This is a genomic window from Rhodohalobacter sp., assembly GCF_034521535.1.
Taxonomy (GTDB): domain Bacteria; phylum Bacteroidota; class Rhodothermia; order Balneolales; family Balneolaceae; genus Rhodohalobacter.
Map to the genome: position 1 here is coordinate 1 of NZ_JAXHMF010000006.1, position 57671 is coordinate 57671.

The following is a 57671-nucleotide window of genomic DNA, read 5'->3' on the forward strand; positions in this document are numbered from 1 at the left end:
TTTTTGGTTTGACTTTCGTGTTGCTTCAGCAGATTCCATTTGTATACAAAAAGGTTCGGGCTATGGAAAACCGATTTGGGTCAGATAAATGTTTTTGCTGAGATATATGAACCAAAAGAAATTTTTAGCGAAAACGAACTTTCTCGTATTTCTCAATTAGCTCTTGGAACTGGGTGTAGATTATCGCCGGAGATGGACATACTGAGAGATAAGCAAAGATGGCCTGCATCTATGAGTAGATAGATGTTAACAATACCCCTGCCGGGCCAGCGAAGGGGTTATCACGGCAGAGGTGAAAAAGCTGCGATGAATCGTCTAAGCAGGGCTTTTGAACTTCTGATTGAATCTGCTATGCAAAAGAATATGAAACAAAACGGAAAAACTGTGTATGGCTCCTGATTTTTTTTAACTTAGTTTGTAAACGTTACGTTTATTATAAAAAAGCCTGCTACGAATTAGTAGCTTTCTATTAATTACCCCCTTTATAGCTCTTCATTCTTTTTAGGTGATACCTCACTGATATGCTGTCAAACCATATGTGATTTCTTCCTGCTCTTTTTCATTATTTTGGTGCAGTTTCGTTTCAGAACTGTTTTGGGATGAAAATCTATTTTTCGGATGGCTAACGAATTTTCGCACGTTGTCCAGCCCCGAACGTGTCAAATTGTGTGCTGCTATATTTGATAATCGTTGCATTGAACGGATGAACGCTCCAAAACTATTTCGGACAAATCGCACATACCGGGGATCTCCATATTTATTTATCAAATCTGTACATTTCACCGCCAACTCTGGATAACGATCTTGGCATAAAGTCCGAATTTCATTCAATGCATCCGTAATCGGTTCTCTATATGCATCCAGCTTATTTTTCTCAACAAGTTTTTTTGAAATCTTTTGCAGCACATGAATTTGAGATTCCCGGCCCTTTCGAGAAAACCGGCCTGCACTCTGTGAAGAAGATAACGTATCGTCGGGCATGCGACGATAGTATGCAGCACCTTTTTTTGTGATCCTCAGCTCAACTCCATCAACAAGAGCACGCATCATCAGGTCTCCGTCCTGGTTAACAGTTACTTCAGTGTCCCACCCCCTGTTTTTTGATAGGCGGTACGCGACCATAAAACCGAACAGGGCGGATGGTATCTTCCTGTTATCCATCCACTTAGATAATTCTTTTCATTTTTTAAAGGGAGGCACGACCTCGGTCGCTTAATCCACTTGCCATCAACCTTTTCCATGCGAAACCAGGGACAGACAATAATTCCATCCTCATTTTTTTCAAGTTCATTTACAAGACTATCCAATACTCCTGGACCCAAAACATCGTCCGCATCAAAAAACATCAGGGCATCACCTGAAGCATAATCAGCCCCAAGATTTCGTGCCTTTGGCGCTCCTCCACCCCCTGATGATAATACCGTTACAGCCTCCCCAAAACTCTGTGCAATCTCCGTGCTCCTGTCAGTAGACCCATCATCTACCACGATAATCTCTTCCGGCGGGCGCGATTGTTCCAACAATGAGCCAAATGGCCTGTCCAATAAAATCCTCCTCGTTGTAGCACGGAATAATGACAGATACTTTCACTTCCACTCACATATTTTTAAAGAATTTTCTGAACGGCAGACTCTACCACGCTTGGATCTATCCATCAAATCTTTCTTTAATGGGTGAACATCTCCAATTCCATCAGCATCAAGAATCCAGTAATGATGCCCATCGCTGAGGCAAGCGCATAGAAATTCGGATTGGGAAAACTGAGATCGGCAATTTCCACTACATGGGTCCCGGGCGACAGAAAAATAACGTTGGTGATTGCAGCGCCATGAGGGGCCACTACAATTTCAGCCTGCTGCATGGTTTCTATCTGGTTCTGAAAAACTGAGTTCTTCCATAAATACTTTCTCAAATCCCAACTTTTCAAGCAGCGGCCAAATATCGTTCTCGTTTACAAGCTGCCGGCGCTTAGCTTTTGCCCTGCTGATATATATTCTGCGATGGGAAGTTTCTTCGGATGTACAAAAAACATCCCGCACAGACCTTAACAATTCGGGCCGGAACCGGTCGGTTTCAAGTACGGTGAGTTCTATTACTTTCAAGGGGCGCGTGTAATCGAGTGTGCGAAACTCATCCGGGTTAATTCCCAGCATCTCAAGTGAACTATCGATAACAGGAGTTCTCAAACTCAGGAGGTGGAAGAATAACATTCTCCAGCTCTCCTCTATTCTTAAGGAAAATCAGTTTTGGCAGATGCGATGTGATCCAGTGGGAGTGATTGCGAAACACCCGTTCCAGGATCCAGGTTGCCTTATCTGCCTTATCAGAAGATTTCGCCGATCGAAGCACCTCAATATTCCATGGCCTCAACGTGATCTGATCCATTTCAAGAGATCTCTCATCCTCATTTAAAATGGTAACCCAGAACTGGCTGTCGTTCGGATTTATACAGGGAACCACAGTACAATCAGGCATTGTGGCCATAAATGTTTCACCGCTGGTCCGTTCCGGAACATCCCAAAAGAGTATCCCCACCATCCGCGATCCCTCGGAAGATCATTACGATTTTGATATTACAGGGAAGCGGATTCTTTACGCTCTCCGTTTCATGAATCGTTTTATACAACTTATTTAATTTCGAATTTTGTTTTCGGTCCAGATACTGATGCACCGTTTCTTTTTCAATCCAGCGGTAACCAAACCAATATGGGGAGAGCAAGCCTTCCCGTAAAGCTTTACTCGCTATTCTCTTGAACAACTTTTTCAAATTCAAAAAATCAGTTTAATCATGCAGATTGTTCATCAATGTGAATCAATAGAGATATTTAAATGAGTTCATTTTATTATTCATACAAAGACAAATGACTCTCAAATTAAAACACCTTCTATCAAAATAACAACTTATTATTAATCCTTAATTCTTTGACATACATCATCTACTTTAAACATATGATCTATAATGTTACAAAAAATCCTCAAGACGCCCTTTCATCTGTTGCGATTGGACCTTATCCGCCGGAAGGTAGATCAAGACTTAAGAAGGTGGAAATACGATCACGGACGTCACTTCGAGATACCTGAGCAACAATTCTCACTTAAAGGGGATGGCTATCAGTTCCATGGGCAGTATCAGCCCGAAAAGGCCAGCTCGAATACCGAAGGCTTATCACCGTTTATGAAAGCATCAAAGCGAATGGTTACGACCGCAGACTTGGTCATGCCGGCCTTCTGATTATGAAGTGCAAAAAATCGTATCGATATCTCTCTTCAGGAAACGGAAATCACCGAACGCAGCTATATCAGCTTTAGGGGAAGAAACAATCCCCGCTATTTTTGAACAATTTTATATTTTAGATATTAATACGGTAGCTTATTGGCCACAGGTTCAGCAGGGTACATGGTCTTTTGAGCAAGCTAAATCTTATTTCAATCATCTGTTTGATTTCGATAGCCGTACCTGGGCCCAGAAGCAGGGCCTCCTTAAGTCATAAATTAAACAAGAGCAAAAAAACACTTTATAACATATTACTAAAGAACTAAACAGAAGTCTAAGGATTGTCCATAATGCACAGGCCCATTTAAATGCAAACTATCTTAACACTATCAATACTCATATTATTACAGATAACAGCAGGTATTTCACCTGCGGCAGCTCAACGTTCTTTAGGTTCTTCAGAAAACGTCTCAATGATTTATGATGAACAACCTAACATTGAATCTGATCAAATATCATACAGATTCTTTACCCATTTTAACAGAGGATCCGACATTATTCCTTTTTGGTTTTATGCAAATACCCACGGATTGCTGCGCCCCGGAAGTAAAGTTAACTCGATAAGTGGTATTGCTCTTAACACACCTATTACTTCCAATGATTCATCATTTGACATCAGACTGGGCACGACTCTTGTAAATCGCATTTCTGATCTTAGTAACACCATTCATTTTCAACAACTATTTGGTGAGGTTCAATATCGATTTGCTAAATTAAAAATCGGGCGGTTTTACCGTATGAATGATTTTGATAAGTCTATTGAGGGTCTTACAACCGGATTTATGGTTGAAAGCCATAATGCCATACCATATCCGCGCATAAGCATAGAAACCGATGGTTTTACTCCCATACCCGGAACGGGTAAGCATCTTCAGCTGCGACTACATTACTCCGATGGAATTTTAGAGAGCGATCGATTTATTTCCTCACCCTATATTCATCACAAATCGCTTCAGTTAAGATATGATTTTAATAGGCTCTCTATACAACTCGGAATTTTTCATAGCGTGATGTGGGCAGGAAAAGATAAAGAGCTTGGGCAACTCCCCCGAAGCTTTAAAGATTATCTGAGAGTCGTCTTTTCCCGTTCTGGTAATGAAGAAAGTAACGCTCCATACAGCGACCAACTGAATCGCCTCGGGAATTCAATTGGTGTATATGAATTTGGGTTCACTTACCATGCTCAAAATTTCAAACTCTTAGGTTACCGGCATCTCTTTCTTGAAGATGAACTGTCTGTCAAATTGCAAAGTCCATGGGACGGAATTTGGGGAATAGGAATTGTTAATGAAAAAGAAAACCGTCTGATAAACAGTGTTGTCTATGAGCACCTAAATAGTATTCAGCAGGAATCACAGAATAACCTGGCCCAGGGTCGTGCCAATTTTTATAACAATGGCATTTACAAGGATGGATGGACATATAAAGGCCGTTTAATGGGTAATCCTTTATTTACCTATAATCCAGACCAAAGAGAAGTGGTCAATAATATAATGATTGCCCACCATCTCGGAATAAAAGGACATCTAACAGAACGGATCTCATATCACACGATGATTACATACAGCCGAAATTACGGTGTATGTCAGGATCAAATCATTTCAGGCCGGTGCAGCATTTTGCCGGGAGACCGGGTTCCCGACGACCTCGAACTACGACCCAGAAGTGAACTTCGAAAGGATCGAATATCCGGCATCTTGAGACTTCAATTTCTTCTGTTGCCTGACCAGAATCTTTATATGCATTCCAGTTTTGCCGCTGATGGCGGAGATTTTTGGCAAAACCGTTACGGTTTCATGCTGGGGATTTCAATATCAGGTTAAAAATCTCATTAATCCCAAATCTGTTCATTGGAATACAGTGGTATTAGAACGAGATCTTTCTGAAACTTGGTGGTGTGAGGTGTTTAACCTATGGATGATTACTTCTCAATTATGAAAAAATCATTACTCCACAGGTTGTTTACTATACGCATCCAAGTAGTATTGATATGCTCTCTCTAAACCCTCTTTAAACATAACCTTCGGTTTGTATCCCAGCAATTCCCTGGCTTTACTGATATCCGCCAGCGAATGCTTGACATCACCAGGTCGTTCCGGACCATACTTTACATCCAGTGATTTTCCGCTGACTTTCTCCAGGATTTCCACCATATCGTTTAGTGTTGTTCGATCTCCACAGGCTATGTTATATATTTGATTTAGAGCTTTTTTGTTCTCTGTAGAAAGTGCCCTGTCATTCGCCAGAACGGCATTGTCGACATAGGTAAAATCGCGGCTTGTTTTTCCATCACCGTTAATAGTAGGAGGAATTCCGTCGATGTAGGCTTTGCAAAAGATAGGTATAACTGCAGCGTAAGGATTATCCGGATTTTGCCGTTTACCGAAAATGTTAAAATAGCGAAGTCCAATATAATCCAGACCATATGTTTGACTGAATACATCTGCATATTGCTCGATAGATACTTTGCTTACCGCATATGGGCTCAGCGGTTTCCCAATTCTGTCTTCAACCTTGGGTAACTCTTTACTGTCACCATAGGTACTCGAACTGCAAGCCAAAACGATTCGCTCAACATTTTTTTCTACGGCAGCATGCATCATATTAACCGTGCCAAGTATATTTACTTCCGTCGTACGCATGGGATTTTCAATCGACCGTGGCACCGACCCAAGAGCTGCCTGGTGGGTAATCTTGTCTATTCCCTCACAAGTTTTCAGACAAGTTTGGTAGTTACAAATATCTCCTTTTACAAATTCAAACTTCGGGTGGTTTTCAAACTCCCTGATGTTGTCGTAATATCCATTGCTTAAATCATCCAGTATCCGGACAAGAGTTATCCTTTCATCTTCCAAAAAGTGCTCTACAAGGTTAGATCCGATGAACCCCGCCCCACCCGTAATTAATAATTTCATGCAAATTTTTTCTGTAATTTCATATTACTGTCATTCAAACTTGCCCTGTGGAATACGATTTGAGCCTCTTTTTTAAAAACATGTTTCCATAATGAGTTTTCAAGTATTTTTCTCGTCTTAGGGCATCTTTTTGATTCAGGCAACCTTCAAAGTAAATCAGCTTCAACGGTCTTCTATTTTTTGTAGAGTCTACCTCCCCTTTCTCATGCTGCTCAAATCGTGATCGTAAATTTTCTGTATATCCAGTATAATGATTTCCATCTTTCAAACTTTCTAGTATGTAAACATAAAAAAACTTCATTTAGTAAAATTTTCGATCATTCCACGGGGTGAACCCCGCACCGCCTGTAATTAATAATTTCATGCAAATTTTTTCTGTAATTTCATATTACTGCCATTCAAACTTGCCCTGTGGAATACGATTTGAGCCTCTTTTTTAAAAACATCTATTTTTAATTCTGTCAACAGTTGAGCTATCTCAAGACAGAGGAAGTGTGATTTATAATTAAAACCAACCATTTTTCTATAACTGTTATTTTATGTGTCACCAAACTGCTAAAAGGCCACAAGGAAGAAGAGGAATTTACTCAATTTTAAAATCGTATCGCAGCGGAAATAATAACAGCTTTTATATTAAAAGTGTGTAAAATAAGAATTAAAAATTTCAATTCTAACTTTCTGCTAAGGCAAGAAACATCCTTTCAATTGGCAACTGAAAGTGTCAATATTATTATGTTGTATAATCAGAACGCTATATCAGTTATCTCTCAATCTTTCGATGAGTAATAGAGAAGTAGCAATTGCACCAAGAGTAGTTCCTACAACCTGAACATAATCCCTGAGTGACGGCTTTCGTTTGAGCTGAACTGTTACTATATCATTATTCTCTAAAGTAAATTCATACATTTCAACAGGTTCAGGATCATGGTATCTATATCTGAAATAGGCGACCTCCATTGCTTCTTGATTATCATTCAAGTCTTGACACTTTTATTTCAAGATTTACAGCTGACCAATCTAATTCTGTTTCCCTACCTCGTAATGTATTATATCCTCTTGCATATGAAATCATTTCAACAACATTTGTCCCTTCAGGAATAAGATATCTGCCAGCCGTATTTATGTCCCCCCATACGTTAACAGAATCAACCAATTGACCAAATTCTGCAACACGGATAAAACTATCGCCTCCAGCCTGTTGCTGGGCTGATAAGTCAGGTGTTTTAATAAATACGAACATTACTGAAATAAGAAGCAGTAAAAAGATTTTATACATGTTAAGATTCTTCATAAATAGTTAAGAAAAAGTGTATTCTCTTGAGGATAATTATTAAATATCAAACATAGGATTTATACCCTTCATACATTGATTTATAATACCCTGAGCTGTAATGACCTGCAGGATCTTTATCCGGCTCAAATCCATTGAGGACCATACCGCAAACATTCGCATTAATTCTCCTTAATTCATCCAGTGTATGCTCGTAAACCTGCTTATTTGTTTTGCGATATTTAGCAACCATTACAGTTGCATCGGCATTTTTAAGTAAAGAGGTTGAATCACTTATAATACCAAAAGGTGGCGTATCCAATATAATGACGTCAAATATTGATTCCGTTTTCTTTAAAAAAGACCCAAAATTTTTGTCATTCACAAGGGAATCAGGCCTATCAGTTTTCGACCCTGAGGTTACTACCTTAAGATATTTATTATCGGAACTTTGAATTACCTCTGAAGCCGAAGCCTGCCCTCTAATAAGATCACTAATGCCTCTTTCGTTTGAAAGCCCAAAAAGAGTATGAACCCGTGGCCTTCTGAAATCTGCATCAATTATCAATGTTTTGTAACCCTCTTCGGCAAATGCCAAAGCTAAATTACTTGCAATTGATGTTTTACCTTCACCTTTTTCGGAACTGGTAATGGCAATTGTTTTTGGGACATTATCAGCATTTTGAAAGATTATATTATTCTTTAATCGTCGAATAGACTCAGATACAATATTTGATCTATCTCTAAAAAGTACCATTTCATTTGGAACATCCCCATTCCCAACTTCATATTTAGCCAGGCCACTTCCATTGTTTACTGAAATTTTCTTAAAAGCAGGTATAGCAGCCAACATTGGAATATCATGTGATTTGATAGTCCCGATGCTTGATATTGAATTATCAAAGAATTCTCTTACCACAATTACAAATCCAGCCAGCATTCCTGATAGCACAATTCCCATCATAAGTATCAAAATTTTATTCGGACTAATTGGAGCACCGGGAACTGTTGCAAGATCTATAATTCTGCCATTGCCGTACTGAGTCTCTTTCCAGGTTGACATATCCGCATAACGTCTGGAAACATCCAGATAAAGCTGCTCCTGCATTTCAAGGTCTCTCTGTAGCTGTGCCAGTTGTGTCATCTCAGCCGGTAATTCCTGAAAACTTTCCTCTGCTTCCGCTTTTCTTTCTTGCAGTACATCGATTCTCGATTCGTACTGACTTTTTTGCAATCTTAATTCTACAAGCCGGGTTTGAATTTCAGTAACCATACGGGTACGTTCTGCGCTTTCCATACCCATATATTCATCTTGTTCAGAAAAAATTTCTTCGGAGAGTTTAGATATTTCATTTTTCAGATTTTCAATTTGTTCATCTAAACGCTTAAGCTGTGTAGGTGTTTCCTCTCGTTGTCTAACATTCGGATAGTTTTGCAATATTAAATAGCGTTCCCGCTCATACTCATTAAGCAATTCCTGGCGGCTCTGTATACGAGGTGCAACCGCATCAGAAAAATCATTCACTAATCCCGGCCTGATCCGTTCCAGCTCTTCCTCCTGATTTTTAATTGCCATCTCTGTGGCTTCCAGTTCCAGCTGTACCTCTTCGAGTTCTGCTTGAATTTGTTCTCTCCTGTTTACAGCGGATGATGCCTGGTTATTAACTGCAACAATTCCCGTTCTATCCATAAAATTCTTTAACTCCTGCTCGGCCTCTTCAAGATTCTCTTTCAACCTTGCTCTCTCTTTCTCCAGAAAATCCGTTGTGGATTCAGCATCCTTTCTGTTTTGAATCGTTGACTCTTCTACATAAACATTCATCGCACTATTTACAATAGTAGCCGTCTCAACCGGAGATGAGCTTGTAAAACTCATTTCAAGAACATCCGAATCTCTATTTACAAGCTGTATTTTTAAGCCACTTCTGATTGAGTTCGCAACTGCGTCCAATTCTTTTTTTTCTACTGACCCATCCTCCTTTTCTCTCCAGAAAGTGGGTAAATCACTGATATCAGTATCTTCGTCTTCAGATAAGCTTCTTGCGACTTGCCGGGCGAAAGAGTGCGATTGCATCACCTGCATCTCATTTGCAAGTGTGGCATCCCCCCCTCCGGTTGTTTGATTAATAATTCTTGATAATTCATTATCCCTTTGTTGATCAGGTGAACTTACGAGTATGGTACCCCTGCTCTCATATGTAGGCTCGATTGTATCAGCATAAAACCAAGCCGCAGTTCCACCCGCAATCAAAAACAAAAGTATTAGCCACTTGTATCGGAAAATTGTAAATACAATTGTTTTTGGATCCAGGCCACCTGATTGATCTTGTTTTGGCAAAGAAAAAGTAGACAGATTCTCCTGCCTGTTTTGGTTTTTGCCATTATTATTTATTTGAAGTGACTGTGACATTTTATCCTCTTACTCTATTTTATATCCCGTGAACTGAAGAACTACTTCTATTGTCAGCTTATTAAAATATTTGAATTTATATATTTCGAAATTCCGATAATGATTTATAGTTCCTGATTTGATATTTACCTTACACCCTATATGGTTATGTTATCAAACAACAATTAAAATAATATATCCTTTACAGACTTTGCATTTCTACCATTTCCTTAAACTTACCACTCTTTTCTAAGGTAAGATCATCATATGAACCATGTTCAATGACTTTTCCTTCATCCAACACATAAATCTTATCAGAATTTTTAATTGTAGATAGCCTGTGGGCAATAATAACAACGGTCATCGACCCTTTTAAATTATCAATACTTTGTTGTATATACTTCTCCGAATCTGAATCAAGTGCGCTTGTTGCTTCGTCCAAAATTAACAGGTTCGGATCTTTAAACAGCTCTCGTGCAATAAACAGTCGTTGCCGCTGCCCCCCGGATAACCGGATCCCCCTATCTCCTACCATTGTATGAAATCCATTGGGCAAACTCTCTATAAAATCAAGTGCATATGCTTTTTCCGCAGCTTCATGAACTTTACGCTGAACCTCAGGATCATTTTCGTAGTCTCCTTTCCAGAGATTTATATTATTGGCGATTGAGTCATCAAAAACAACGGTTTCCTGTGAAACATACCCAATTTGAGAACGCCACGATTTTTTATCAATCTCATCATCGGCAATACCATCAATATAAATTTTACCGACTCGGGGCCGGAGCATCAGCGTTAACATATCAATAAGTGTGGATTTGCCCGCACCTGATTCTCCGACAAACGCCACCGTCTTATTCACCGGAATCTCCAGATTTATCTCTTTCAATACATCACCATCTTCCTGATCATAGCAAAATGAAATATTATCAAAAACAATATTCTTACTAAATCTTCCAACAGTGGTTTTACCATCAGGCTCCTGCTCGGCTTTCACAGCATTAAATTCATTCATAACCATTTCTATTGAACCGGCATTGTTAATAGTTGACTGCCACTGCGACTGAATTCCAATGATTTGCTGCATTCCCCTGTGAAATAGAATGAGAGCCACGAATATTGGTGCTATCGGCGCATCGAATACTGAAACCTGAACAATGATGATAAATAAAAGAAATATTACAGACACAGGTTCTTGAATAGCACTGGTGAAAGAGCCGGCCATCCCTCTTTTATATTGATAAATAGCTAATTTTTTAATGCTACCAAATATTCCGTTCTTCAGAAACCCCATCTCCGCAGTTGAAGCGAGATATTTAAATCCCTGCAGAGATTGAACCAAGAACTTATTCAATTCACCGGACTCTGCAGACGCTTTTCTCGATAGATCTTTTACAAATTCATTCAGCCAGCGGAAGAGAAACAGAACCACTATTCCAACGACTAACGCCATCAGGGCAAACTTCCAGGCAAGTAAAAAAGCAACCAAAAGATACGCTGATGACATGATCAACTTAGAAAGAAAATTTTTAAAGTAACCGAATGATTGAATAAATTGACCTATTTGACCAGTAAGAATATTTATAAAATGGCCTGTATTTCTTTCCAAATAGTAGTTATAATCCATTGTGCTGTAGGCATTAAACATCTTTCCTTTAATTTCTACCATCAGCCGGGATTTCAGGTAACTGAAGTAGGCGCCTTCTCCAAACATAAGCAACCCCTTACCAACAAAAACTGCACCAATAAAAAGCAGTATACCCACCATTGAGTCGCCGATACCGATAAAATCAAGCATAACCTGTAACGCAACCGCAACTGTGCTCATTTCTTTATCCGAATTTCCGGCATCTGCCGACTCAATTAGTGGAAGAATCAGAGTAATTCCCAGGCCTTCAGCAAGTGCTACAGCAGCGGTTAAGAAGAAAACGATATAAACTCTTCTCCCGATAAACTTTCGATAGGCTGAAAAAAAGTATTTAATTGTTGATAATACTGACAATGGTTTTCTTTGTTAGGTTAATAATGAAATTAAAAGTAATGATTAGACAAGTGACCAAAAATTAAATTCTTCAGAAGTTTGAATCCAATTCAATAAATAAATTATACGTAACTTATACTTTTTCTAACCTTTACCAATCGTCGTCTATTTAGATTATATTCGATTTAGGAAGTGTTCTCTATATCAATTTTATAATTCATACAAGGTGGTTAGTGCACAGTATAAATCGAGCGCTCATATCTACTTGTTTCACTTATTCAAATAACCAATTTAACAGTTGTGTTAAAGCATCATAATTCAAATAAATCGGTTTGAGTATCTATATTTGAGAATTACCAATATACACAACGCTTATAATTATCTAACTACCAAATTGGATAATCGTTCCAAATCATAATTATATCAATGGACTCAAAATTAAATTTCTTACTTCCTATTTACTTAATATTTATTATCGCTGTTTTTACATCTTGCATAAATTCAACAAATAGCGAGGAAGATATATCAGATTCACTTGACCCTGTAGAAGATGTAACGGCTATAACAGGTGCTGAAAACTCATCTATAATTGTTAATAGAGGATCCGACTCCTATTTCGTAATTCAATTCAGCCAAATCCAAAATAATGAAATAATTGAAAATGGCTACGAAGGAGAAGGCTGGTGCATTGACTGGCAGGTGGCAATTGATTCAGATAATGGAACCTACGACAACATCCAACTCTACTCTACATTCAATGTAGAAAAATGGAATCCACTGAATTACTTTTTCAATATTGTTGATGATCTGAAATCAGCTGACCCTGAATTGACATATCGTGAATTTCAGGTTGTGATCTGGTCTCTCCGCGGATTTCCGGAGTTCAATCTCGAGGCTATTCCAAATGAAAACCTCCCTAGCCGAATGAGAACAAATGGAGAAATCAACTTCAGTAGAGACAAAGTGAATACAATTCTTGAAATTGTGGAAGGGGGATATGAAGATTTTGAATTTGTTGAAGGAACTCGATTTGCAGTAATTGCCGAGACACCTTCCGATGTTCAGACGGTAATTACAGTTGTAGAGTAGATTTCTCATCCTCAAAATTTTATTTAAATCACCAGAAAAAAGCCCATTGATTTTTCAAAACGGGCTATTTCTTTATCCACTCCATAACCGTCTAATGCTTCTCAAGCATAAGATTGCGATCCACAAACGGTTTATGTCTATCCAGTCCACCACTATCATACAACTTCTGAATTTTTTCAACAATTCTAACCGAAGTCTTTCCATCCCATTTTTGAGGCGTTGTTCCTTTTTTCCAATTCCCGCTCATTAAATGATTAAGTGCCGGTTTCACCGCTTCAGGGTTTGTCCCAATCAACTCATTAGTTCCTTCGGTAACCGTCTCAGGCCTCTCTGTATTATCGCGAAGGGTTAAACAGGGAATTCCAAGTACAGTCGTTTCTTCCGTAATGCCACCGGAATCTGTTATAACAGCCCGAGCGTGCTTAATAAGATATATGAATTCAAGATACCCCAGTGGTTCTGTATAAATTATATTCTTGTGCGCTATTCCAAGATCATCCAGTATCTTTTTTGTTCGCGGATGCACAGGAAATACAATCTTTTCACTACCGACACCTTCAGCAATGTTATCTATAAGTTCTTTGAGCTTGTGTTCCTCATCAACATTTGCAGGCCGATGAAGCGTCATTACAAAATATCGGCCTTCTTTTAATGATTTTTCATCATACATCGGTGGTTTTCGAAGCTTCCCAAGGTTTCCCAGTAGCGTATCAATCATCGTGTTGCCAACAAAAAAGATTCGATCACCATCTACTCCTTCACTTCTCAGATTTTTATTTGCTATCTCTGAAGTGGTAAAAAAGTAATCGGTTATGCTATCAGTTGCCACACGGTTTATTTCCTCAGGCATCGTCCAGTCACGCGATCGGATTCCTCCTTCTACGTGTGCAACCCGAACACCCATTTTTTTCGCCGTAATAGAACAAGCCATAGTCGAGGTTACATCCCCTACTACAATGCAAAGAGTTGATAGCCTATCTTTCAAAACTTCTTCATAGCGGGTCATTATTCTTCCCGTCTGCTCGGATTGAGTTCCGGACCCCGATTCAAGATTCATGTGAGGTTCAGGAATGCCAAGCTGCTCGAAAAAAGCACCGCTCATGTTTCTGTCATAGTGCTGACCCGTATGTATAAGCCGGTATTCAAGAAACTTATCGGACTCTTTTTCCAATTCTGATTCTCTGTTTACACGTTCCATCTCTTTTATGATTGGCGCAATTTTCATAAAGTTTGGCCGCGCACCGGCAATAATATCAATTAACATGCTATATGATTTGATCTTTTCTCTTTACCCATTTCAATTTTTCAAAACAGATGTTAAATAATTTTGTTGAAAATACTACTTGTTCTTATCGGGTTAAAGTATATCTCAATTAAATATGATTATAGTTGATTCATGATTTGAATTAAGAGTATTCTTACATTGTATTTACTGGTTGAGGTTGTTTTGAAGAGTGTCCCCCCGAGCCGGCGGATAGAGGGATATAGGGTGAGTCTGGAGAAAAAACCTAAATTATTTAAGCTGCTTCAGGCAGAGTAAACCTTTTTGGACAGCCTCACTGTTTCAAAATTTTTAATCCAACTGGTAAACGCGTTGTAATTCTATATTTTTACATTTCATCTATTTATGAACCCATATTCCCCAAACAAAATCATCCCGCCCGAAGCTCTGCTGGATGCCTACAGCAAAGGTATTTTTCCGATGAGCGACTCCCGGAATGATTCGTCTGTGAACTGGTATTCGGCCCGGGAGCGTGGAATCATTCCGATGGGTAATTTTCATGTATCAAGTAATGTACAGCGAATAATCCGTCAAGGTCGGTTTTCGTGCCGCATTAACACCCGGTTTCGCGATGTGATGAAACAGTGTGCAAACCGTAAATCTACCTGGATCTCTGATGTGATTATCAATTCATTTGATGTACTTCATATGGCCGGACACGCGCATTCCGTAGAAATGTATGATTCAGATGATAACCTTGCGGGCGGTCTTTATGGCGTTTCACTTGGATCGGCTTTTTTTGGCGAATCGATGTTCAAAAATCAGAAAGAGGCCGACAAGGTAGCGCTTTGGCACTGCCACCGAATCCTTGAAAAGAATAGGTTTGAGCTTTGGGACACCCAGTTCTACACCGAGCATCTCGCTCAGTTTGGATGCGTTGAGATTTCATCAGAAGAGTACAACAGGCGATTGGAAAAGGCGCTACAGAAAAATACAGTTTTTGGGGATTAAATTCTCTGATTGTAGATTTTTACAACAATTCTTCAGTTCACCAAACCTAAATCACTATTTTTCACTCTCTTCCTCATCATCTCCCTCCTCAATATCAATAATCTCTCCTTCAACCTCATACTCATCGCGGGACTCTTGGTTTTGTTCAGAATCAGATGTCCCGTTTTCTCGCTTTTCAACCATCACCTGTACGTCATTGGCAAACATCACAAACATGGTAAGTGCTGATATAAACGGTGCCATTACCGTAAAGAGTGCCGTTCCTGCAACGCCAAACGTTAAATGGGTTTGAAAAAGGACCCGCCCTTCTTTGTTTTTAATGATTAAGCTACGGGCATTTCCTTCTCTGATTAGCTTTCTAACTTCACGCACAATCTCATCAACTGTGCCGGTAACTTCTTCAAATAAAGTTTTCTCGCCGGATTTCATATCTCGTGGGATTAATTTTTTTCGGGAAATATTGTAAGGTTTTATCCATTTCATGCTCATACTACGAAAGAGGATTAACAAAGATTCAAAACCATGCTTTCAAAAGTTTATTGTGCCTCCACCATTGGTGTTGATGCCCGTCTCATAGAAGTTGAAGTAAATATGAGCGGCGGTGTTCCGAAATATTATCTCGTTGGACTGCCCGACCGGGCCGTGAGTGAATCAAAAGACAGGATTGATGCGGCCTTGAAAAATGCCGGGGCACACTTTCCCCGCGGACGTATTACCGTGAACCTGGCACCCGCCGATCTCCCAAAAGAAGGGAGCGCATTTGACCTCCCGATTGCCCTGAGCCTGCTGGCCGTGTCTGATCAGATTAATATCGAGAAACTTTCACGCTCACTCGTACTGGGTGAACTGGCACTTGATGGTAATTTGCGTGCGGTAAAAGGTGTTCTGCCTATCGCTGTTGAGGCTCGCAACAGAGATCTTGACTACCTGATTGTACCTAAAGCCAACGGCCCGGAAGCCGGGGTCGTCGACGGCATTAAAGTCATGGCGTTTGAAAACCTGGAGCAGGTGATGCAGTGGTTTGATGATGAATCCACCCATTCACCCATTCAGATCGACCCCAAAACTCTATTTCATCAAAACGGAGAGCAAGAGATTCTCGATTTTGTTGATGTTCGCGGACAGGAGAATGTAAAACGTGCGCTTGAAGTGTCCGCGGCCGGCGGTCATAATGTGATTATGGTAGGGCCTCCAGGGTCGGGTAAAACGATGATGGCACGCCGGCTCCCAACCATTCTTCCGCCTCTTACCCTTGATGAAGCCCTGGAAACAACAAAGATCCACTCGGTTGCAGGTCTGCTCTCGAATGGACGTGCGCTGGTTACGAACAGGCCGTTTAGAAGTCCGCATCATACGGTTTCTGATGTGGCTCTCGTGGGAGGCGGCAGCATCCCAATGCCGGGAGAAATATCAATGGCGCATAACGGCGTGCTGTTTCTTGATGAGCTTCCGGAATTTAAGCGAAGCGCCCTGGAAGTGATGCGGCAGCCGCTTGAAGACGGATTCGTTAGCATTTCAAGAGCGCGTATGAGCGTCAGCTACCCCAGCCGAATCATGCTGGTTGCCTCGATGAATCCCTCTCCCACCGGCGACTGGTTTGATCCGGACGATCCCGAAGGCGCAACCAATATTCAAATGCATCGATATCTCGGAAAAATTAGCGGCCCGCTGCTGGATCGTATTGATCTGCATATAGATGTGGACAAGGTGAGCTATGAAGAACTCTCGTCGAAAGCGAAAGGGGAAAGCTCGAACGACATTCGGGAACGTGTTATTGGGGCAAGAGATATTCAGGATCACCGGTTCATGGGCATCAAAGGTGTTTACTGCAATGCCCAGATGAATACAAAGCTGGCACGAAAAATATGTCCGCTGGATGATAGCAGTCAACAAATGCTGAAGCGGGCAATGAACTCATTGGGGCTGTCAGCAAGGGCCTATGATCGCATTTTAAAAGTCTCACGCACAATTGCCGATCTCGACCGCTCCGAATCGATTCGTTCTCATCACATATCAGAAGCTATTCAATACAGAAGCCTTGATCGGGATGGGTGGTTGGGGTAAATCTAATTCAAAATCAAAACAAACCCTTAACTAAAGTTCGTAAATGTTTTAGCGGCGATTGTTTCACCGGATGAATTCGCTTCATCCGGTGAATTTCTTGACCCGTGTATTAACCGATAAGTACGCAACGTAATTACAATTAATTAGTTTAGAAGAACTAATGCAAAGTTTGGTAACTACATGTAATGTATCAACAATCGTCCCTATAAATTCTTCTAATTTACGCTTTTCGAACATTCACCGATAAGAGAATAAGAGCCGAAGCTTGAGAACGGCTTTTGAACTAAATCGTATTCGGAACTACAGTCGGAACAAACCCATATTACAGGAGTTGATACTACCATGGAGAATGAAACCTCATATAGAAAAACCAACTGGGACTGGGTATTTACGCTACCCTTTATCTTGATGCTGATCTACCTGCTTCTGTAGTTTTTTGGCGGTACATTTGTATCGACCGGATTCTTCAACAATCTGATACCCCCCTATTTCTCCTTTTTTGAGACACTGAGAATAAGAACGGCTCTATGTTGATATGTATGTGTGTAAACCTTGGAAAGTGATTGTGGCATGGGCAATGTTTTGTCGGGATTACGCCCTTACAGGGCTTTCTTTTTTGACCGGTGCATCTGACATAGCGCGCTGCACTATGTTGTTGACTTTGCCCACTTTGGGGCAAGTAAGTTTGGGGCTGTCCAAAAAGTGAATTAACACATAAACAAGCTTAAATAATTTAGTCGTTAAATCCCTCTCTATTCGATAGAGAGGGAAATAGGGTGAGTACAAATAAAGAACCTAAATTATTTAAGTGGCGCACGAAGTAAAAGACCCTTTTGGACAGCCTTACGATTTTAATGTCATGTATTGCGCATACAAATCAACATGGAGCTATAAGAAAACTGCTATGGGCTTAGTTAAATTTTAGGATTGATGGTTTCATTTCGAAGCTCCCCTCCCTATCAAGTCCCTTTAGAGCGCAGGGCTAGTCCGGCCCTCGACGGAAGGAGGACGGGGGTGGGTCAGTAGGATGAGTAGCTTTAATAAGCCTATATACCAATGAACTTATTTTCAAATTCCCTAATCTACATCCTATCCAACACCCAGTTTGGCGTCAGTTTCAGCAGCCATGCAACAAACCGCCACCGCCGGGTTACATACGAATGGGCTTTCTTCTTCTCGATATCTTTAAGCATCTGCTTCACCGCTTTGTCGGTCTCTCCCACCCAAAACATCCCCTTTTTGCCTTCCGTCATTTCACTTTTTACGAATCCGGGCTTCACGTCTGTAATGGTGATATCCTCTTTCATTTTGTTGCAGCGCTGACGGTACGCCTGCATGTAAGTTGAGATAAACGCTTTCGACGAGCTATACGGTGCGGCACGTGATGACCCAAAAAGTGACGCAATTGATGATACGCCCACAATTTGCCCGTACCCCTGTTTCTTGAAATACTGAAAGGCTTCCCCGAACATTTGCACAAAACCACTCACATTCACGTCGATTATTTTTTGCTCCATCGCAGTTATAGATGATGCCGGATAATTCGAGATACCGGCATTCAGGACAATGATATCCATGCCGCCCATATTTTCAATCAAATCGTGAAGTTGCTGTTTTGATTTAGCGTGATCAGTCACATCCATTGGCGCAAAATAGAAGTAGTTACCCAGCTCTTTTTTCAAGTCCTCGAGCCGTTCAAGCCGACGTCCTGTTCCGCCAACATGATACTCTTTGTTAACACACTGCCGGGCAAGCTCTTCTCCAATTCCGGATGTAGCGCCAATAATTATTATCTTCTTAGACATCGTGATCTAAATTGAAAATTAAAACTCTTTTGTTCGGTCCATTGCATCTTATTCACCTTACCTGCATTATTCACAAAAAATTGTAGATAAGTCTTATCATCAAGTCTATCAGTGAGATACATCAAGCTAAGATTAAATTTTATTCAACGTATTGTTACACACTGCGAACTTTAGCTGTGGGCTGCGTTGTCTTTAAAATGGTTTACTCAACGTCCGTCAGCCGACGGACGTTTCCGCCACCATTTTCCAGACGCCTTGCCCACAACCAAATTTCTTGGTGAATAATGCAGGCTTAAAACCTGACCCAACCATTCGGATCTATTCGGTCTTTGAACACATCAGGATGAAATATTTCAGCCAGAATTTCAACGGATTCTTTAATCCGCGGGCCGGGTCGATTAAAATAATGGTTTCCATCCAAAAGATAGACCTCGTTTTGCCGTACTGATGTTAAATCTTGCCATGATTCTTTTTCAGTAATAGAAGTCATTTCCTCCTTTGTTTTTGATATCCCAAATCCGCACGGCACAATCAAAAGAACATCCGGGTCGCACGCCACAACATCTTCCCACAATTGCCAGGGAGAGTGTTTGCCTGCTGTTGCAAGATGAGGGACTCCACCGGCAATCTCAATCATTTCAGGCATCCAGTTGCCGCCGGTCATCAGCGGCTCAATCCATTCAATAGCTACGACATCAGGTGCCGGTAGTTGCGCCGTTACAGATCGAATCTCATCAAACCTGCTTTGGATACTCCCTGCAAGCTCTTCGCCTCTTTGGCGAACTCCAAGGGTATCAGCAACATCAATAAATGACTGACATACTCCCTCAAGATCGGTGGGTGAGACTGACACAACCTCTGTCGTTTGGCCAAGCGCCTGCTTTACCGCGCTGCTTAGATCATCTTGCGTTACAGCGCAAACCTCGCAATGATCCTGTGTGAGGATGATATCGGGATTAAGGTCTATGAGCGTGTCATCATCCACATCATAAATAGAAAGTGCTTTTTGAAGCAGCCCGGTCACAGATCTGTGTATCTCACCGCTTTCAGAATCAGGTGTATGAGGATAGCCGGGCGATGTTAAGACTGGAAGATCGGTAACAGATTTTGGAAAATCACACTCATGAGATCTCCCCACAAGCCGATCCTGTAGGCCAAGTTTACAAACAAGTTCCGTTAACCCCGGTAGCAGGGATACGATTTTCCGGGGCGATTTTTGATCAGATGCAGCCGTGGTGTCTCAGGCTTGGATGGTTGTAAGTTCCGGGGCTTTATATTTCAAATATTCGTACCCGCCAAACAGGACACCGCAGTAGATAAGATTACCCGCTATTGTATAATGAAAGAACGGAATCGCTGCTGTATAGCACATAATTAACCCCTCGAGTGTCAACGGGTAAAGCGCACTGCCGAGCCAGACGCCAAAGTTACTTACAATAAAGAAAATAACTGATCCTCCAAGTGCGCCACCAATCACCCGTGGGAAGGTAACTTTTTTTAATAGTAAAATGCCCAGGATTACGATCATCGCAAAGGCGCCGTAAATGTAGAAGAAGCCACCTGTGAAGAATGTAAATCCATCGTAATAGGCCGCATACATGACGTTGTTCAGAACGAGATCACTCAGCCAAAGAGCCAGTATGGGAACAATAAATGCCCATTTTTTCTTTGGAAAATAAGCGGCACCGAACAGTGCAATAGCTCCAAGCGGCGTAAAATTATAGGCGTGCGGTAACAATCGCGCCAGAGCCGCAAACAGTATGAAACCGGTAATGATGTAAAATGCGTTCTTCTTCATAGGTAGATATTGCTTTGAATTCAGATTTAAAAATAACAGTTTTCTGTCAAAAGTGTGAAGGTCATCTTCAATTTAAATCATAGCTTCCCCAAACCTTTAAACTTTACCTTTAGTTGCAGCTGAGGCCTATCACCTTGCGGAAACGAACGGAGAAAGAGAGTGCGCAGAAGGATCTCCCTTTTCGGGCACCATTGATCACGAGGCTTTAAATTGATTTATTCAATCCCTGGGAGATGTCTCGACTCCATTCGTCGCGTTGCTCCTTATTGCGCTCGACATGACAGGGGCGCGCGGGAGAAGAGCGGCGGGCACTACACTTTTCCTGATGAAAGATGCAATCATATCAGAAACAATCATATAATTTACCTGAGATTGAGTTACTTTTTCTGTTTTTTCAACCCTACCTTCGTGTGTTAGATGCAATATGAACTATACCAAACACGACCGTATATTTCCCTGCGTATAATATCGTTCACCGGTTTTGAAGTGAAGCCTGTCGAGCGCTGCTTTATGCTTTTAGTTGCCACTTAAATATTCAAATAACCATGCCAAAAAATTCAGACCTCTCCTCCCAGCGGGATCAGATTGATAAAATAGATCGTCAGATTCTCGATTTACTGAAAGAACGTAACAAAGTGTCGCGCGAGGTAATCGAATATAAAATCGACAACCAGCTGCCGGTATTTGTTGCCGAACGGGAAGAGGAGAAAAGCGTGAAATTCCGCAGCATGGCGGAGGAGAGGGATTTAGATCCTGACTGGGCCGAGGATTTTCTTCGAATGATTATGTCGGCTTCAAGGGCAACGCAATCCACTCATACTTTCCCACGGGCAACTCAGGAGCCAAAGCATATTCTGTTTGTCGGCGGTGATGGAGGCATGGGATCTCTCTACCGGAAAGTAGCCGATCAGAGCGGACATCACACCTACAGTATTGACAAAGGAAACTGGTTTGAACTTGAGGAGATGGCTCCGAAACTGGACCTGGCGATCGTGACGGTTCCCATCAACCTGACCGTAGCCGTTATTGAACGGCTCACCAATAAGCTGGATAACAAAACAATACTGGCCGATTTTACCAGTAATAAAACGGGACCACTTGAAGCAATGCTCGATTCACATCCCGGACCGGTGATTGGCTTGCACCCGATGCACGGCCCGGATGTGCCCAACCTGTCGAAGCAGCTAATGGTGGTGTGTGAAGGACGAGATCCTGAAGCGAGCCAATGGTTTCGGGAACAGTGCAGGCTCTGGGGTATGCGCGTGATTGAGGCAGATCCGGAGAATCATGATCACGTGATGAACCTGGTGCAGGGTCTTCGCCACTTCGTAGCTCTTTTGCACGGCTCATTTATGAAAGAGTACGATCTCGATCCGCATCAAATGCTGGATTATTCGAGCCCGGTGTACCGCGCTGAGCTGATGATGACCGGCCGGATTTTTGCCCAGGATGCCGAACTCTATGCCGATATCGTATTTGCAAATAAAGAGCGCCGGGAACTTCTCGTTACATTTTTCAAACACCACGAACGGCTGATATCAATGGTCGAGAATGACGATAAAAAAGGCTTTGTGAGAGAATTCGAAGCAGTCACCGATTTCTTTGGACGCTTCGCTACCCAGGCTTTGAAAGAGAGCGGATACCTGATTAACCGGTTGGCAGATCGATTTTCGTGAGCTTAGATATGGTCACGAGTCTTGAGATTTGAGTCATGAGTCTTGAGACACAACTCATGACTCAAGACTCACATCTCATATCTAATTCATCATCCATATCGTGCCGTTTAGCACGGTTGCAAACGCCACCCACAAGATGTAAGGGACCATCAGCCAGCCGGCTATTCTGTCTTGTTTATAGAAAAGCCACGTCGTTGCTATAATTGCCGACAGCAGCATGATAATCTCAATGAACGCGAGTCCGGGGTTTTGGGCGTTAAAGAAAAGCTGCGACCATAGTCCGTTCAGAAAGAGCTGAATTCCGAAGAGCGACAATTCTTTCTTGCCATCGCCGAAACCGAGACGCCGCCATACGCGCCACGCAGCAAAGGCCATCATGGTGTAGAGCGCTGTCCACACCGGCCCGAACAGCCATCCAGGTGGATTCCAATCCGGTTTATTCAACTGATCATACCATTCAGACGAAGCAATACCGGGCGATACCTGGGCTCCGGTCCAGGCTACACCAAAGCAGAGGAACAGTAACAGAAGCAATATAACAGCAGATTTAAACGGGGCTGTTGATTTTTTATTCATAATGTAACGTGGGCAAATTTTTTTATTAAAGCTTAAATGGATCAAATTTTCAGCGATAAGTAAATAACATAAGATATATAAATTATGATCCGTTCTATATTCATTTTACTCTGATTAATTTTACTACTAATTACATTCTCAGCACTATTCAGAAGCAATTACTTCATGAAACTATTCCTTACTTTTATTTCGCTGCTAATGTATCTCTTTATAATCACACCTGTTGTTAATGGACAGCAAGTGTTCAAACTTAATTCGATTGACAGCCAGACTAAACAGGTATCAGCCCGAACGCTATCAGGTATCGAACATCAGAGGCAGTATTACGAGCTACACGATAACCAAATCGATTTTACCACTATAAAATCTGGTGATTATTTAGAGATAGAAGTAACTCCCGGTTCATCCACGACGTTTGGGGTTAACAGAGTTGAAAACTACACATCATCAACTACATCATTCATTACAAAAGAGATCGACAATCCCGAGAATACATTTACGTTCACCTACTCGAACGGCAGATTGCACGGGATCTTTCACAAGTCGCATGAAGAAACTTACTTTTTTGAATATGATGGGCAGGTATCGCAGAACTATGTATCAATAGGGTCATCGTTTTATGATGATGAAAAGTTCTGTTCCATTCATGAATTAGATACTTGGCATCTCAATAATTATTCTCCCGGCAGATTAATAAAACAGCAGGCGGTTCAGATGTAAGACCGCATATCCCAAATGCATCATCCACCATTGCCACACTTGAGGATGATGTGACGATCGACCTTCTGATGCCTTACACACAAAAAGCTCGTGAATGGGCGGAAAGCAACATCGGATCCATAGATGCCGTTATTGCCCAGTCTCTTGCAAATGCCCAAACTGCTCTGGACAACAGCGAGATTTACGTTACCCTGCGCCTCGTTCACCTTTATGAGACTGATTACGATGAGGATTCTTCTACCTCACTCGACTCGAACGATCCGGATTACGTTTCGGGTGGCGATCATCTAAGACGCCTCTCTTACAATCCTGTAGAACCATTTGATTTCTGTCCGGATGATGACGAGGAGTGTAGCCCTTCAGATTTTGCCGGTTTTATGGAAGAGGTACACGACCTGAGAAACCAATATGGGGCCGATCTTGTTGCTGCGGTGTTGAGTGAGCCAAATACAGGAGGCATAGCATGGATGAACAACTCACCAACCGGCAATCATATTCTCGGTTTTTCGATAAACCGGGTACAGCAAATTGGGAGTGGCAATACACTTGTGCACGAGATTGGCCATAATATGGGAAATGCACACGCCAGAAATCAACCCAGTAAAGCGGCAGGGGTCTTTGGCGGAATGTTTGCATACTCAACCGGAAACCGGTTCACGGCAGGCTCAAAACAATATGCTACCGTTATGGCCTATAATGATGGAGGGTATTCAAGTATCCCAAACTTTTCTAATCCAGATGTTTCATTCTCAGATGTTCCTACCGGTACTGAGCTCTCCTCAAGCAGTGCCGCCGGTCCATCTAACAGTGCACGAAGCATGCGGGAAATAAAACGGGTTATTGCAGCCTACCGCCCCACACTGGTTGATCCGCCTGCAATTTCTATTGAAGAATCTTCCATTTCAGCTGAACTCGACCAGAACAACTCAACCGTCACTGTTCCTATAACCTTACAAAACAGTGGAACCAGCGATCTGCTGTGGGACTTTGATTTTGATATTGAAAGCGGGGTTATCGCAAATTCTAAACAGCAGGCTGATCAATCTCAAACAATGCAGGTGGCTCCACTTATAGGAACTTTCGCCTCGGGCAGCAACATATCATTTACCGAACTAAGTGAACCGGGCGTAATATTTTCGACCAGTTTTGAGTCAGAGGAGGGATTTTCGACCGGCGATTTTCCGGCCATAGCCGGCTGGCGCTCATTTTCAGAATCAACACCCTTTGAGATATCAGCAGAAAATCCTTCAGATGGAAGCCGACATCTACGCCTACCAAGACGCTCTGAATCTTCATCTTCCATGTTTTCAAGATCACCATTTTTTGGACCGCAAGCCATGGGTGAGTTTGTTATCTCGTTTGATATAGCCACACAGGATCTGATTATTGGTGGTAATGGTGAAACATTTGATGTTTATGCTTTTGATAACAGCACAGGAACTATTTCTTCCGGCATAATCATATCCGGTGGAAATATTTTTGCACGAAGAATAAACGAATCGGGAGATGAAGTTTTCTCTTCCACAAATGCCACTTTTCCGACTGATGGCTCTTACAGATCCTTTGAGATCAAGTACAATCCCAACAACGGAAGCGTGGATTATTACCTTGGGGGAACTCAAATTGCGTCCAATCCATATCCCTCAGGACGAAAACCCGACTACATGTATTTTGGCCAGCGAAACGAAGTAAGCGGCGCCTACATGGATATTGATAATATTCGCGTAGAACGCTTACACTCGCCGTTCAACTGGCTAACTACGGAGTCTTTTGGCGGAGTGGTTGCAGCAGGTTCAAGCCAAACGGTGAACCTCACTCTTACGGCTCAGGACGTGCCTACAGGAGATTATCAGACAGTACTTCGGGTACGAAGTAACGACCCGACAAATCCTGTTATCGAAGTTCCAATCTCTGCATCAATTGAAATGGCAACATCATCTGAAGATGCACAAGACTTACCTCAGCGAGTCCAGTTATCGCAGAATTTTCCAAATCCATTCAATCCCACAACCAACATTCAATTTACTCTGAATCGCACGACTGATGTGACTCTGGAAATCTTTAATATTACAGGACAAAAAGTAGCCACACTTATTCAGGGAACGCTTAATGCCGGTCACCATCAAGAAACATTTGACGCCAGCAGTCTGTCAAGTGGTATCTACATGTATCGCCTCAGAACTCCGGAACAGACGCTGACCCGCCAGATGATCCTGATTAAATAATTCCCCGAATGAAAAATGCAACCTTATCCATTATTTCGGCAGCGATTCTTATTTCCGGCTTCCTGATTGTGGGCTGTAGTGACGGAACTGACCAACCATCAAACCAAACAGAAACAGATGAGATGGAGGTGTCCGGTCTTCCTGAATTAATGGTACAGACCAGCGATTCTCTGCTGTTTACCCGGGCAAATGTATCAGATGATATTTTTACATTAAAGGACACCCACAACACAGCACCCTTCATTGCATTTACATATATTGAGCCGTCACCCCCGATAAACAGCATCAGATCTTACGAGCCGGGAACAGAAGTTCATATATCTCTTGATGAGAATCTTATTGTTACAGCTCGCATCAACAGAAATCAGGCGGTTGGTGAAAGCATCAGAACACTCACCGGCCCGCTTATTAATTTCCATATCGGCCATCTCACATTAGGGGTTGATGAGAATAGTATAACAGGCACAATTGATCTGCTGAGCGAAGACCGGCTATTTTACATTCGGTACGATCGCACCGGCGGTCACCATTATCTCGCTGAAGTCGACCGGTCTAAGCTGGATATTCAGGAGGGTTCACAGCCGCTTAAGATGAATTAGGTTGAGTACTGACTCACTCTTTCCAAAATCTTAGAAATCAGCCTCAATTACATTTAAGCAACGCTATGTAGTGCTACATCCATTATTTTTATTGAATACGAATCAGAATATCTGTTCGCATTTTATGATTGAGATTGAATTCAGATTCCGAATGACGCCGCGCCTACTATGGCGCTCCTTTAATTAACGGTTTACTTCTTCCCCCATTTTACGGAACTTGAGCTAATCTGCCATCAGATAAATAAAAACTGAACCAGTTCTATTTTTTGAACATCGTGCTGGCTATAAAAAATATGTTCTCTTTTCTTTCTAATAACCTTCGTTTAAAATAGGGGAACCACATGGTTCCATATGGCACGTAAACTCTTGTGTTGTATCCTTCGGAGGCCAGTTCAATCATGGTTTCTTCACGCAAACCATAGAGCATCTGAAACTCAAACCGGGACTTCCCGAGATTATTTTCCAGTATGTAATTCTTAATCCAGTTCACAAGCTCATCGTCGTGGGTTGCAATTCGGGGATAGGCAGTTTTTTCGAGTAAAATTTTGGAGTACTCTTTAAACGCGTCACGTATAGCCGGCATATTTTGAAGGGCCACACGTTCCGGCTCGCCATACGCGCCTTTGCAGAGTCTAATGTCCGCTCCCATTTCCGCCAGCTCAGGGATATCATGTTTGCTGCGATGCAGATAGGCTTGTATCACAATTCCGACGTGTTTACCATACTCTTTGAACGCTTCTTTAAACAGATCGATTGTTGCCTGCGTACAATCTGATCCCTCCATGTCGATGCGTACGAATGAATCGTGTTCACGAGCCACATCAAGCAGCTTAAACAAATTCTCTTTGCAGTACTCCTCGTCAATGTCGAGACCGAGCATTGTTAGCTTGATGGAGATCGTGCTTTTAAGCCCCGCATTATGGATATTTTCTATCAGCTGTATGTAGCTCTCAACCGTGTCGTCGGCCATCCGGCGGTCTTTTACATTCTCCCCGAGAAGATCGAGCGTTACTTTTATACCGTGCTTATTGAGCTCCCGGACTTTTGGCACAGACTGGTCGAATGTCTCCCCAGCAACAAATCTCTTTGCCAACACAAAAGGTAATTTCATAACTGCAGATGTTTTTTATTTCAATCAAAAATAAATTACGAAAGTGCTCATGATTTACACACAGATATCATAACATTTTTTTTCCCGAGGCGGTTCTATCTGAAACAATTGCTGGTGAGTCGTCGTATGTTTTCGAGCCAAACTTTTTTCTCCAACAAACCCTGCCGACATGGAACAATTAACAAAATTTCTGATCTGTCTGTTTGCAACAATTATAGCTTTTTTCAGCTCACTAACTGCGCAAAATATCGATGATGCGTACAGAACTGAAATATTCAATGTGAACGATAATCCTACCATCAACATACAAACCAGCGGCGGATCAATTATGACCGAGGGGCATAACGAGGATGAAGTTCGCGTATACATGATAGTACGACGTGGCAACAGAGCATTATCTCCATCAGATTTCGATCTCGATGATTTTGAGATCGACATCAGCCAGGATGGTAATACTATCACCGCAAGGGCTGAACGAAAAAATAGCGGATTTGGCGGGTGGTTCAGTTCAGGAAACAATGTATCCATCTCATTTGTGGTTCAGGCTCCTGCCGGATCTTTTGTAGACGGTAGCACAAGCGGGGGATCCGTAACGGCAAGAAACTTCATGAATGATGTATCATTGAGAACCAGCGGCGGAAGTGTTACAGCCGAATCTATCCGGGGAAATGCAGATCTCAGAACCTCCGGCGGAAGCATTAATCTTGCAGACGTTCACGGAACTGTTAATGGTCGCACCAGCGGCGGCTCCATCCGGGTTGACGGGCTCACCGGACCGGCAGATCTGAGAACTTCAGGGGGAAGTATTCGCCTTGAAAACGTGAGCGGCGAAATTACAGCCAGAACCAGCGGCGGCAGTATCCGTGCCCAATTAACGGAGTTCAGCGACGATCTCGATCTAAGAACAAGCGGGGGCAGTATTTCAGTAGATATACCTGAAACTGAGCATTTTGAAATGGATCTGTCAGGAAATCGCGTCAATGTGGAACTTCGAAATTTTACGGGAAGCTCTGAGCGTGACAGAGTTGAGGGTACAATAGGTAATGGAGGCCCCATGCTGGCTGCAAGGACATCCGGCGGGAGTGTGACGGTGAATTATAATTAACGAACCGGGATTTTGAGAGCTATCCGAGATCAATTTAAGTAACTATAAAAAGTGTAATTACAGCCAACAAAAAAGCCCTTAAACAACAACTGAATGTCATTTAAAGGCTTTTTTTAAGTCGGAACGACAGGATTTGAACCTGCGACCCCCTCGACCCCAGCCGAGATGCTCTACCGGACTGAAGTGTCTTACAAGCATTTCAAACAAGGTTGCTTACTCTCATTTTTCACAGAATAGTAATAATCGATAGTAGACTACTATCATATTACTATCGAAATGGCTTCATTAATTAAGCAGCATGGATTTTATTATCTGCAATTTTTTAACAGCAACCGTAACCCGAAACAAAAAAGAGTAGCCCTTAAAACCAGAACCGAAAAACACCGCTCTAAAACTGAAACGAAAGCTCGAAGATAAGTTTGCGACAGGTGAATACAATCCGTGGGCAGATGATGTTGTTTCAGATAACAGCGAGAAGCTTACCAAAAGCTCTTCATTGGAGAACGCACTCAAAGAGTTTATCAAAATTAAATCTCAACAAGACTGGAGAGAAAACACAACCCGAAATACAAAATACGTCCTGGAAGACTTTATTCGAAGCATTGGTCCCCAATCGCCGGTTGAGAGTGTTACTGAAACATGCTTTCAATCACATTTTTTGAATCGGGACGATATTAAATACGAAACCAAGCTATCCCACAAAAAGAAGCTGAAAACGTTCCTGCTGTGGCTGGATGAGAACAAATTAGCCAGGCTGACCTCCAGTAAACTCCATATAGAGAATAACAGCAGTGAGCAGGCTGAATCGATTAATTACTTTACCAGAGAAGATATTGAAAAGCTTACGAGCTATATCAGTAGTAAGGTAGCAAGTGATATCAAAAAGGGATTCCAAACAGAGAATTTCAATGCTCTGTGGCTAATAGATTTCATTCACTGGCAGCGCTTATCTGGGATGCGGCTTTCTGAAACACTGCATTTGCGAGCTGGGGATATTGATACCTGATACCTGGGAAATAATCATCGGAAATGATCACTTCGTCACTAAGAGTAAGAAGAAGCAGGTGCTGCCAATTGAAAGTGTGCGAGCCATTAAAGAAGATCGCCAGAAAAAAACTCACTGAATGCACTTCTATAGATGATAGACTATTTGACCATAGCTCGCGTCGTCATACGCACAGGCTGTTTAAAAAGTATTTAAGGCAGGCACTACCGAATAAACAGAATCTGAACATTCACAGTCTGCGCCATACGTGCTGCATAGAACTCCTTCGCGCCGGAGTGCCCATTTACACCGTACAACGCTGGCTACGCCATGCTGATGTTAGCACTACTCAGCGGTATGCTGACATGCTGAATATGGATATCAGTGAGCAAGTGGGGAATGCGCTTCAGAATCTGTGAGTGCTTAGTGAGATAGGGAGGAAAAAATGAGAATAGTTTTTGGGGAGAGTAAATAGCAAAGTTGGCTGGAGATTAATTACTATGAAAAGTAAATCGGGATTTATCTCACTTGCCCACTGAAAAGGGCATCAAAACCCCGTACCCCACACTTCCACATTTACGCGAGCCTGCCGAGGCCTTAACGGCTTGGCCAATAAGCGGCGCGGCTACAGTCTTTGAATGTAAGTAACTAAACACAAACGCGTGCGGTTGATGATTGCTGGTTATGCGGCTTTATTTGATAAGACTGAAACCAAGAAGGCGAATATCAGGCCATTCTTTTGTCTCTCTTTTAGTTATTGAAAGTGAAATTTGATACTGTTTTTGGATTTGAAATTGACTTGGTTTAACAGCTGTAATGTATAAAGTATCTGCAGGAGGTAAACTCTCTGATACGGCAATTCGATCGGGAAGAAGACAGTTAAAGTTTTCGGGACACTCATGAATATCAAATACATAAGCATTTATGTTAACTGAATCTGGTGGTTCAACCTCATTAAATAACTCTGAAATTAAAACGGCCCCAAAATCAAAAGCTTCTTCGGATATGTTCTTTCAACCTCATCCGATGAGCTGAAAATATCACAGCCTGTAAGAATCAAAATACAGGCAGTAAATATGATTAGCTTTGTTTTTTTTATAGTTGTCCTCGCTAGCTGAGTTAAAATGCTTAAATGCTATATTTATTACACATCAAAATTGGATCATAACTACTTTATTGAGCAAGTTTTTTGTCAAGCCACATAACGGTTTGGCGGTTGTGCGGTCGAGGTGATCAACTTTGCTAAAGTCCGAACTACAAAATCGTCCGCACGAACCGCTGGTTATTGGCCTCGTTTATTTATTAATCATACTGAAATTGATATTTAACGACCTTTTGGATTCCTGTATCGGGATCAGTTTCTAAGGCAAAAAGAGATTCATCTGTAACGGCTTGAATACTCTTGCTCTTTGGCCAAGTAAATTTTGTTAGAATTTCTCCTTCATTATTCAATACCCACCATTGATAATTACTTTCGCTGTCGATGATTGTTGAAATCCAAAAATTATTCGAATCATCCACTACAGGTCTCTTATAGGGCCGGCCGGCCTTTCGGGATCGGTCTTGTCAATGACACGAACCTGCTCGACAAGTGGCTACCAATCAATTAACTGGTCGATTTTAGAAAGTTTTTTAAGCATCCTGCTGGTCTTTTTTCGCATGGAAAAGTAACCCGTCGCCAAAACTTAATTGATTGATAGCAGCCATTAATCAGTCTGTCATTATAGTTATCATTTTACGATTGGCTATATATAACACTCTTATCCGAAAATCTCCTGGAATGAGAGGATTTTGCAAAGACTCCCAAAACATTAAATAGTAAATATAAAAACAATAAAATGAATATTTTAGTATTCTTCATAAGATATAATTGATATTATAAATATAATAAAATGTTGACAGATTTTATTTTAATATTTTTGGTAAATCAGTACTGGTTATATTACGTCAGAAGCATAATCGGAGATACCATGAGTGTTGCCAAATTTTTCTGAAATGGTAATTAATACGATTCGTTTATCAAAATATGCACGATAAATAGGATTACCTGTCCAATCCCAAGCCTTCTACGTGATGACCGAAACTATTCGCTGGCTCATTTCCAATATCCTCATACGTCGAATTGAATGTCAAAGCATATATATAATCATTAGATGCTTGTACTGAATTTCTATAAATTATTCTATTATTTTCATTATCTGAATTCTCTTTTAAAGAGTCATGAATTTTTATATTGTGTAGCTCCTCTCCACTGTTATTAAATATTTTGAATCTATTATAATATAGATAAAAAGCTGAAAACTTTGATCCATCAGGATTTGACGTGTGAATCTTTCTAAATTCACGATAACGTTCATGAGGACTCAATTGAGAATTGGGATATTCTCCGAAAGTGAACATAGTATCATTCAATGAGGGATCAAAAGCAATATATTCGCTGTTTGGGATGTTCATTTCGATTTTCGTCCCCAAAAAACAGCCTTTCAGTTTAGAAAACAAATTTACTTCATTAATACTATAATTTATTAATGAAGGGGGATATTCCTTTACATATAAACTATCGTTTATTCTCTGCAATCTATTCATTATGCCTCTATAATGATTGTAGATAATCATTTCTTCTTTAATAGAGACAAGATTAGTATCATATGCAATTGCAACAAAACGAAGCCTATTTAAATAAGGATCATAGGATTTCGATCGGATCATCAATTGAAAAGTTTATTGAACTGTGAATGAGAGGCTGCTGAAATTCATTCGGACCGTTTCCTTGACGCCCCCATTTATATAAGAATTTAACTTCAGGTAATTTAAAAATTTGAAATATTCCCTCTTCTTTTATATCGACTACAACTAGATAATCCTCAATAATATCAATTAATCCCACATTTAAAAGTTCTGATCGTTCGTTTAAATCAATAAGTTTTACTTATCATTATTAATGTCTAATGGCAATGCATGGACAATTTGACTATCCTCAATGTCTTCATCCTGATCGCATGAGTTTTAAATAAAAATAAATCGTGATTAATATTATGAGATATATATATTTTAAATTCATTGTCATAATACTGTACTGATGCAGGTAATGATTACATTATATTGAAGTTGACGCGTACTTTAACTCTACTACGAGAAGGCTTTGCAGAACCCCCATTATTTCGGGTTTTAACGGTTGATTTGTAGTTTTGGGCAATCAATTCAGTTTTTCTCAATTAAAAAAGCATGATCTATGGATAAGCGTCATCAACTCAGCATTTTAGACCAATGGGCCAGCAATTCCACCCAAGTTTCGCGTTCTACCAAGCGCCTTCAAGAGATTGACGAGTGGATCGATTGGGAGCCACTCTACGAGATTGGCCGCCGCATTGACAAAACCGGCCCTAAAGGCGGACAGCCCCGTAAGCCGGTTCGGTGGATGATCCGCGGGTTGTTTCTTCAGTATCTGTATCAGCTGAGTGACCCGCAGCTGGAAGATCATCTGATTGACCGGCTGAGCTTTCGGCGATTCGCCGGGTTGCCGCTGGATCAGACCGTGCCGGACTTTACCACCTTTTGGCGGTTTCGCGAGGCGCTGGCCAACGACGGTCTTATCGAAGAACTCTTTGAGGAGATCACCGGTCAACTGGACGCCAAAGGCCTGCTGCTGCGGCAGGGAACCGTTGTTGATGCCACGATTATCGACTCGGTCAACCGGCCGCTGTCGGATAAAAAACGAGAGGAACTGGCTGAGGATCCTCTCCCCAAATCGACACCGATGCCAACTCCACAAAGAAGGGTGGCACGTACTATTTCGGCTATAAAGGCCATATTGGCGTGGATGCGGGCAGTAAACTGATTCGTAAGATTGCCTTTACCCCGGCCGCACCTCACGACAGCACGGTGCTCGAAGACTTAGTGAGTGAGGATGAACGCAGCCTGTTTGGCGATAAAGCCTACGACCGCGACAGCCTCAAACAGATGGCCCGGGACGACGGCTGGTATTACGGAATCCTGGATAAAGGCAAACGTAAATGACCCACTGAGTTCCGCCCAAAAAAAACGAAACAGACGTCACCAGCAGGTTCGCTCGCAAGTGGAGCATCCGTTTGCATCGATCAAAGATCGCTATGGCCTGCGATGGGCCCGGGCCAAAACGAAACTGAGAAACAAAGCCCGCTTTGTGATGGCGTCCATCTGCTGGAACATTGAACGCGGTATTACCTGGTCAAAGAAACAGCAGAATATTACCCCGGCAAGGGCCACCTGATGGGTGGAGTATGTCCGCGAGCGGCCAAACGGCCTCAAATCGGCCGCCCGGCCGCTTCAAAACAGCCATAATTGGCCAAAAACTACACTATTTGAAAGAACGAGACTTTAAAAAACTGAATTTCAGAAAATCGAAGGCAATTCAAAGCCCTCTAATATACTAATGACTATCTGTTTCATAATTTCCTCTATCTATTAATTAATATTGAAATATACGCAAATAATATTCATGGTCACTAGCAAAATAATTGTTTGATAACCATTATTGTATCAGTAAGCCAGACGGCTCGGCAGGAGTTATGGGTACATAACAACCTACCCTGTACTAAAAAATGTGAATTAGGTATAAAAATATATTATAGTAGGATGAACTCATATATAGACACAAGAGGTACAATATGTTTAAGAGATTGACTATACCTTACTACTAGACTCGTAACATTAATAAAATGAGCAAACTTATATCATACGACCTGATAAAGAGAGAAATCAGGCGGTTAAGGTTTCATCCCCATTACCCCTCAATTGAAAAACAAAATACCTGAAAAGCTTTTAGCCAAATTACGTCACTTGCCCACTGGGAGTGAGTAAGTGGGCTGATTTAACAATAACTTCTCAATCAAAAAGAGAAGGCCCCACCTTCTCTCTCTGAAGCTCCCGATCAGTCCTGCCGGCCGTTAACGGCTTCTATCACTTTTCCGGGATTCAGTGTGGTAAAGCATAACTCTCTAAATCTTATACCGCTCTTACATTGACATTCTACTTTTTCCTGTAATTCGCTATACTGGTGCTCATATCACTATAAGCCGTTCTGATTCCATCACGGGTTGCATCAAAGTTTAGAGTATTATTTCTGTCAATCCCTATTTTTACAGCTTCGGCGAACGCATCCTGATTAGCCCCCAGGTAAATGAACTCCCATGAATATCTTCTCTCTGATGGCGTATCATATCATTTATTATACGGAGGTTAAAGGTCTTACTTGCATTTTCTTGTCCATCAGTCAGAATAGCAACAATCACTTTTTCAGGTCTGTTTTCTTCCGGAGTGTTAGCTAATCTGCGGCCCGTAGAATCTATAGCTTTGCCGATGGCATCAAATAATGCTGTACTTCCGCTCGGTATGTAGTCTTTGTTACTGATCGGATTAACTTCGCTCAGGGGTTTGTTTTCATGGATAACTTCAGATTCTGTATTGAACTGAATAAGAGTTAATGTCGCTTCTCCGGGCAGCTTTTTTTGCTCTTCCAGGAATGTGTTGAAACCTGCGATCGCGTCCCTTTTAATTAATCCCATGGAACCTGATCTGTCGATGATGCATATTATTTCTGCTAATCCTTCTTTCATATTTTCTCCAATTTAACGTTTGGTTGATTATTTGAAGCTGTCGTTTCTATAAATGGTGATTACGTTGGTTACGCCATTTGATTGTAAGCTTCGCTCATACTTCTTATACCATAAAACCATCTCATCTTGCGCTCCGGGCATAATTCTCCCCCTAATTTTGGTATAAGAAAGGTGTAATAGAAACTATAAATTATGGAGAATTCATGTCTGAATTATTAACTCAATGCGGATCTGAGCGTTGCTCGCTGGAGCAACTACTCGTGGTCCCCGAACCCGAAAAGACCGCCACCTATACGCCGTTAAATCACTACGACTTTGCAGTTAACGTGAAAACGGTAGCCTCTAATTTGCTCAGAGACTTTACCTTTGCAAAACAGGCGTATGCAATCAGCTCGAAAGGCAACAGAATGTTTGGAGTCCTATCGTATAGCAGCAAATCCACATCAGATGACGATCCCCTACGCCTTTCTATAGGGATTAGAAATTCACACGATACCAGCATGAGCTGCGGAGTAGCGGTAGGAAGCTCGATCGTGGTATGCGATAACCTCATGTTCCGCGGAGATATCACCGTAATGAGAAAGCACACAGGCAAAAACATGCATGAGGATCTAATGGATCAGGTGGTAACCGCGATCTATAAATCCCAGCATCAGTACAGCCAGCTCTGTTTCGACGCAGCCAGGATGATGGAGATAGCCCTGGATAAGCGTGCAAGCTACGAGTACCTGGGCATTCTGACTGGGGAAGGCATCCTATCACCTACGCAATCCACCAAGGCGTTTAAGGAGCTTGAAACACCATCCCATCCAGAGTTTGAAAAGATGAATTTGTGGAGCGCTTACAACCATGCGACCGAGGCCCTCAAGAGCTCACCACCCCAATCAATGGTGCGTAATCACAGCAGGCTCCACGCGCTCACCGAAGACCTATACCTGAATTAGCTATGACTCACGTAGAAAAGTTAGCAAGGTTAGCGGGTGAGGCATGTGAAACGAGCTGTTATCTATGCCGTTATCAAATGGCTCGAAAAGAAGCATAAATCAAAAGGTGGCTCCTAACGGAGTTGCCTTTTTTCATATAAACGTAACTGAAAATATTATGAATGAAATATCAACGAAAGAACTCTCAATAGACGAATGGCGATCATTGAGGCGCAATTTTATTGGCGGGAGTGATAGTTTTGCCGCTTTGGGAAATTCGAGGTACAAAAGCCCATACATGGTATGGCTGGAGAAAACTCAGAACGTCAGCTTCTTTCATGGGAACGCGTTTTCGAATTTCGGGATCTTGTTCGAACCTATCGTCCGACAACATTTTCGGGAGACCATGAACATGGAGGTTACTGAGCCTGAAACGATGTTTATTCCACCGGACTATCCCATGCTTTCAGGGAATGTCGATGGCATCATCAATGATGAAGGCAACCTGGGGCTGGGAATCTTGGAAATTAAGTGCACGACCACCCTGGCGGATTTCGCCCCACGAGTTAGCGCAAAACATGCCCTGAATGGCATGCACAGCTGCAACACTACATCGGCATTCTGGATGCACAATTCGGGTACTTACAAGTCTCATTTTCGAGACACGTGCGAGTTTGCAGAGCCCATTTTTGTGAGCGAGACGACGAGCTCATCAGAGCAAACAACCGGCGCCTGAGCCAGTGGTGGAAGACCTTTGTGGAGGGAAACACCCCGCCTCCACCTTCAACGACTGAGGATCTGCTTATTAAGCATCCTGAATCGTTGGACTCTCAAAAAGAAGCTACTGTGCACATTCGCCAGCGGTATAATCTCTTGCTTAGCGTGAGAGAACGAATCGATGGACTGAAAGAGCTAAAGGAGTCAATAGAATTTGACTTAAAAGAGTTTTGCGGTGACAACTCGGCAATAACCGTGGATAACAAGCCTATCCTCACGTGGAAATCCTCCACGCGAAGAGGATTCGACAGCAAACGGTTTCGGACCGACTATCCGGAGCTGTACAACGACTATCAAACAGAAACAAATACCAGAACCTTAAGATTAAAACAGGATAAGCTATGACACTAATAATAAATGAGAAAGCCAAAAATACCGATCTTGCACCGAGTGGATTGCAACCTGCAGTGTGCGTTGACGTTTCGGATTTAGGAACCATGTGAAAGCAAGTTTGGAAAAAAGCAGATGGTCCTGCTGGTTTTTGAACTTGAAGCTACAAATGATAATGGTGACAGGTATCTCCTTCAGAAGAGATACAACAAATCGCTACACCCTAAATCGAATCTCAGGCAAGATCTTGAAAGATGGAGGACAAAACCTTTTACAGATGAAGACCTGCATTATGGGTTCAATTTAGAGAAGGTGATTGGCATTACAGCAATGGTCTACGTTGAATACAAAGATACAGACAGAGGAAAATGGGCCAATGTTGATAGCATACTCCCGGCGCCGGAACTTCAGCTCCAACCGTCTGGCAGCTACCAGCGGGTTACAGAATCCCTTCAAGAATCATAAGAGAGGAAAAATCATGGTGAGGCTACCAAAGCCCCCGTGATTTTTTAGCATCAGAATCAGGACTTTCACTTACAGATCCCTTCAAATATTTGGGTACACCAGTTTAAAAGTTAAAAGAGGTGCATTTTCCATCATTTTTCATTGGGGATCTGTGAATGGCATTGAAGTGGTATTAATTAGCTATCATGCGGCGCTTCTATTTGCCCGCCAGAGTCCTTGGGGCTACTGAAGCGGGCAGAAGGGGTCGAGCTGGGATGACCGGCGCAGCTGAGGGACGTAAAATGAAAAAAAAATTGGAAAAAAATTATCAAAATTCGAAAATGGCTGAGGTGGGGGGCTAATCTGGATGGGAAAGTTTAATCCGGTTTGTATCGGGTCTTTTTACCCCGGGGTCAATTTTTGGTTCCTTTGGGAAGAATGAACTTAATTACTTTATTTGCGCGCTCAATGCTGAGATAAGATTTTTTAGATCCTTCTCGCGGTTTTACCCAGATTCTTTTTGAGCGTTACCGGCCACTGAATCCTGGCTGTATTGCCAGGGGATTGTGAGAGCTTTTCCTGTTTGAGCTTATCCATTTCTTCAGTATAAATTTCAAATGCGACGTCTACTTTTCTGAAATGTCGCTCTTCAAAATATTTATCGCGCTTCATCCGGGCTTTAAGAGTATCTTTATCAGTTACTTCTTTAATTTTCGATCTTCGGTGACCCAATTTTTGATTTCATTGCAATAGGTAAGTCTTTGTCATATTCTTTAATCCACTGAATAAATGTAAGTTTATTTTTGTATCCATAGTTGATGAAATAACTCACTTGCCCACTGAATCCCCGAATGCGAGACTTCCAGTGAGCAAATGAGTAATATTTTATATTTATTTTGTTGTGAATGTTAATTGTGAGTATCCATTATTCGGAACATCCTGCACCTGCCAGCTTTTAAACTCTGCATAAGTGCGAATCCATTTTTAAAGGTCTTCATTTGATTTTCATGAAGGTCGCACGAGAGGTTCAGGAAGCAGAAGGAATTGCCTGATGAGTTCACAGGAGTTTCCGGCTGCTTAGATGTCGGGTTTTCCCCTTCAAACAGAATATTTGCACTGTAAGACACATCTTTTTCCAAGTAAGACTCTGCCCATTCAAAAAACTCACTGCTTGTCTCATGGCGAGCCTTTCTTGACATGTATGTGCTTGTTTTGCATGTGTATAGGCCGTTTTTTAGATACTCCTGGAGGCAATCAATCATAAACCGATCAAACCGATTCCACTCTGCATCATCCCAATCCTCAAAAAATCGTCCTCCAAACTCTATATCAGGGTGAAGGATGGTTCAATAATAATCTGAAAACTCGAGAACCACCTGCCTCCTTTCATAGCTGTTTCCACTTCCGCTTATAACGGAATTTGTTGCAATTAGGATCTTCGGTGAGTCCTCAAATGGTATTGTGAATCGATTTGAGTACTTAGCTTCAACCTGCATATCGTTGGTAATAACATTGAATAGAGGTTCTAAATTGAACTGCGAATGTGCATCGTCGATAAACAGATTCTGGTCACCGAGTTTCACATCCATGAAAGCAAAATTGCTATCCATTTTTATGTTTTTCCCAGCTATATATCGTTGATTTCGAATAAATTTCAGAGATGAACCATATAAACTTTTACCGTTGTCTCCCATCGGCATGACCCAGTGGAGATATTTTTTACGATCGGATGAATAACTGCTTTTGCATTGGCCCTATCTTTATATGTGCTCAACAAATATCCCAGAGTAGAGCAGAATGCAGCAAATTGGTCAGGTTTACCGCCCGCTACATTCATTACAAACTTTTCGAAGTGAGATTTTTGACTAACTGATGAGTTTAAATGAAATTCACGATCCAGAATTTGATCCTTCCAGATAACTCCCGGAAGTTTTGAGTACTTAATGAGTTTTATATCGTGTTTTGTTACTTTGATTGCACCATTCTTAAAAAATAAATAACCGTTATTGCTATCTTCTCTCAAGAAATTCAATGTAGATTGAGGGAAAACTCCCTGGAAATTATCACTGAGTATTTTACTTCGATAAGAAAGGAACGCAGATGTCAGCTCTCGTTGGGATTTAAGAATAATCCCTTTTTCACTTTCCGCAGTCGCCACAAATTTTGATAGTTTAGGGAGAATTTCTTCCCTTACGTGATCCATTATCATCGGATTTGAAACCTCCTGAACAACATTGTCTTTAACTCTTAAAAGGGTAGGTTCAACCGAATTTCCCAGGTATATCTTTTTAAAGCCATGATCTCCCAACACCTCAGACTTTCTGAGTTCACATATGCCCAGCTTTGGCTTTTCTCTGGTCTTTAACATACCAGAATCTATCTTTTCACTGTTGCTGAATTCCAGATATACTCTGCATCTGGAAACAAATCTTTCCCCGAAAGATGTAAGGGGTCAAGAGCAGCCTCAATCAATGGTTCTTCAGGAGCTTTCAGATTAACCCAATAAACTTCGGTGTCGTTGGGCAGTGTATCAGCGTACAATCTGCAATAGGATATTGCATTCTTTTTCTCCGAGCCAGTGACCGCATTTTTTAAGAGCTATAAACCTTCTCCCAATATTCTGATTTTTCCAGTAAGACATCACGCTGCTTCTCGGTGAGTACAGGATTCATAGAATCCATTCTGCAAATAATATCGATATCATGCCGGACAATCGACAAGTACATTACATCAAAGGGGTGTTCGGCGATCACCGCCGTTCTTGTATCCAATACATTGTTCAAACCAAAAATTGAATCAATTGTTGAAGAGCCAGGTAGGTCGAAATCAGAGAGCCGATCGTCTTGGAAATAATACCCCCTGCAACCGTACTGGTCGAGGTACCAGCAGCATGTCTACAGTATCACTGGTGGCAATGTCATTTGCTCTAAACCGATGTCATATTTGCATAAGACTTCGTGGCTGACACCATACGTTTCACGAACGGTAGTCACCAGCGCGATGGTCCCTGTTTTTTTGCAGATTTTGAACTCGCTGACTATGTTGTTCTCGTTCATTTTGATCCCAATAATTTTCTTTTGTCGGTACGATGTTAAGTTTAGGGTTGAAGGGCTTCAAAATTTCAGCAAGTGGAATATTATGCCTCTTACAATGCTCAAAAAAGGTCCCAAGTGAAACTTGCTTACTGGCAGTTTCACATAGATTGTCGAACTTTTCATCGCATTTAGTAGCATTATATTTGCCAGACATTTTGCTTACTCTGTGAAAGAGTTGGCGGCCATCTTCTCCGAACGATGCGAGTGAAATTCCAATTGAAAACCAATCTGATAGTAATCGGCTATATTCAATCGCTCTTTTCAATATAATCTACACAGGCTTCTACCTTTTTAAGGTCTTCATCCTTCGGCTGAGTAATTGTGGGCACATGCGGAGAGGCAATTTTAGTTTTGGGAGATATCACGGCCTCTGCCTCTTCATTTAAGTAAGCCTCAGGGTCCCAAGGTAAAAAGCAGCCAGAGACTACAGATTTGGGAGCTCTGTCAACTGTTAAACCTAACTTCGATTCAACCAATTCAGCTAGATATTCATATGCCTGGTTGACTTGATTGGCAGTAATATTTGAAACCCTGTAGACAGCCTTAATCCCATTTCCACTCGGTGAAATGAATAGAAGTAGTGGTTTAAAGTTAATCTGATTGATGAGATGGGATTTTGCGGTGTTACAGTCTTCGACATCATCGATATCCAGACATATTAAATGACTGAATTTTAAAAGGCTATCAGTATTTCTTTCCTCAAACATTCCAGAAAATGTGACCAGTTTGAACTGGTTTTTTTTAATTTCTTTTTTCTTATTTGAGTTGCTCGATTTCGGAGTTTTTGGGTAGCCTCTTGAGGCTTATCAGAGATTATATATTGATATGCTTGTTTTACTGTAATGTAGTCTGAAGGGGTTGTGTGATACACACCTTCGTCAAATAATGATATTTTCATTAGTTTTATCCTTTGCATTTATGACAATCTAGAAAGAAGATTTCTATGATCGTCCTGGTTTTATTTAACCAATGCGCAGGATATCCGCTCTCCGCAGATAGGCTTTACAGTGTGTTTGTTTTACAAACTGTCACTCTCTGTGACTCACTGCTCCAATACATCGAACATGAAAGGTACGGAATTTTGATATATGATGTTAAAAAATTTTTAATAAATAATTTTTTTAGTCAGATTATATCACCATATAGTTGTAACTTTTTTCACGTAAAATCTACATTATGGTGTTGGAACAGAAATTTAAACCGTGGCAATTACTATCGTATTACTATCTGAAAACTTGAAGAGATTTTGCAATAACAAAAAAAGGGATGCCTGCTAGTGCAAACATCCCCTTTTCTTAAGTCGGGACGACAGGATTTGAACCTGCGACCTCTCGACCCCCAGCCGAGCGCTCTACCGGACTGAGCCACGTCCCGATTTGGTAGGCAAGAAAATTAGGGGTATATCTTTTCAAATACAACGATAAATTATGTCTCTTTGGATAGGCCTTCCAGAAATCGCTTGGCGCCGCGTTTCTTAATCTTCAACTCAAGCCGGCGAGCCTCGCTTCTGATAGGTAATTCACGATACCAACGAAGTGCCCATGGAACGCCATATCTCGTGGAACGGACTCCGGAGCTATTCTGACGTTTAAATCGTTTCTTCAGATCATCACAAGAACCGGTGTAATATCTCCCTGCCGATTCACTGAATAGGATGTAAGTGTAGGCTTTCATCTCTCTATCTCTTGGTCAACTCTATCGGGACGAGTACGCCCGAGGCGTACCGACCCCTCGACCCCAGCCGAATTACTTTTTTCTCTATGATTCGGGTAACTACTAACCTACTTCAAAATAGGCGATAGTTATGCTATAAGTTGTATAACTCTGAGTGTACCAAATTGTGGTTTTACAGAATTAACAAATTAATTTAGGAAATTTTCAATAGCGCTAACTTGCTGCTGTTTCATTTGACGGGCTTTTTTCAAGCTCGATGTGATTTTTTCTAATTCAGTTAATGAATAATCAATTTCCTCTGAAATAGGCACAAACTTAATATGATTTACATCTTTGGTATTGATATATCCAAGCACCTTCTCCTGAAAAATCACACTAAAGAGATCACTTCTGTCTGTGCTTTTTAATGTAACAGTGGCATTCTTTTTGGTATCTACCTCTTTGAATCCATTCGTAGTTATATTGTTTTCCATTTTAGCTGCCTTTAAGATTCGTTATTAATTAAATATTCTCGTGATTTTCAACCTTAAGAATATATACCTAAGGATTACTTCTCCGTTTTTTGGTTCTTTTATTGGTACTAACTCGCCCTCTGCAAAGAACCTTGCTCCAAATAAACGAAGATCATGGTATCTTAAAAATTAGGAATTCATTATAAAAAGGATCATAAATATTTTATAACATAACTATCTGTATGACTATCAATTATTTAATTATATCAGTCGTAAAATCAGGCAGCGAATTTTACACATGAATTAAGTATTTTTAACTCTGTTTTTTGACCATTTAGAGCTCAATAATAGAGATTTCATGAAAACCGCCCGGGTAAGTCCAACCGAAAGTAATCCCAATTTTTTTTTGACAGATCCCTAATAAATCTCACGTCACCACTTATACGCCCACTTCACTTTCGCCTTGAGGGCTATATTATTTTCATGACCGGTTATGCGAAGCTCTGTTTCATGATTATCTACACCTTTACCTGAAATTGTAATTTGTTCACCCAAATATACCGGACCACGGAGCTCATATGTCACGTCTTCAAGTACTTTTCCATCAAACTGGCTTCGGTACGATTCGAGTGCCAACAGTAATAGAAGTGGTCCGTGCACTACTACATTTGGGTACCCCTCAACGTCGCGGGCATACCCCTGATCGTAGTGAATTCTGTGAGAATTGTAGGTCAGAGCTGAAAATCGAAACAGTAGAATTGAATCGGGTTTGGTACTTTTCTCCCAGTCAGGATCAATATCCATCGGTTCTGTACGCGTTGGGTGTGCTCCCCTTTCAGATGGCTGCCTGTAAAGAAAGTGCTGATCCTCCTGAATAGCAATTGACCCTTTAGTACTAATTTGATGCTGAAGCGATAAATAGACTTTTTCATTTTCAACACCTTCCGATTTAAACTGAGTAATTGATGAATGACGTGTAGCAGGCGTACCAATAAACAGATTATTTTTAAACTGAAGCCTGCCACCCAACCATAGCCTGCTCGACTGCTCAATAGGCGGAAACAGATCGTGGTCACGGGGGTATCCCTGAACAGTTAAATCTGACTGCAGATGCAAAGGAGTGAAATATGCCCAGTGAGAACACATTGTGAAGCTCATCACCTTCCGAAATGGTATCAGGACGGCGATTTACCATCGCTTCAAATCTACGCAACTGTTCCGGAGCCATCGTATCGCGCCGGCTTATCGATTTACCAATCCATTTATTTGAATCCATAATAGTTAAACTCCTAATAGATCAGTAAAACATATATTAAGACTCTTCATTTTCCCGTTCAGCAGGTATCAGTAAAACGGGCACATCACTTAGCCGAGTTACCTTGCTGCTAACGCTTCCCAGAAATAACTCCTGAACATATCCCTGGCCCTGACTTCCCATCATAATCATTGTTGCACCTCTCTCTTTTGCAGTATCCACAATCTCTTTCGCAGGGGTACCAAACGTGATAATAAGATCTGTACCTTCTCTCGTTCGGTCCGATAGCTTATTGCGGATACGATCGAGCTGATCGCGATTTTGCTCCGTTAATCGGTCGCGGCTTACCGGGTCTTTAATCGCAATTGCATGATGTCCCTGAACATGAATCATTGAGATTTTTTCAACGATTCCGGCACCCTCCATATCTCTGAGAACTTTGTAGGTACGATATGCGCTGTCTGAAAAATCGGTGGCATACAAAACATGCCTCACCGCTTCGTTACATGGATGTGGGAGAACAAGAGATCGGCCGCCTGCTTTCTCCGAATCCTTTCTTACTTCAAGATTAATCAGGTAAACCGGAATCATTGATCGATGCAGTAACTCTGTGGCTGTACCGCCAGACAACAGCTCAAGAACCTTACTTTGACCCCGGTTGCTGATCACCACAAAATCTGCCTTCACTTCATCTGCGGCAATCAGTATCTCGGTTGGCGGATAGTAGTGGAGGCCGGACCTGATGTGGATGTCAACGTCAAAACCAGACTCTTCCAGCGTTTTTTGATGCTCTTCGAGCTTTTCCTGTTCTTTGCTGGTATCAAGTTCCGCACCCTCTTTTTCAAGGGGTATCGGAATAACAGTTACAAGCGTTATTTTTTCAACGCCCAGATGCTGGAAAGATGAAACACATTCAACAATCACATCGCTCGCTTCGGAGAGATCCAGCGCAACGGCAGCATGTCGAAAGAAGAAATCATATTAAACTCCTGTTATCAGAGATTTTTATTTATGCCACATCACCCACCATACTGATAGATTACTTTTTTTATTACTTCAAACTCTACTTCTTATTATTGTTTCCCTTCTGTCCGGGCTTTTGCTGCTCTTGGCCTTCCTGTGGCTGATCTACAATTTGCAGCTGATTACTCAATGATGTCTGCAGTTCATCCACATCATCATCACTGACAAGCTCGCTTATATCCTCAACACCTGCCTTAATCGCAAGGTTGTACACCATCCGGTTAAAGAGCATTTGGTGTGCTGCTGACGATAGCTGCATGAGCTGTTGCTGTGGCACTTGTCCACCTGCCAGTTTAATCTTGTTCATTATCGGCTCGAGCAGTTTCTCAATTTTTTTGTTTAACTGCTTTTCCAGTTGCCCGGCTTCTTTATTCTCTTTGCTTGTTACTTCCTTTCCGTTTGGATCTACTAACTTCATTGTATTCTATTACGTTGTGTTTATCTGATTCTACTACAATAACTTATAAAATAGGTGATACCATTCCTCAATAAAAATATTACTCCTAAACAATTGGGGGAACGTGAAAATTTGCAATCTGAGAAGCATTCCTTCATTTGCTTTAAGATCTTTACGCCATTCATTATTCATAGAACCAATCCATAATATGCATTTCAAAAACTTTACTATTTCACTCTTCTGTATTGGTTTATTCATAATAGCGCCAGCCGGTTTGTACGGACAGCAGGCCAACTTCAAACTTGCTGAGCAATTTACATCCGAACGTATGCAAAACCTTACCGGTGACACATTTCTTCGCGCCAACTGGATTGAAGATGAAGACCGATTCTGGTATGAATAGGAAACTAACGACGGAACTCGATGGGAATTTGTTGATGCCGGCAGTCAGTCGAGACGACCGCTGTTTAATCGCGAAAACATGGCAGCTCAGCTCTCTGAAGAATTCAATCGCGAATTTAATGCTAAGGATCTCGACCTGGATGGTTTTGATTACGATACCGACCGGGTGAGGATAATCACTACCAGGATGAGATCATGGTATTTGATATGGAAACGCACGAAGGTGTTCGGCTTGATACCGATAAGTGGCCTGACCAGTCGCTTGGAGGCGGGTACTTTAGCGATGGAGGTATCTACACGTCAGATGAATCGGATTACCTGTGGATTTTACGCCGCACTCGTACCTGGGATGAGATTGATGTGGTAAAGGCAAATACCGAAACAGGTGAAACAGACGTGCTCTAGACCGAGAAGAGCGAACCCTATTTTAACGTGATGAACTCCTTTCTTGGCGTCATCAACAATGGTGAAGAGTATATCTACCGGAACAGTTTAGCGTAAAATCAGCCGACGGCGTAACAGATCTGTATGGTGTGATGTGGAAGCCCTCAAATTTTGATCCTGAAATGGCGTACCCGATCATCTCTTACGTGTATCCCGGCCCGCAGGTAGAGCCTTACCCGCGCAGCTTTTCAGTTGGCGGTACAGCAGCAAGAGCCCAGGCATTCTCGCAAGTTGGGTTCGTGATTGTAGCGATGGGAAATCGAGGCGGCAGTCCGCTCAGGGAGAAGTGGTATCAACAGTATGGACATGGTAATCTGCGTGATTACGCCCTGCCCGACAATCGCTACGGAATTGAACAGCTCGCTGCATCCCGTTCGTACATAGACATTAACCGGGTTAGTATTTACGGCCACTCCGGCGGCGATTATTTTGAGCGCATGCTCTGGGACTACTTCGCCGAACACCTGCTCGATTACGAGATTGGAGATGTAGACTACAACATTCCCGATCACGTGGATTAGCGTCTACCAGCCAAACATGGCATGTCTCCATGATCCTCTGAATCCAAAATCCAATCAATAATTAATCAACGGAAATAAGCTTACTGCAAGTACCAGACATGCCATGTTTATTACGACCTACCTCGTCGGACGATTGCCTTTTTCGTCCGACGAGTTACAGAGCCCAGATTTAGATCTCTCATCCTGCGATTGTCTTTTTCGTCTGACGAATTCGGGTAGAAATGAGTTCCGCTCGCGGGTCGGCGACGCCGCGCTACGTTTACTTCGACAAGTAGAGATTCTTGAACTCGTACGGTTTTCTAAATCGCTCGTCGTCGAAGTTTTTCATGAAGTAGATGCTTTCGCCGGTTGATTTCATCTCCGGGCCGAGTTCTTTTTTCACTTCAGGGAATTTATCAAACGGGAATACAGGCTCTTTAATCGCCCAGTGTTCCAGTTTTGATTCCAGGTCGAACTCGCTCAGTTTTGCGCCAAGCATCACTTTCACGCCAATTTTCGCTTCCGGCCGCTGTGTTGCTTTTGCCAAAAACGGAATCGTTCGGGTTGACCGCGGATTCGCTTCAAGCACGTACACCGTTTCATCTTTCACAGCATACTGTACGTTCAGAAAACCGACGATTCCCATCTCTTTTGCAATTTTGTGCTGGTACTCTTCTATTTTTTTGATGACGTCATCACTCAGAGAATACGGCGGAAGCACAGCCGTGGAATCTCCGGAGTGAACGCCCGCAGGTTCGAATATGCTGCATGATGCCGGCAATATGCAGCTGTTCGCCATCAAAGACGGAATCCACATCCACTTCAACGGCTTTATCAAGAAACTTATCGATCAGAAAATCATTTTCCGGATGGGTTTTTAGAATGTTGGCCACATATTGCCCCAACTCATTTTCCCGAACAGCAATTCGCATACCCTGTCCGCCGAGAACATAGCTGGGTCGAATCAGTACCGGGTAACCGATACGCTTTGCAATTTCAAGAGCATCAGCATCATTTCGGGCGGTTCCATATTCGGGAAATGGAATGTTAAGCCGCTTGAGAAATTTTGAGAACTCTCCACGATCTTCGGCAAAATCGATCATCTCAAACTCGGTACCGAAAATCTTAATTCCTTCTTCTACAAACCGTTTGCCGAGCTTGAGCGCCGTTTGTCCGCCCACCTGAAGGATCACGCCTTCCGGCTTTTCATGCTCATAAATATCGAGCACGCGTTCCCAAAATACCGGTTCAAAATAGAGTTTGTCAGCCACATCAAAATCGGTCGAGACCGTTTCGGGATTACAGTTAACCATAATTGCCTCGTACCCCATCTCCTGGGCGGCATGTACGGCGTGAACACAGGAGTAATCGAATTCAATTCCCTGACCGATGCGGTTTGGCCCGCTGCCAAGAATCATCACTTTTTTGCGATCGGTCACTTCACTTTCATTTTCCCTTTCATAGCTGGAATAGTAGTAGGGCGTTTCTGCAGGAAACTCTCCGGCACAAGTATCAACCATTTTAAACACGGGCTTCAGCTCCATCTCGTGCCGTTTTTGCCTCACATCATCTTCTGTTACTTTCTCTCCGCTTTTGCTCAGAAGCCATGCAATCTGCGCGTCCGAAAACCCGGCCTGCTTCACTTCAAACAGTTCCTCTTTGGTGATCTCCGACAATGATTGGCCTTCAACTTTGTTTTCGAGCGACACCATATAGCGGATCTGCTGCAGAAACCACGCGTCAACTTTTGTAATGTCAGCAATCTCTTCGACCGATGCGCCCATCTTAAATGCATTCCGGATCTGGAGGGTGCGGTCCCAGTACGGTTTCAGCAGCCGTTCGCGAACATACTTTCTGTCGGGTTCGATCGTATCCATCAGCTCCAAGTCCCGACCGCCCGATTTCCAGCGACTGCCAAGCTTTATTCAGCGCTTCCGGAAAGGTTCGTCCGATTGACATCACCTCGCCAACTGCTTTCATTTGCGTGGTGAGCTCTTCGTCCACAGCAGAGAACTTATCAAAATTGAAACGTGGTATTTTTACTACCACATAATCTATCGACGGCTCAAAACAGGCGGATGATACCTGTGTGATCGGGTTTGGAAGCTCATCAAGAGTATAACCGACAGCAAGTTTAGTGGCGATCTTAGCAATTGGATACCCCGTCGCTTTCGAGGCCAGGGCGGACGACCGGCTCACCCTTGGGTTAATTTCGATGGCTACCAGGCGGTCGCTTCCCGGCTCCATGGCGAACTGTACGTTGCATCCACCGGCAAAATCACCGATTGAGCGCATCATCTTAATAGCCGCGTCCCGCATATGCTGGTACTGCCTGTCGGTCAGTGTTTGAACGGGAGCAACGGTCACCGAATCACCGGTATGAACACCCATCGGATCAAGGTTTTCGATGGAACAGATGATGACCACGTTGTCATTTTTATCGCGAAGAAGCTCCAGCTCGTACTCTTTCCAGCCAAAAATGCTCTCCTCAATCAGCACCTGGTGAACGGGGCTCATCTCAAGGCCGCGCAGCACTTTTCGTTCAAGCTCATCTTCATTCCAGACAATACCGCCGCCGGATCCACCCATTGTAAATGAGGGCCGTATCACAATCGGCAGGCCGCCCAGTTCTTCTATAATCTCTTTAGCGTCCAGCAGAGATTTGGCTGTACGGCTTTCACACTGATCGATACCAATTTTATCCATCAGGTCTTTAAACTGCTGGCGGTCTTCTGTGATGTCCACGGCATCCATATTTACACCGATAATTTGCACACCGTGTTCTTTCCAGTATCCTTCATGCTGAAGATCACCCGCAAGGTTAAGCGCCGTTTGTCCGCCCATTGTAGGCAGCACGGCGTCGGGTTTCTCTTTCTCCACAATCTCTTTTATAGATTCCGGCGTAAGCGGCTTCAAATAAACGGCATCCGCCATCATCGGGTCAGTCATGATGGTTGCCGGATTTGAGTTGATCAGCACAACTTCGTACCCGTCTTCCATGAGAGATTTGCAAGCCTGGGTTCCAGAGTAATCAAATTCACAAGCCTGACCAATTACAATTGGGCCTGATCCTATAATTAAGATTTTATGAATATCGTCGCGACGTGGCATATGGTATTATTTTTAAATTATTGTTGAGTTTTTGTCAAGGTTCAGGGTGCAGGTTTCAAGGGGCAAGGTTCAGGGTTCAGAAAGTTGAAGTCTAAAATTGTTTTCTATTCTTGCCCGCTTAAATAGATTCCTATGCTTTTCACCCTGTGCCTTGAGACTTGTGCCCTGTACCTTGTTCCTTGTCCCCTACACCTTGTTCCTTGTGTCCTGCACCCTGTTTAACCATATCCATAAATTGATCAAACAGGTACTGGGAATCGTGTGGGCCGGGCGATGCCTCGGGATGATACTGCACCGACATTCCCGGGAAGTTTTTAAACTTCAGCCCTTCAATGGTCTGGTCGTTAAGGTTTATGTGCGTTACCTCAACTTTCGATTCATCGAGATTCTCTTCATCTACAGCAAACCCGTGATTCTGTGTTGAAATCTCTACAAGGCCGGTCTGCTTATTCATCACCGGCTGATTGGCACCCGCGGTGGCCTACAAACATTTTCTTAACCGCAATCCCTTCCGAGAGTGCCATCAGCTGATGTCCGAGACAAATTCCGAACAAAGGCTTCCCAGTTGATTTTGCATATTCAATCATGGGCAGGCCGTAGTCGGCCGACGAATTGGGATCGCCCGGGCCATTGCTGAAAAAATAACCATCGGCTCCCCACGATTTTACTGCCTCAAGGTCAGCTTCGGCTGGAAATACCCGGAGCGTACAACCTCGTTTTACAAAGTTATCGAGGATACTTTTTTTCACGCCATAATCGAATACAGCAAGCTTGAAAGGGCCTTCCGAAGGAATAGTTTGTGCCTCTTTTCGGGTCACTTTTGTAGCAAGTTCAAGACCAACCATCGACGGCCAGTTCTTAGCTTTTTTTACCAGCTCATCTTCATCCAAAATTTCGGAACTGATAACCGCATTCATTACCCCTTCGTCACGAATGTGGTGAACGAGCTTTCGGGTATCGACACCGGAAATTCCAATGACGTTATTTTCTGCAAGATATTCCTGCAAGCTGCCGTCCGCCATTGGGTTGCTGAATTCCTCAGAAAATGAGCGAACAATGAGTCCGGCTATCATCACTGAGCGGGCTTCATCATCGCGGCTCATTGTACCGTAATTACCGATGTGAGGATAGGTCATCATCATCATCTGCCCGTAGTAACTGGGATCAGTAAAAATTTCCTGATAGCCTGTCATACTGGTGTTAAAACAGAGTTCACCACCGGTGGTTCCGATCTTTCCGATAGCTGTTCCATGCGCTATTGTGCCGTCTGAAAGGGCCAATATGCAGGGTTTGTGGTCTTTTGATTTCATGTAGACTGGGTTGGCTTTTATGATGAGGATACGAATTAAAGACCAAAAAAAATCCGACAACGGAACCCGCGTCGGATTTTGAGAGAATATTCAGTTGTAAATCGGTTTTTTGGTCCTGCACCCGTATATCGATTTTGAAGTTTGAGAAAGTTACGGAGTGATGACCTGATATGAAAATTCAATTTTTAAAAATTTTGTCTAAGTCTCATCATTACTTCGCCATATTATTTTAGCTTGAATTATTGACAGCATTTTTCAATTGCGGTTGATAGTTTATAAGAAGTTGTTATTCTAACATCAGAAGGCTTTGCAAAACCGTGCTTTTACGAAACCTTCCATCAACCACGCCGATAGTACATATATATATTTATTTATTCCGACTAACTTTACGCCTTAAACTATGAAGACTACGATTTACACGGCTTTTTCACTTTTATTATCGCTTGTTTTGTATGACGAGCGCCTTCGCTCAAGACGATATCATCGATCGATTACTACTTGCCGGATGATATTTCCTACGACGAATCGATACCAACGCCGGAGGAAGTGATTGGCCACCAAATCGGGCAGTGGCACATTACCCACGACAAACTCGTGTATTATATGCGTGCGCTGGCAGATGCATCCGACCGGGTCAACTACATGGAATATGCCAAAACATATGAAGACCGTCCCCTCGTGATGCTTACTATCACTTCGCCGGATAATCACACCTCGATAGACAGGATCAAAGAGAATCACCACCGCCTGAAAGATCCGGCCCAATCGGAGAATCTGGATGTGAGCACCATGCCCGTCATCATTAACATGGGGTACAGCGTGCACGGTAATGAACCCAGCGGATCGAATGCAGCACCGCTTGTCGCGTATTACCTGGCGGCCGCACAGGGCAGTGAAATTGAGGAGATCCTCGACAATGCCGTTATCCTGATCGATCCAAGCCTGAACCCCGACGGAATGCAGCGTTTTTCAACGTGGGCCAACATGCATAAGAGCATTAAAGCAAGTGTAACGGACCCCGAAGACCGTGAACATAATGAAGTGTGGCCCGGCGGACGAACCAACCACTACTGGTTCGACCTCAACCGCGACTGGATGCCGGTTCAGCATCCATCAAGCCGCGGACGTATTCAAATGTATCATGAGTGGCACCCAAATGTACTGACCGACCATCACGAAATGGGCACCAACTCTACCTACTTTTTCCAACCCGGTGTGCCGGACCGAACGCATCCCAATCACCCCACGGCGTAACCAGGATTTGACGATGGCGATTGCCGAGTACCATGCTGATGCCCTCGATGAGCGCCAGGAGCTTTATTATTCCCGTGAAGGATTTGATGATTATTATTATGGTAAAGGATCCACCTATCCTGATGTGTTTGGAACCATTGGCATTCTGTTTGAGCAAGCCAGCTCCCGCGGCCATGCCCAGGAAAGCGTGCACGGCGTGCTTACATTTCCGGAAACCATTTTAAATCAGGTGACCACCTCTTTTTCCACGCTAGAAGCATCCATCGAACTTCGGGAAGATCTGCTGGATCACATGCGAACATTTTATCGCGAGGCACGAGATGAAGCTGCTAACTCATCTATTAAGGCGTATGTTGTGGGCGATTCGCATGACAAAGCCCGAACCTGGCACCTGGCCGACCTCTTCTCGTTCCACGATATTGATATGTACACACTTGCCGAAGATGCAGAATTTAACAACCAGGAATTTAAAAGTGGTGAAGCCATTGTGATACCTGCCGAACAAACGCAGCATAAATTCATCAAGGCGATGTTTGAACGCAGAACAGAGTTTACCGACAGCCTGTTTTATGATGTATCAACCTGGACGCTTCCCTACGCGTTTAACCTGCCGTTTGCCGAACTGAGCCAGCGCGAGTATAGCAGCTCTTTGATGGGCGACCCGATTGAAGAGCCTCAATTTCCGCAAGGCCAGGTTATTGGCGGGCGCAGCCAATACGCCTACCTGTTTGAATGGGATGAATACTACACACCGCGAACTCTCTACCGGCTGCAAGAGGCGGGCCTTCGCACAAAAGTGGCGTCAAAACCTTTCCGGGCGGTGACCACCGGCGGTGTCCGTGATTTTGATTACGGTACAATAATGGTGTCGCTTGGCATCCAGGATATGAGCGACTTAGAGATTTTCCGCCTCATGCAGCAGGCTGCTTCAGAAGACGGAGTTACTGTTTACAGCATTCAAAGCGGGCTAAACCCATCCGGCATTGATCTTGGCAGCCCTAGCTTTGAAAACCTCGAGATGCCCAGTACGGCAATCATTGGAGGCGAAGGAACGAGCAGTTACGATGTAGGTGAAATTCGCCACCTGTTTGATCAGCGGTTCCACATGCCGATTACCATCATTGAAAAAGATGAGCTTGGCGGTGCAGATCTGAACCGCTATAATACCCTGATTATGGCAAACGGCTACTACAGCGATCTGTCATCCGGGGTTACGGACGAACTGAAACGATGGGTGCGCGGAGGCCGAACCCTCATTTTGAACAAAAATGCCGTAAGCTGGGCAAACGGCGAGGGCCTTGCAAACATCAATTTTGTAGAAGCACCTGAGGACAGTGTAGTACAGCGCCGGTATGCCGACCTGTCTAACACGCGAGGAGCCCAGATGATTGGCGGATCAATTTTCCACGGCACGTTAGACCTCACCCACCCGATCGCCTACGGCTATAACCGTGAGGAAATTACTGTATTCAGAAACTCAACAAGTTTTATGGAATTGGCCGACAATCCCTACGCAACGCCGCTCCGATACACGAACGAACCCCTTGCCAGTGGGTATATCTCCGAAGAAAACTCACGAGCTGATTGACGGAACAGCATCCATTATTGTTGGGAGTTACGGCGGTGGACGCGTAATCAGTTTTGCGGATAATCCCGCATTTCGAGCCTTTTGGTTTGGCACCAACAAGCTGCTGATGAACGCCGTCTTTTTTGGGGATACCATTAGCGGAGCAGCATCGAATTAAAACCGCGCTGTTCAGTATCTAGATTTTGATTACTGTGGGTAGAATCTAAGAAAATGTCATCCCGGCCTTTGAACCGAGATGTACAATTATCAAACATTTTATACAGGTAAATACCCAGATTGAAGGATTTTCGTATCTTTCACACGTATCGGCATGTAACATCAAATCCGAAAAGCCATGGCTGATAAACCTAAACGAAATGATCCCTGTCATTGTGGAAGCGGCAAAAAGTATAAAAATTGCTGCATGGAGAAAGATAAGTCCGGCTTCTCATCAAAACTTGGTATGATTGGTGTTGCCCTGGCTGTTATTTTGGGTATCGTCATCGTCTATTCAGCTCTGTCGGATGGTGGGAATCCACAGAATTGTCCACCCGGTACGTCATGGTCTGAATGCTCATCAGCACTGTCATTAATATGAACTCCCCGCAAATCAACGATCGGCTTTAGCACGTATTGGTCAGATTGACTGAGAAATGATGTTATCCTTTTATGCAAGATTAGTGACTTGAGATAACCAGTTACTTTTTTAAACCCTTCCACCAATCAACAACCTCGCCATAGGTAACACGGGCAGCAAGGCAGCGCCGGCCAGCCAGTAGACAAAGTGTTGCGGGATGAAAATACCAGGCCAGTAGCCGCTGAACATACCCAGCGTAATCAATACAGCCGCCATTGCCACCACGTAACTCCATTTAGTAAGCGTTGCGGTGGCGGGGTAAAAGGCTGTAATCAAACCGGTGGTGCCGAATCCAAGGAGAACAAGGTGGAGGTAGAGAATCCTCAGGCCGTGCTCGCCCGGCCAGATCCCGGTTGGAAACAGCGCACCGGCCTGGAAAAGGATTTTGAGTCCCAAAAGCAAAAGAATCACCATGCCAATGGCCGATGCCGCAAACGAAGATCTCATCAAACCAAACAGGTTAATTGACAACCCAACGACAATTAACAGCAGTCCCGCTTTTGCTGAATAGAGCATCGGCGAAGTTAAGATAGTCGGATTCAGGCTGAAGGGGGAAATCAGCATCGCCCCGAAAAGGACCGGCTTCCAGAACCAGCCTTCTTTAATATTCAATTTCGGTCTATTAACCCCACTCCACAGGATTCCCAACACACCCAACACCACCCACCCTTCTGTGAATACGCCCAGAAAGAAACTGGTGAGCGCTTTAGAAATTAGCGGACTTTCCAGCGGGCTGAACTGGTAGACCGATACGCCCCATGCACCCAGCGAACTAACCACCAGCGCTGCAAGAGCGCCATCAAACAACATCACTGAAAGCGATGCCGACTTCAAACTCTGCCTTGCTTTATAATAGAGAACTCCAAACCAGTACCAGGTGATCATCACCAGTCCGGATAACATAGCTGCGACGGGAAGATCTGCTGAACCGATGGACACCGGCCGATATCCGTAAAGCAGAAAGAAGGGCCACGAGAGAAGCCCGAGACACATCATTGTGTAGATAGACTGTTTGATTCTGTAAAAAGAATCTTTGTCTTCACCACCGATAACTTCCGCGGCCATCCATATCAAAATGGGCGGTGTAATCCAGTTAAAGAACATCAGATGAGAGTGCGCGTGGCGGATATTACCGAGGTGAAGCCATTCAGGCAACGGCATCAAAAATCCAAAGCGGTAGAGAAACCCGGTCAGGCCGGCGATGACAAAACTGAGAAGTGAAAACTTCCAGAGAGTAGAGAATTCGGTGTGTATGATTTGAGGGATCCTGCTCATGCTGGTGATACTATCAGGTTGAGTACTTTGCGCGTTTTTTATACACTGTGCCGGGCTGCCAGAGCTACACCAAACAGCACCATTGCCATTGCCTGGTGGAGTACGCCAAGCCACACAGGAACGTGAAAGATCAGCGTAAACACACCAACTGCGTACTGCAAAAGCACCGTCCCGAAAAGTACAAGCATCCAATTTCTCTCATTTTTTGATGTATCAAGCCAAAAGATTCGTCCCCACATGGCAATCACCATCACTCCCAAAATAGTTCCCAGCAGGCGGTGTGTCCACTGAACCGCCGTCATGTTTTGGAAAAAGTTCAGAATGACGGGATCCACCAATAACATCTCAGGCGGAAACCAAAACTGGTACATTTTCGGAAACGAATTGTAGATATGCCCCGCATGAAGCCCGGCTGTGAAAGCGCCCCAAACCACCTGCATTAAAAGGATTACAATAAAGATATTGAGCCAGGTTTTCAGTTCAGAGCCACCGGATGATACACTCTGCGTTTCCTTGTTCAAATCCAGGGCAAACCAGACGCAACATCCAAATATGATAAATGCCAGCAAGAGATGGGCCGCCAGCCGGTAGTGGCTCACCTCGGGAACGTCAATCAGCCCGCTTTGAACCATAAACCAGCCCATGAGACCTTGTCCCAGCCCGAGGGTCAGCAGCAGTACGGATCGCAGAAACTGCTCCCGGTTAAACTTGCGGCGGACCAGAAACCACGCAAACGGAATCAGAAATACAAGCCCCAGCAGTCTGCCCAGCATGCGGTGCAAGTACTCCCAAAAGAAGATGACCTGAAACTCTGCCAGGCTCATACCGCTGTTTATCTCCTGGTATTCGGGAAATTGCTTGTACTGTTCAAACGCATCCTCCCATTGCGTTTCCGACATTGGCGGAATAGATCCCATAATCGGTTTCCAGTCGGTCATGGAAAGCCCGGAACCGGTGAGCCTTGTAATACCACCTATTATAAGGATTAAAAATACGAGAGCGGCGCCACTCAGGTACCAGATTTTGATCTGCTTTCTGTCTTTTCCAGTCATTTTTGTGAATCTTATTTTCTGCACTTACTCCATCAAACCAGGAGATAACCACAATAAGCGCTTATATTCTTATTGGTTCTGCGATTAGCAATGCCATTTGTGTTATTTCCTGTTTTTGTAGCTTACTACGCGACGCCACATCAATCCGCCGAAAAGCAGAACCGCTAAAGCTAAGCACCCTCTGCCCGCAAGTGCAAAAACAAATCCTAAAGTAAGTGTTGCGGATGAGAACAGCAGTAGCAAAAGGCCAATATTATAGAGTACACTCATGGTTGTAGCCACGCCCGGCGATCCACGTCCGGGTCCGGTTAAATGTCTTGGAAACATCCAATAGGCCGTT

At 42.8% G+C, this 57671-nt stretch carries 61 protein-coding genes, 1 tRNA gene and 4 pseudogenes (1 of these 66 running past the window's edge); 25 read left to right on the plus strand and 41 right to left on the minus strand.

Annotated features, from left to right (window positions below; genetic code table 11):
* Window positions 1–513 precede the first annotated feature (513 nt).
* The 5 genes from U5K35_RS12200 to U5K35_RS12220 form a co-directional block, all read right to left on the minus strand.
* The gene (locus tag U5K35_RS12200) at window positions 514–1161 is read right to left on the minus strand and encodes a hypothetical protein (protein WP_322571772.1); all 648 of its coding nucleotides are present in this window, start codon (window positions 1159–1161) and stop codon (window positions 514–516) included.
* Window positions 1074–1544 (minus strand): glycosyltransferase family A protein, encoded by a 471-nt coding sequence (locus U5K35_RS12205; RefSeq protein WP_322571773.1) that lies wholly within the window; start codon window positions 1542–1544, stop codon window positions 1074–1076. Before U5K35_RS12205 ends, U5K35_RS12200 begins: the two co-directional genes overlap by 88 nt.
* 122 nt (window positions 1545–1666) lie before the next feature.
* Complete coding sequence (locus tag U5K35_RS12210; protein WP_322571774.1) at window positions 1667–1861, minus strand: glycosyltransferase 61 family protein; 195 nt, start codon at window positions 1859–1861, stop codon at window positions 1667–1669.
* A complete protein-coding gene (locus U5K35_RS12215; RefSeq protein WP_322571775.1) occupies window positions 1848–2186 on the minus strand; it encodes a glycosyltransferase family 61 protein in 339 nt (112 codons plus the stop codon). The genes U5K35_RS12210 and U5K35_RS12215 overlap by 14 nt, the downstream gene beginning before the upstream one ends.
* On the minus strand, window positions 2164–2538 hold the full coding sequence (locus U5K35_RS12220; protein WP_322571776.1) for a hypothetical protein: 375 nt from the start codon (window positions 2536–2538) through the stop codon (window positions 2164–2166). Before U5K35_RS12220 ends, U5K35_RS12215 begins: the two co-directional genes overlap by 23 nt.
* Window positions 2539–3582: 1044 nt before the next feature.
* Between U5K35_RS12220 and U5K35_RS12225 the strand changes: the two genes are divergently transcribed.
* Window positions 3583–5097: a capsule assembly Wzi family protein gene (locus U5K35_RS12225; RefSeq protein ID WP_322571777.1), complete on the plus strand. Its 1515-nt coding sequence runs from the start codon at window positions 3583–3585 to the stop codon at window positions 5095–5097.
* Window positions 5098–5220: 123 nt separating this feature from the next.
* Here U5K35_RS12225 and U5K35_RS12230 read toward each other — a convergent pair whose 3' ends face one another.
* The 6 genes from U5K35_RS12230 to U5K35_RS12250 all read right to left on the minus strand — a co-directional run bounded on the left by U5K35_RS12230 (window position 5221) and on the right by U5K35_RS12250 (window position 11850).
* Complete coding sequence (locus U5K35_RS12230; protein WP_322571778.1) at window positions 5221–6189, minus strand: SDR family oxidoreductase; 969 nt, start codon at window positions 6187–6189, stop codon at window positions 5221–5223.
* A gap of 34 nt (window positions 6190–6223) precedes the next feature.
* Window positions 6224–6490, minus strand: a complete 267-nt coding sequence (locus U5K35_RS19735) for a GIY-YIG nuclease family protein (RefSeq protein WP_416221633.1) — start codon at window positions 6488–6490, stop codon at window positions 6224–6226.
* Between the two features lie 455 nt (window positions 6491–6945).
* Complete coding sequence (locus tag U5K35_RS12235; RefSeq protein ID WP_322571779.1) at window positions 6946–7167, minus strand: hypothetical protein; 222 nt, start codon at window positions 7165–7167, stop codon at window positions 6946–6948.
* Window positions 7160–7480, minus strand: coding sequence for a hypothetical protein (locus U5K35_RS12240; protein ID WP_322571780.1), 321 nt, complete (start codon window positions 7478–7480; stop codon window positions 7160–7162). Before U5K35_RS12240 ends, U5K35_RS12235 begins: the two co-directional genes overlap by 8 nt.
* A gap of 46 nt (window positions 7481–7526) precedes the next feature.
* Window positions 7527–9869 (minus strand): GumC family protein, encoded by a 2343-nt coding sequence (locus U5K35_RS12245; protein ID WP_322571781.1) that lies wholly within the window; start codon window positions 9867–9869, stop codon window positions 7527–7529.
* Between the two features lie 181 nt (window positions 9870–10050).
* On the minus strand, window positions 10051–11850 hold the full coding sequence (locus U5K35_RS12250; RefSeq protein ID WP_322571782.1) for an ABC transporter ATP-binding protein: 1800 nt from the start codon (window positions 11848–11850) through the stop codon (window positions 10051–10053).
* 405 nt (window positions 11851–12255) lie between these two features.
* Between U5K35_RS12250 and U5K35_RS12255 the strand changes: the two genes are divergently transcribed.
* Window positions 12256–12918: a hypothetical protein gene (locus U5K35_RS12255; RefSeq protein WP_322571783.1), complete on the plus strand. Its 663-nt coding sequence runs from the start codon at window positions 12256–12258 to the stop codon at window positions 12916–12918.
* 91 nt (window positions 12919–13009) lie between these two features.
* Here U5K35_RS12255 and wecB read toward each other — a convergent pair whose 3' ends face one another.
* Window positions 13010–14182, minus strand: a complete 1173-nt coding sequence (gene wecB, locus U5K35_RS12260) for a non-hydrolyzing UDP-N-acetylglucosamine 2-epimerase (RefSeq protein WP_322571784.1) — start codon at window positions 14180–14182, stop codon at window positions 13010–13012.
* 363 nt (window positions 14183–14545) lie between these two features.
* On the opposite strand from wecB, the gene aat reads away from it, so the two are divergent.
* Complete coding sequence (aat, locus tag U5K35_RS12265) at window positions 14546–15151, plus strand: leucyl/phenylalanyl-tRNA--protein transferase (protein WP_322571785.1); 606 nt, start codon at window positions 14546–14548, stop codon at window positions 15149–15151.
* Between the two features lie 54 nt (window positions 15152–15205).
* On the opposite strand, the gene U5K35_RS12270 is transcribed toward aat, so the two are convergent.
* Window positions 15206–15580 (minus strand): DUF4342 domain-containing protein, encoded by a 375-nt coding sequence (locus U5K35_RS12270; protein WP_322571786.1) that lies wholly within the window; start codon window positions 15578–15580, stop codon window positions 15206–15208.
* Between the two features lie 93 nt (window positions 15581–15673).
* Here U5K35_RS12270 and U5K35_RS12275 point away from each other — a divergent pair, with 93 nt between their 5' ends.
* On the plus strand, window positions 15674–17215 hold the full coding sequence (locus U5K35_RS12275; RefSeq protein ID WP_322571787.1) for a YifB family Mg chelatase-like AAA ATPase: 1542 nt from the start codon (window positions 15674–15676) through the stop codon (window positions 17213–17215).
* A gap of 1082 nt (window positions 17216–18297) precedes the next feature.
* Here the strand turns inward: U5K35_RS12275 and U5K35_RS12280 are convergent.
* The 3 genes from U5K35_RS12280 to U5K35_RS12290 form a co-directional block, all read right to left on the minus strand.
* Complete coding sequence (locus U5K35_RS12280; RefSeq protein ID WP_322571788.1) at window positions 18298–19020, minus strand: SDR family NAD(P)-dependent oxidoreductase; 723 nt, start codon at window positions 19018–19020, stop codon at window positions 18298–18300.
* 292 nt (window positions 19021–19312) lie between these two features.
* Window positions 19313–20221, minus strand: a complete 909-nt coding sequence (locus tag U5K35_RS12285) for a cobalamin-binding protein (RefSeq protein ID WP_322572670.1) — start codon at window positions 20219–20221, stop codon at window positions 19313–19315.
* A 39-nt stretch (window positions 20222–20260) separates the two neighbouring features.
* Window positions 20261–20818 (minus strand): DUF6580 family putative transport protein, encoded by a 558-nt coding sequence (locus U5K35_RS12290; protein ID WP_322571789.1) that lies wholly within the window; start codon window positions 20816–20818, stop codon window positions 20261–20263.
* 545 nt (window positions 20819–21363) lie between these two features.
* Between U5K35_RS12290 and tyrA the strand changes: the two genes are divergently transcribed.
* Entirely contained in the window at window positions 21364–22494 is a 1131-nt protein-coding gene (gene tyrA, locus U5K35_RS12295; RefSeq protein WP_322571790.1) for a bifunctional chorismate mutase/prephenate dehydrogenase, read from the plus strand.
* A gap of 81 nt (window positions 22495–22575) precedes the next feature.
* Here tyrA and U5K35_RS12300 read toward each other — a convergent pair whose 3' ends face one another.
* On the minus strand, window positions 22576–23070 hold the full coding sequence (locus U5K35_RS12300) for a TspO/MBR family protein (RefSeq protein ID WP_322571791.1): 495 nt from the start codon (window positions 23068–23070) through the stop codon (window positions 22576–22578).
* A gap of 165 nt (window positions 23071–23235) precedes the next feature.
* Between U5K35_RS12300 and U5K35_RS12305 the strand changes: the two genes are divergently transcribed.
* The 3 genes from U5K35_RS12305 to U5K35_RS12315 are packed head-to-tail and all read left to right on the plus strand — an operon-like array spanning window position 23236 to window position 26614.
* Window positions 23236–23790, plus strand: coding sequence for a hypothetical protein (locus U5K35_RS12305; protein ID WP_322571792.1), 555 nt, complete (start codon window positions 23236–23238; stop codon window positions 23788–23790).
* Between the two features lie 50 nt (window positions 23791–23840).
* Window positions 23841–26015 carry a zinc-dependent metalloprotease gene (locus U5K35_RS12310; protein WP_322571793.1) on the plus strand — a complete coding sequence of 725 codons (2175 nt, stop codon included), beginning with the start codon at window positions 23841–23843 and terminating at the stop codon, window positions 26013–26015.
* Window positions 26016–26023: 8 nt separating this feature from the next.
* Window positions 26024–26614, plus strand: coding sequence for a hypothetical protein (locus tag U5K35_RS12315; RefSeq protein WP_322571794.1), 591 nt, complete (start codon window positions 26024–26026; stop codon window positions 26612–26614).
* Window positions 26615–26873: 259 nt separating this feature from the next.
* Here the strand turns inward: U5K35_RS12315 and U5K35_RS12320 are convergent, their stop codons facing one another.
* Complete coding sequence (locus tag U5K35_RS12320; protein WP_322571795.1) at window positions 26874–27725, minus strand: proline dehydrogenase family protein; 852 nt, start codon at window positions 27723–27725, stop codon at window positions 26874–26876.
* 169 nt (window positions 27726–27894) lie between these two features.
* Between U5K35_RS12320 and U5K35_RS12325 the strand changes: the two genes are divergently transcribed.
* The 3 genes from U5K35_RS12325 (at window position 27895) to U5K35_RS19740 (ending at window position 30234) form a co-directional block, all read left to right on the plus strand.
* The gene (locus tag U5K35_RS12325; protein ID WP_322571796.1) at window positions 27895–28830 is read left to right on the plus strand and encodes a DUF4097 family beta strand repeat-containing protein; all 936 of its coding nucleotides are present in this window, start codon (window positions 27895–27897) and stop codon (window positions 28828–28830) included.
* 496 nt (window positions 28831–29326) lie between these two features.
* Window positions 29327–29836 carry a hypothetical protein gene (locus U5K35_RS12330; RefSeq protein WP_322571797.1) on the plus strand — a complete coding sequence of 170 codons (510 nt, stop codon included), beginning with the start codon at window positions 29327–29329 and terminating at the stop codon, window positions 29834–29836.
* A 23-nt stretch (window positions 29837–29859) separates the two neighbouring features.
* Window positions 29860–30234 (plus strand): tyrosine-type recombinase/integrase, encoded by a 375-nt coding sequence (locus U5K35_RS19740; protein ID WP_416221634.1) that lies wholly within the window; start codon window positions 29860–29862, stop codon window positions 30232–30234.
* 883 nt (window positions 30235–31117) lie between these two features.
* On the opposite strand, the gene U5K35_RS12335 is transcribed toward U5K35_RS19740, so the two are convergent.
* Both U5K35_RS12335 and U5K35_RS12340 read right to left on the minus strand, forming a co-directional pair.
* Window positions 31118–31336 (minus strand): hypothetical protein, encoded by a 219-nt coding sequence (locus U5K35_RS12335; protein ID WP_322571798.1) that lies wholly within the window; start codon window positions 31334–31336, stop codon window positions 31118–31120.
* A 522-nt stretch (window positions 31337–31858) separates the two neighbouring features.
* Window positions 31859–32524, minus strand: a complete 666-nt coding sequence (locus tag U5K35_RS12340; RefSeq protein ID WP_322571799.1) for a hypothetical protein — start codon at window positions 32522–32524, stop codon at window positions 31859–31861.
* Window positions 32525–33047: 523 nt separating this feature from the next.
* Here U5K35_RS12340 and U5K35_RS12345 point away from each other — a divergent pair.
* The 3 genes from U5K35_RS12345 to U5K35_RS12355 are packed head-to-tail and all read left to right on the plus strand — an operon-like array spanning window position 33048 to window position 34064.
* The gene (locus U5K35_RS12345; RefSeq protein WP_322571800.1) at window positions 33048–33653 is read left to right on the plus strand and encodes a transposase; all 606 of its coding nucleotides are present in this window, start codon (window positions 33048–33050) and stop codon (window positions 33651–33653) included.
* Window positions 33563–33832, plus strand: coding sequence for a transposase (locus tag U5K35_RS12350; protein WP_322572671.1), 270 nt, complete (start codon window positions 33563–33565; stop codon window positions 33830–33832). The genes U5K35_RS12345 and U5K35_RS12350 overlap by 91 nt, the downstream gene beginning before the upstream one ends.
* On the plus strand, window positions 33723–34064 hold the full coding sequence (locus U5K35_RS12355; RefSeq protein WP_322571801.1) for a transposase: 342 nt from the start codon (window positions 33723–33725) through the stop codon (window positions 34062–34064). Before U5K35_RS12350 ends, U5K35_RS12355 begins: the two co-directional genes overlap by 110 nt.
* Window positions 34065–34932: 868 nt before the next feature.
* Here the strand turns inward: U5K35_RS12355 and U5K35_RS12360 are convergent.
* Window positions 34933–35409, minus strand: a complete 477-nt coding sequence (locus U5K35_RS12360) for a vWA domain-containing protein (RefSeq protein WP_322571802.1) — start codon at window positions 35407–35409, stop codon at window positions 34933–34935.
* A gap of 203 nt (window positions 35410–35612) precedes the next feature.
* Here U5K35_RS12360 and U5K35_RS12365 point away from each other — a divergent pair, with 203 nt between their 5' ends.
* The 4 genes from U5K35_RS12365 (at window position 35613) to U5K35_RS12380 (ending at window position 37904) form a co-directional block, all read left to right on the plus strand.
* Entirely contained in the window at window positions 35613–36353 is a 741-nt protein-coding gene (locus U5K35_RS12365) for a DUF932 domain-containing protein (protein ID WP_322571803.1), read from the plus strand.
* A gap of 64 nt (window positions 36354–36417) precedes the next feature.
* Complete coding sequence (locus U5K35_RS12370; protein WP_322571804.1) at window positions 36418–37068, plus strand: YqaJ viral recombinase family protein; 651 nt, start codon at window positions 36418–36420, stop codon at window positions 37066–37068.
* Window positions 37069–37088: 20 nt separating this feature from the next.
* Entirely contained in the window at window positions 37089–37454 is a 366-nt protein-coding gene (locus tag U5K35_RS12375) for a hypothetical protein (RefSeq protein WP_322571805.1), read from the plus strand.
* 120 nt (window positions 37455–37574) lie between these two features.
* Window positions 37575–37904, plus strand: coding sequence for a phage replication initiation protein, NGO0469 family (locus U5K35_RS12380; protein ID WP_322571806.1), 330 nt, complete (start codon window positions 37575–37577; stop codon window positions 37902–37904).
* A gap of 465 nt (window positions 37905–38369) precedes the next feature.
* Here U5K35_RS12380 and U5K35_RS12385 read toward each other — a convergent pair whose 3' ends face one another.
* From U5K35_RS12385 to U5K35_RS12445, 14 genes and pseudogenes are all read right to left on the minus strand, one after another.
* Window positions 38370–38615, minus strand: a complete 246-nt coding sequence (locus tag U5K35_RS12385) for a hypothetical protein (protein WP_322571807.1) — start codon at window positions 38613–38615, stop codon at window positions 38370–38372.
* A gap of 176 nt (window positions 38616–38791) precedes the next feature.
* A complete protein-coding gene (locus U5K35_RS12390) occupies window positions 38792–39082 on the minus strand; it encodes a hypothetical protein (RefSeq protein WP_322571808.1) in 291 nt (96 codons plus the stop codon).
* 147 nt (window positions 39083–39229) lie between these two features.
* Window positions 39230–39493, minus strand: a complete 264-nt coding sequence (locus U5K35_RS12395; protein WP_322571809.1) for a hypothetical protein — start codon at window positions 39491–39493, stop codon at window positions 39230–39232.
* A 44-nt stretch (window positions 39494–39537) separates the two neighbouring features.
* Window positions 39538–40251 (minus strand): hypothetical protein, encoded by a 714-nt coding sequence (locus U5K35_RS12400; protein ID WP_322571810.1) that lies wholly within the window; start codon window positions 40249–40251, stop codon window positions 39538–39540.
* A 608-nt stretch (window positions 40252–40859) separates the two neighbouring features.
* Window positions 40860–41243, minus strand: coding sequence for a PriCT-2 domain-containing protein (locus U5K35_RS19745; RefSeq protein ID WP_416221635.1), 384 nt, complete (start codon window positions 41241–41243; stop codon window positions 40860–40862).
* Entirely contained in the window at window positions 41227–41724 is a 498-nt protein-coding gene (locus U5K35_RS12405) for a BT4734/BF3469 family protein (protein ID WP_322572672.1), read from the minus strand. The genes U5K35_RS19745 and U5K35_RS12405 overlap by 17 nt, the downstream gene beginning before the upstream one ends.
* A 554-nt stretch (window positions 41725–42278) precedes the next feature.
* Window positions 42279–42352: transfer RNA gene (locus U5K35_RS12410), tRNA-Pro, on the minus strand.
* Window positions 42353–42403: 51 nt separating this feature from the next.
* The gene (locus tag U5K35_RS12415) at window positions 42404–42652 is read right to left on the minus strand and encodes a GIY-YIG nuclease family protein (protein WP_322571811.1); all 249 of its coding nucleotides are present in this window, start codon (window positions 42650–42652) and stop codon (window positions 42404–42406) included.
* A gap of 188 nt (window positions 42653–42840) precedes the next feature.
* The gene (locus U5K35_RS12420) at window positions 42841–43125 is read right to left on the minus strand and encodes a hypothetical protein (RefSeq protein ID WP_322571812.1); all 285 of its coding nucleotides are present in this window, start codon (window positions 43123–43125) and stop codon (window positions 42841–42843) included.
* Window positions 43126–43536: 411 nt separating this feature from the next.
* Window positions 43537–44220: a hypothetical protein gene (locus U5K35_RS12425; RefSeq protein ID WP_322571813.1), complete on the minus strand. Its 684-nt coding sequence runs from the start codon at window positions 44218–44220 to the stop codon at window positions 43537–43539.
* A complete protein-coding gene (locus U5K35_RS12430) occupies window positions 44177–44380 on the minus strand; it encodes a hypothetical protein (protein ID WP_322571814.1) in 204 nt (67 codons plus the stop codon). The genes U5K35_RS12425 and U5K35_RS12430 overlap by 44 nt, the downstream gene beginning before the upstream one ends.
* Window positions 44381–44416: 36 nt before the next feature.
* Window positions 44417–44950: a universal stress protein gene (locus U5K35_RS12435; protein WP_322572673.1), complete on the minus strand. Its 534-nt coding sequence runs from the start codon at window positions 44948–44950 to the stop codon at window positions 44417–44419.
* A pseudogene (locus tag U5K35_RS12440) lies at window positions 44942–45316 on the minus strand (universal stress protein); the annotation flags it as partial. The pseudogene U5K35_RS12440 and the gene U5K35_RS12435, both read right to left, overlap by 9 nt.
* Window positions 45317–45422: 106 nt before the next feature.
* Window positions 45423–45800: a hypothetical protein gene (locus U5K35_RS12445; RefSeq protein WP_322571815.1), complete on the minus strand. Its 378-nt coding sequence runs from the start codon at window positions 45798–45800 to the stop codon at window positions 45423–45425.
* A 187-nt stretch (window positions 45801–45987) separates the two neighbouring features.
* On the opposite strand from U5K35_RS12445, the gene U5K35_RS12450 reads away from it, so the two are divergent.
* From U5K35_RS12450 to U5K35_RS12460, 3 genes and pseudogenes are all read left to right on the plus strand, one after another.
* Window positions 45988–46182, plus strand: coding sequence for a hypothetical protein (locus tag U5K35_RS12450; RefSeq protein ID WP_322571816.1), 195 nt, complete (start codon window positions 45988–45990; stop codon window positions 46180–46182).
* Window positions 46183–46388: 206 nt separating this feature from the next.
* Window positions 46389–46586: a hypothetical protein gene (locus U5K35_RS12455; protein ID WP_322571817.1), complete on the plus strand. Its 198-nt coding sequence runs from the start codon at window positions 46389–46391 to the stop codon at window positions 46584–46586.
* A 77-nt stretch (window positions 46587–46663) separates the two neighbouring features.
* A pseudogene (locus U5K35_RS12460) lies at window positions 46664–47047 on the plus strand (alpha/beta hydrolase family protein); the annotation flags it as partial.
* Between the two features lie 358 nt (window positions 47048–47405).
* On the opposite strand, the pseudogene carB reads toward U5K35_RS12460, so the two are convergent.
* From carB to U5K35_RS12485, 3 genes and pseudogenes are all read right to left on the minus strand, one after another.
* Window positions 47406–50236: pseudogene (carB, locus tag U5K35_RS19750) on the minus strand (carbamoyl-phosphate synthase large subunit).
* Window positions 50237–50375: 139 nt separating this feature from the next.
* Entirely contained in the window at window positions 50376–50690 is a 315-nt protein-coding gene (locus U5K35_RS12480; protein WP_322571822.1) for a glutamine amidotransferase-related protein, read from the minus strand.
* Complete coding sequence (locus U5K35_RS12485) at window positions 50683–51546, minus strand: carbamoyl phosphate synthase small subunit (protein WP_322571823.1); 864 nt, start codon at window positions 51544–51546, stop codon at window positions 50683–50685. The genes U5K35_RS12480 and U5K35_RS12485 overlap by 8 nt, the downstream gene beginning before the upstream one ends.
* 498 nt (window positions 51547–52044) lie before the next feature.
* Here U5K35_RS12485 and U5K35_RS12490 point away from each other — a divergent pair, with 498 nt between their 5' ends.
* The 4 genes and pseudogenes from U5K35_RS12490 to U5K35_RS19755 all read left to right on the plus strand — a co-directional run.
* Window positions 52045–52800, plus strand: a complete 756-nt coding sequence (locus U5K35_RS12490) for a M14 family zinc carboxypeptidase (RefSeq protein ID WP_322571824.1) — start codon at window positions 52045–52047, stop codon at window positions 52798–52800.
* A 13-nt stretch (window positions 52801–52813) separates the two neighbouring features.
* Window positions 52814–54388 carry a hypothetical protein gene (locus tag U5K35_RS12495; RefSeq protein ID WP_322571825.1) on the plus strand — a complete coding sequence of 525 codons (1575 nt, stop codon included), beginning with the start codon at window positions 52814–52816 and terminating at the stop codon, window positions 54386–54388.
* A complete protein-coding gene (locus tag U5K35_RS12500) occupies window positions 54351–54545 on the plus strand; it encodes a hypothetical protein (RefSeq protein WP_322571826.1) in 195 nt (64 codons plus the stop codon). The genes U5K35_RS12495 and U5K35_RS12500 overlap by 38 nt, the downstream gene beginning before the upstream one ends.
* Window positions 54546–54731: 186 nt before the next feature.
* Window positions 54732–54821: pseudogene (locus U5K35_RS19755) on the plus strand (SEC-C metal-binding domain-containing protein); the annotation flags it as partial.
* Between the two features lie 252 nt (window positions 54822–55073).
* Here the strand turns inward: U5K35_RS19755 and U5K35_RS12510 are convergent.
* From U5K35_RS12510 to U5K35_RS12520, 3 genes are all read right to left on the minus strand, one after another.
* On the minus strand, window positions 55074–56279 hold the full coding sequence (locus tag U5K35_RS12510; protein WP_322571828.1) for a hypothetical protein: 1206 nt from the start codon (window positions 56277–56279) through the stop codon (window positions 55074–55076).
* Between the two features lie 38 nt (window positions 56280–56317).
* On the minus strand, window positions 56318–57331 hold the full coding sequence (locus U5K35_RS12515; protein ID WP_322571829.1) for a COX15/CtaA family protein: 1014 nt from the start codon (window positions 57329–57331) through the stop codon (window positions 56318–56320).
* Between the two features lie 102 nt (window positions 57332–57433).
* Window positions 57434–57671, minus strand: partial view of a hypothetical protein gene (locus U5K35_RS12520; RefSeq protein ID WP_322571830.1) — the 3' portion only. 173 nt of this gene lie beyond the right edge of the window; the window shows 238 of its 411 coding nt (coding positions 174–411); its start codon lies beyond the right edge, outside the window; the stop codon is at window positions 57434–57436.

Excerpts from the sequence above, each read along its gene's own strand:
- U5K35_RS12240 (WP_322571780.1), bottom strand. The coding sequence starts at position 7,480 with ATGAAGAATCTTAACATGTATAAAATCTTTTTACTGCTTCTTATTTCA.
- U5K35_RS12255 (WP_322571783.1), top strand. The coding sequence starts at position 12,256 with ATGGACTCAAAATTAAATTTCTTACTTCCTATTTACTTAATATTTATT.
- U5K35_RS12370 (WP_322571804.1), top strand. The coding sequence starts at position 36,418 with ATGCCGTTATCAAATGGCTCGAAAAGAAGCATAAATCAAAAGGTGGCT.
- U5K35_RS12210 (WP_322571774.1), bottom strand. The coding sequence starts at position 1,861 with ATGCAGCAGGCTGAAATTGTAGTGGCCCCTCATGGCGCTGCAATCACC.
- U5K35_RS12400 (WP_322571810.1), bottom strand. The coding sequence starts at position 40,251 with ATGTTAAAGACCAGAGAAAAGCCAAAGCTGGGCATATGTGAACTCAGA.
- U5K35_RS12290 (WP_322571789.1), bottom strand. The coding sequence starts at position 20,818 with ATGAAGAAGAACGCATTTTACATCATTACCGGTTTCATACTGTTTGCG.
- U5K35_RS12275 (WP_322571787.1), top strand. The coding sequence starts at position 15,674 with ATGCTTTCAAAAGTTTATTGTGCCTCCACCATTGGTGTTGATGCCCGT.
- U5K35_RS12230 (WP_322571778.1), bottom strand. The coding sequence starts at position 6,189 with ATGAAATTATTAATTACGGGTGGGGCGGGGTTCATCGGATCTAACCTT.
- U5K35_RS12220 (WP_322571776.1), bottom strand. The coding sequence starts at position 2,538 with ATGGTGGGGATACTCTTTTGGGATGTTCCGGAACGGACCAGCGGTGAA.
- U5K35_RS12515 (WP_322571829.1), bottom strand. The coding sequence starts at position 57,331 with ATGACTGGAAAAGACAGAAAGCAGATCAAAATCTGGTACCTGAGTGGC.
- U5K35_RS12445 (WP_322571815.1), bottom strand. The coding sequence starts at position 45,800 with ATGAAGTTAGTAGATCCAAACGGAAAGGAAGTAACAAGCAAAGAGAAT.
- U5K35_RS12390 (WP_322571808.1), bottom strand. The coding sequence starts at position 39,082 with ATGTCAAGAAAGGCTCGCCATGAGACAAGCAGTGAGTTTTTTGAATGG.
- U5K35_RS12355 (WP_322571801.1), top strand. The coding sequence starts at position 33,723 with ATGAACGCAGCCTGTTTGGCGATAAAGCCTACGACCGCGACAGCCTCA.
- U5K35_RS12420 (WP_322571812.1), bottom strand. The coding sequence starts at position 43,125 with ATGGAAAACAATATAACTACGAATGGATTCAAAGAGGTAGATACCAAA.
- U5K35_RS12280 (WP_322571788.1), bottom strand. The coding sequence starts at position 19,020 with ATGTCTAAGAAGATAATAATTATTGGCGCTACATCCGGAATTGGAGAA.
- U5K35_RS12200 (WP_322571772.1), bottom strand. The coding sequence starts at position 1,161 with ATGGATAACAGGAAGATACCATCCGCCCTGTTCGGTTTTATGGTCGCG.
- tyrA (WP_322571790.1), top strand. The coding sequence starts at position 21,364 with ATGCCAAAAAATTCAGACCTCTCCTCCCAGCGGGATCAGATTGATAAA.
- U5K35_RS12305 (WP_322571792.1), top strand. The coding sequence starts at position 23,236 with ATGAAACTATTCCTTACTTTTATTTCGCTGCTAATGTATCTCTTTATA.
- U5K35_RS12225 (WP_322571777.1), top strand. The coding sequence starts at position 3,583 with ATGCAAACTATCTTAACACTATCAATACTCATATTATTACAGATAACA.
- U5K35_RS12345 (WP_322571800.1), top strand. The coding sequence starts at position 33,048 with ATGGATAAGCGTCATCAACTCAGCATTTTAGACCAATGGGCCAGCAAT.
- U5K35_RS12365 (WP_322571803.1), top strand. The coding sequence starts at position 35,613 with ATGTCTGAATTATTAACTCAATGCGGATCTGAGCGTTGCTCGCTGGAG.
- U5K35_RS12325 (WP_322571796.1), top strand. The coding sequence starts at position 27,895 with ATGGAACAATTAACAAAATTTCTGATCTGTCTGTTTGCAACAATTATA.
- U5K35_RS12395 (WP_322571809.1), bottom strand. The coding sequence starts at position 39,493 with ATGGATAGCAATTTTGCTTTCATGGATGTGAAACTCGGTGACCAGAAT.
- U5K35_RS12435 (WP_322572673.1), bottom strand. The coding sequence starts at position 44,950 with ATGATTCCGGTTTACCTGATTAATCTTGAAGTAAGAAAGGATTCGGAG.
- U5K35_RS12270 (WP_322571786.1), bottom strand. The coding sequence starts at position 15,580 with ATGAAATCCGGCGAGAAAACTTTATTTGAAGAAGTTACCGGCACAGTT.
- U5K35_RS12480 (WP_322571822.1), bottom strand. The coding sequence starts at position 50,690 with ATGAATAAGCAGACCGGCCTTGTAGAGATTTCAACACAGAATCACGGG.
- U5K35_RS12315 (WP_322571794.1), top strand. The coding sequence starts at position 26,024 with ATGAAAAATGCAACCTTATCCATTATTTCGGCAGCGATTCTTATTTCC.
- U5K35_RS19740 (WP_416221634.1), top strand. The coding sequence starts at position 29,860 with ATGATCACTTCGTCACTAAGAGTAAGAAGAAGCAGGTGCTGCCAATTG.
- U5K35_RS12380 (WP_322571806.1), top strand. The coding sequence starts at position 37,575 with ATGGTCCTGCTGGTTTTTGAACTTGAAGCTACAAATGATAATGGTGAC.
- wecB (WP_322571784.1), bottom strand. The coding sequence starts at position 14,182 with ATGTTAATTGATATTATTGCCGGTGCGCGGCCAAACTTTATGAAAATT.
- U5K35_RS12455 (WP_322571817.1), top strand. The coding sequence starts at position 46,389 with ATGGAAACGCACGAAGGTGTTCGGCTTGATACCGATAAGTGGCCTGAC.
- U5K35_RS12450 (WP_322571816.1), top strand. The coding sequence starts at position 45,988 with ATGCATTTCAAAAACTTTACTATTTCACTCTTCTGTATTGGTTTATTC.
- U5K35_RS12495 (WP_322571825.1), top strand. The coding sequence starts at position 52,814 with ATGGCGATTGCCGAGTACCATGCTGATGCCCTCGATGAGCGCCAGGAG.
- U5K35_RS12510 (WP_322571828.1), bottom strand. The coding sequence starts at position 56,279 with ATGAGCAGGATCCCTCAAATCATACACACCGAATTCTCTACTCTCTGG.
- U5K35_RS12430 (WP_322571814.1), bottom strand. The coding sequence starts at position 44,380 with ATGGATTCAAATAAATGGATTGGTAAATCGATAAGCCGGCGCGATACG.
- U5K35_RS19735 (WP_416221633.1), bottom strand. The coding sequence starts at position 6,490 with ATGAAGTTTTTTTATGTTTACATACTAGAAAGTTTGAAAGATGGAAAT.
- aat (WP_322571785.1), top strand. The coding sequence starts at position 14,546 with ATGAACCCATATTCCCCAAACAAAATCATCCCGCCCGAAGCTCTGCTG.
- U5K35_RS12415 (WP_322571811.1), bottom strand. The coding sequence starts at position 42,652 with ATGAAAGCCTACACTTACATCCTATTCAGTGAATCGGCAGGGAGATAT.
- U5K35_RS12300 (WP_322571791.1), bottom strand. The coding sequence starts at position 23,070 with ATGAATAAAAAATCAACAGCCCCGTTTAAATCTGCTGTTATATTGCTT.
- U5K35_RS12360 (WP_322571802.1), bottom strand. The coding sequence starts at position 35,409 with ATGAAAGAAGGATTAGCAGAAATAATATGCATCATCGACAGATCAGGT.
- U5K35_RS12485 (WP_322571823.1), bottom strand. The coding sequence starts at position 51,546 with ATGAAATCAAAAGACCACAAACCCTGCATATTGGCCCTTTCAGACGGC.
- U5K35_RS12340 (WP_322571799.1), bottom strand. The coding sequence starts at position 32,524 with ATGATCCGATCGAAATCCTATGATCCTTATTTAAATAGGCTTCGTTTT.
- U5K35_RS12320 (WP_322571795.1), bottom strand. The coding sequence starts at position 27,725 with ATGAAATTACCTTTTGTGTTGGCAAAGAGATTTGTTGCTGGGGAGACA.
- U5K35_RS12245 (WP_322571781.1), bottom strand. The coding sequence starts at position 9,869 with ATGTCACAGTCACTTCAAATAAATAATAATGGCAAAAACCAAAACAGG.